This is a genomic window from Alphaproteobacteria bacterium (assembly GCA_040905865.1).
Lineage (GTDB): Bacteria > Pseudomonadota > Alphaproteobacteria > UBA8366.
Window position 1 is genome coordinate 1 of sequence record JBBDQU010000011.1, and the last position, 56,093, is coordinate 56,093.

The window sequence follows — 56,093 nt, forward strand, 5'->3', positions numbered from 1 at the left end:
TCCTGGCATCAATCCTCGGAACCATGGATCGTTAACCTGGATTCGTTGCCCTGGGAAAGATGCCAGGTGAAGCGGCGGCAATTCGCCGATATACAGCCCCTTGCAATTTATCATGGAATACGGATTCTAGTTTTGAAAGCACACCATGGCGCTCGGGTCCGGAATGGCGATTTTCTCCTGATTGAATACCGTAAAGCCGACTTTCTGGTAGAGAAGCAGGGCGGCCGGATGGTCCAGGTTGCAGGTGTGAATCCATACCCGTTCCGGGTTCATGTCCCATGCGGTATCGACCGCCCAGTTGACGAGATAGCGGCCCAGGCCGCGGCCGACGAATTCCGGCATGAGGCCGAGATACGCGATTTCGACACTGACATGCCGGCGGCTGTCAATTTCGACATATCCGGCAGGAACGCCGCCGACATAAAGGACATAGACCGCGACGCTGTCATCGTGGATGATTCTCGCGAGGGCGTTGTCGTCCATCTGCCGTCGCTCGTACCAGCACCAGTCGCGCCCGATGGTGTTGTAGAGGTAGCGATAGAATGACAGCGTCGGTCGTTCGGCCCGCAGGAGCATGACCGGCCGCTTGAACAGGGGCGGGCGGGCGCCGGCCCGTTTCGGCCGGGCGCGCATCTCCAGTGACGTGATGGTGATATCCCGCAGGGGGGCTGCCGCGCCGTCAGTCATCCTGCGCGTCCGCCGGTCGGTGCAGCCAGCGCGACATGGTAATGACCGGTTCGGTCCTGTATCCCATGGATTCGTAAAACCGCGCCACGTCCGCGTTGGCATTGCGGATCATGAGTTCCAGTTTGGGCACGCCAAGGTCGCGCAGCCATCCTTCCGCATGTCCGACCATCGCTTTGCCAAGCCCCTGTCGATGCCGTTCCGGTGCCACCCCCAGATAATACAGCCATCCGCGGTGGCCGTCATGGCCGCACATGATGACAGCGGCAATGACATCGTTCTCGCAGGCGCCGACGAAAATTTCGGCGCTTTGCGTATTGCGGGCAAGGCGGATATCGGCGACCGGGTCATTCCACGGCCGCAGAAGGCCGCATTGCCGCCACAGGGCGATGACGTTGTCCGTATCGCCATCGCGGATCGGTCGTATCTGCATTCTGTTCCGGTCCGCTATTCGACGGGCGTATCGTCGCGCGCGCCCCATTCCGACCAGGACCCGTCGTAAACGGGTACGGTTTCATTGCCGATCAGGTACATCCCGAGGGAAATCAGGCACGCGGCGACGCCGGAACCGCATGTGGCGACCACAGGTTTCCGATAGTCGATCCGCTGGTTTTCCAGCGCCGCCTTGATGCCGTCCGCCGGCAGGAAGGTCTTGGTGGATTCGTCGATGAAGTTTTCAACCGGAAGGCTGACCGAACCGGGCATATGGCCGCCGCGCAACCCTTCGCGGGGTTCGGGCACGGTGCCGACAAACCGTCCCGCGGGGCGGGCGTCGACGACGAGTTCCCGCCGCGTTTCCTGATTGGCGAGCATCTGGTCAATGTCGCGGACGAGCGCCGGGTTGAGGGTCGCCCGGAAGGTCCCGCGCGGCGGATCGGCAATATCGTCGGTAACCGGCAGTTGTTCGTTCAGCCATTTCGGCAGGCCGCCATTGAGGATGGCGACGTTTTCGTGACCGAAGACCCGAAAGGTCCACCAGGCGCGCGGCGAGGTGCGGACGCCGTGCACATCATATATGACGATCAGGTCGTCATTGGACAGACCCAGCGTTTCCATCTGCGCACCGAACTGGCCGGCGTCGGGTAGCATATGCGGGAAGGGATTGTCCCGGTCCCGCACATCCTCGATATCGAACAGCATGGCGCCGGGAATATGCCGCTGTGTAAACTCCGTCTCGGCGTCACGCCCGGTTCCGGGCAGGTGGTAGCTGGCGTCGAGTATCTTGACATGCGGATCGTTGAGGTGACTGGCGAGCCAGCCGGTTTCAATCAGGGCGTCGGGATTGGCATAAGTCATCTCTGCCTTCCAGTCTCATGCAGGTTCATGGTCCCGCCAGTATAATATTGACGCGCCGGTTGCGTTTCCCCTTGTTTTCGATCTTGCCGACCTGGACGCGTCCGACCTCGCCGGTCCGGGCGAGATGGGTGCCGCCGCAGGGTTGCAGGTCCACACCGGCAATTTCGAGCAGCCTTATGCTGCCGGAGCCCCGGGGCGGCTGGACCGACATGGTGCGCACCATTTCCGGATTGGCGTCGAGTTCCGCCTCATCGACCCAGCGGGCGGCAACGGCGCGGTCCGCCGCGACGAGGCGGTTGATCTCTGCTTCGATGACGGGTTTGTCCAGGCTGCCGTCGCCGATGTCGAAATCGAGGCTGCTTTTGTCGGCGCCGATCCTGCCGCCGGTCACGCCGAAGGGTATGGCGGCGCACAGCAGGTGCAGGCAGGTATGCATCCGCATATGGGCATAGCGCCGCGCCCAGTCGAGCCGCGCCGTGACGCTTTCGCCGGGCGCCGGAAGGTCACTGCCTTCCGCGGCGACATGGACGACGTTTTCGTCGCCGTCGCCTTTTACCGTGGTGACGATGCGGATCGGTTCCCCGTTCGCGGGCGCCAGGAATCCGGTGTCGCCGGGCTGGCCGCCGCCGGTCGGGTAGAAGACCGTTCGGTCGAGGATGATTCCGCCACGGTCATTGACGCCGATAACCGTGGCGTCGCATTCGCGCAGGTACGAATCCGCCCGGAACAGCTCCTCCGTGATCATCTGGCTTCCAGCCATGTCGGGACAGGCAGGTCCTTCTCGCGCAGGAAGGCGGGATTGAACAGTTTCGACATGTACCGCGTACCGGAATCGCACAGGATTGTGACGATTGTCTTGCCCGGGCCAAGCTCCCTGGCCAGGCGTATGGCGCCGGCGACGTTCACGCCGCTGGAACTGCCGACGCACAGCCCTTCGTAGTTGAGCAGGTCGAAACATATCTGCACCGATTCCGCATCGGGAATCAGGTAAGCCGTGTCGGCGCGGGCGTCCTTCACATTGCCGGTGACGCGGCCCTGGCCGATGCCTTCGGTGATCGAACTGCCTTCCGATTTCAATTCGCCGCTCGTGAAATAGGCGTACATGGCGGCGCCCGGCGGGTCCGCCACGGCGGCGACAATGGCGCTGTTCCGTTCCTTCAGGAAATCGGCGATCCCGGAAAAGGTGCCGCCGGTGCCAATGGCGCAGGTAAACCCGTCCACCGCGCCGTCGGTCTGGCGCCAGATTTCGGGGCCGGTGGACTTGTAATGCCCGCCGCGGTTCGCGGGGTTGTCCCACTGGTTCGCCCACAGGGCGCCGTTCGGTTCCGATTTGGCCAGTTCGGCCGCGAGCCGTTCGGACACATGGACGTAGTTGTCCGGATTCTTGTACGGCAGGGCCGGAACTTCCCGGAGCTCCGCACCGCAGAGCCGCAGCATGTCTTTCTTTTCCTGCGACTGGGTCTCCGGAATGACGATGACGGTGCGATAGCCGCGCGCATTGCCGACCAGAGCCAGGCCGATACCGGTATTGCCCGCCGTGCCCTCGACGATGACGCCGCCGGGCTGCAGCACGCCGCGTTCTTCGGCGTCCAGAATGATATACATGGCCGCGCGGTCCTTGACCGATCCTCCGGGGTTGAGGAACTCCGCCTTGCCGAGGATCGTGCAGCCGGTTTCCTCTGAGGCCTTGCGCAGTTTTATCAGCGGCGTGTTGCCGATGCTGCCGATCAGTCCGTCCCGAACGTCCATGTTATCGTCTCTCGCTGTCTGAATGTTCGCGGGACGCTGTTTCCCGCACCAAGGCGCACTATCGGTGCCTTTCAAGCATTTCACGATCGCCACGGTCAAGTCCATCGGCGACGCAATGACGCCCTGTTCATGGCCAGCCATTGCAGCCCGACAATCCCGACCGCGTTGTTGATTGTACCGTTGCCGACCAGATCGAGAACCTCGCCGGCCGGAAAGGCGAAGGCGCGAATGTCTTCGCCTTCCGACGCCAGCCCGTAGATGCCCTCGACGCCGTCCGACGATACCTCGCCGCAGAACATCACGACCTTTTGCGTGGAGCCGCCAGGGCTGGAATAGAATTCCATGACCTGCTCCAGCCGCCCGATCACGCAGCCTGACTCCTCCAGGGTTTCGCGCCGCGCCATTTCGTCCGGCGATTCGCCCGGTTCGACGATGCCCGCGACGATTTCGGTACTCCAGGGATAGGGGTCCTCGGCGGCGAATACGCCGCCGCGGAACTGTTCGATCAGGACGACCATGTCGCGGACCGGGTCGTAGGGGATGACCGCCGCCACGGCGCCGCGCAACTGGACTTCCCGACTGACCTGTTCGCTCCACCCGCCCGCATGCAGCCGGTGGCGCAAATGGAAACGGTCGACCTTGATAAAGCCGTCCAGCAGCGTTTCCCGGGCATGGAGTTCGACGTCCAGGCGGCTCAATCGAATATTACGTTTCATTCCGGGCCTGATCCCAGCGCCGGCGCAGGGCGCTTCGGTTGAGGGCGAGCCACTGCACGCCGATGATGCCGATGGAATTGTTGATCGCACCGGATGCCACATGGGCGATTGCATCATCGACCGATTCGGTGAAAACGCGGATATCCTCGCCTTCTTCCGCAAGGCCATGGATCCCGCCCACGCCATCCGACGATACTTCGCCGCAGAACACGGTCACGAATTCGGAACAGCCGCCGGGGCTGGGGTAGAAATCCATCACCTTTTCGAGGCGGCCGACGCGGCAACCGGTTTCTTCGAGCGTTTCCCGGCGCGCCATTTCGGCGACTGTTTCGTCTTTTTCTATTATTCCTGCGACAATCTCGATGCTCCAGGGCCGCGGGTCGCCCGCGACGAACATGCCGCCGCGAAACTGTTCGATCAACACGACCCGGTCAAGGACCGGGTCATAGGGGATGACGGCGGCAACGGGATCGCGCAGCATGATTTCCCGGCTCAGCACGGGGCTCCAGTCCCCGGCGAACAGCCGGTGGCGCAACTGGAAATGATCCATGCGGAAAAATCCCTGATGCAGGTTTTCTCTGGCTTCCAGTTTGACGTCGTCTCGATTCATCTCGTGCTCCGGCAAAGGGCGGTATGCCGCATTATGAAACCTTCCGGCGCCAAATGCGGGGTTGGGGCGGTGTTTACCGTATATACTTTACAGGTGTCCGGTCTGAAGCAGTAGGCGTGAGTACGGGTTTCGGGGATATCGGGGACGATACGGCAAATCCGGATGGCGAAGCGTCGGCCATGCCAATCGTTCAGCCGCTGTGAAGCGGGAATGTCCTATGGCTGGCTGCGCGCCGGGAGTTGCTGCATGATCTCGACAGGGCCGCGCGGATCGTGCGAGAAAAGACCCCGAACTCGGACGAAGCCCGCCCGCTGATCAAAAATCACGTCAATCTCATGCGGATGTGGGCGGAAACCTGACAGGATGTCGCAACCGTCCGCCACACTTTCCGGCGGGGATCCCGGATTGGGGCGGCGCCGGCGGCGGAAACGAATCGAAGGGAGACGATTGTGGACGTAAGAATGGATGGGCGCACGGCGCTGATCACGGGCAGCAGCCTGGGATTGGGGCTGGCGATGGGGCACCGGTTCGCGGAATCCGGCGCCAATGTCGCCCTGGTCGGTCGCCGCGCCGATGTGGTGAAGCAGGCGGAAGAAGCGGTCCGCGAGTCGGCGGGCGGGAACGGCGGCAAGGTTGCCTCCTTCGCCTGCGACGTCGCCAGCGCCGAAGGCGTGAAGGAACTGCACGAGGCGGTGGTCGACGCGCTGGGGCCGGTCGATATTCTCGTCAACAATGCCGGCACGTCGCAGACCGGCAAATTCGACGACATCACCGATGAAGTCTGGCAGGCCGATATCGATCTGAAACTTTTCGCGGCGATCCGCCTCTGCCGACTGGTCATGCCGGGCATGCGCGAACGCAAATGGGGCCGGATCATCAATGTGCTGAACCTCGGCGCCAAGGCGCCGCGGCCCGGCGGCGCGCCGACAGCGGTCAGCCGCGCGGCGGGCATGGCGCTGACCAAGATTCTGGCGGGCGAGGGCGCGCCGCACAATATCCTGGTCAACGGCCTTCTGGTCGGCAATATCCAGAGCGACCAGTGGGTCCAGCGGCACAAGAACGAAGGGAGCGGCAAGACGCTGGACGAATATTACGCCCAGCTTGGCCAGCGCATTCCGCTGGGCCGCCTGGGTACGGCGGAGGAATTCGCCAACATGGCATGTTTCCTTGCCTCCGAGCAGGGATCCTACATCACCGGCGTCGCGATCAATGTCGATGGCGGCATGAGCCCCGTCGTCTGACATGAGCAATCTTCGCAAAACGATAGCCGCGGGCTGTTTCACTGTAACGGCGGAAATCGTCCCGCCGCTATCCGCTTCCCCGGCAACGCTTCTCGCGAAGGCCGATCCGCTGCGCGGCCTTGTCGATGCCGTCAACGTCACGGACGCCGCCGGTGCGCGGGTCACCATGTCGAGCACCGCCGCCGCCTCTCTTCTGTTGAATTACGGGGTCGAACCCGTGTTGCAGATGACCTGCCGGACGCGAAACCGGCTCGCCATCGAAGGCGACCTGATCGGCAATGCCGCGCTTGGGATCAACAACGTGCTCGTCCTCACCGGCGACGATCCGACGACGGGCGACGAGCCGGAATCGGCGATCGTGAACGATCTTAATTCGCAGGGCGTCGTCGCCATCGCGAAGCAGATGCGGGATGAGGGAAAAATTCCCTCCGGCCGGGATATCGATCCGGCGCCGGACCTGTTTCTGGGGGTGGCGGACAGTCCCGTCGATCCGGACGCGGACTGGAAGCCGCACAGCCTGATCGCGAAGGCGGATGCGGGCGCGAATTTCGTCCAGACGCAGTTCTGCTTCGACGTGGCGCCGCTGAAACGTTATATGGATGCGCTGGCCGGATTCGGCCTGACCGACCGGATGGCGTTTCTGATCGGCGTCGGTCCCATTGCGTCGGTCCGTTCGGCGATATGGATGAACGAAAACCTGTTCGGGGTGACCGTGCCGGACAGTATCATCAAACGGCTTGAAGGCGCCGCCGACCAGAAGGCCGAAGGACGGCGGATTTGCGTTGAAATCATCCAGCAATTGCAGGAAGTTTCGGGCGTGGCGGGCGTACATATCATGGCGCCCAACCAGGATATGGATGGCATTGCCGCGGTCATTTCGGAATCCGGCGTCCGCGCCGGACGGTAATTTGGAAATCGAGGGAGATACTTGTATGGAAACGCCGGCCTGGCACCTCGCGATGCAGAAAATTGCCGCCGATGCCGGTGGCTTACAGACCGATATCGAGCGGTTCTACTTTTTGCGCCACGGCGAAACCGAGCACAACAAGCGGCGGATCATCCAGACGCAGCGCGGCGTGACCCTGAACGATACGGGACGCGGGCAGGCGCGCGCGGCGGCCCAGATACTGAAGAGAGTCAATTTCCTGGAAATCCATGCAAGCGACCTGGAACGCGCCTGGGAAACGGCGGAAATCGTGAACCTGGAATGCAGGAAGCCGATCCACAAGGTACCCGCACTGTATGAACGCAACTGGGGCGACTGGGCCGGTGGTTCGAATGTCGATCTGGACTGGGGCGGCAGCCCCGGCAATGGCGAAACGCTGGAGGAATTTACCCTGCGCACCCTGCACGGCTTCAACGAAGTGCTGAAACATGGTGAAATACTGGTGGTGGCGCATGGCGGTAATTATGCGGTCCTGATGGCGGCTATCGGGCTGTCGGTCGCGGGGCCGCCGCTGATCAGAAATGCGACACCGATGCGTATTGTACGCAACAGCGCCGGCCCGGCCGGCTGGATGCCTGAACCGCTCTGAATGACCGTAACCGGTCGCAGTGGGAGGAAAGCACATGGACAAATCTTCAAGGGGCGCGGCCTTTGTGGTCCAGCCGGGCGAGGGACAGAGCTATTGGCAACCGGTCCCGGCAAACGGCTATGCCGAGGTGATGGTTTCCAGCCGCAATGACCCGTCCATCGCCGGGTTTTCCAGCGGCGTTCAGGTCATCGCGCCCGGATGCCATATCCGTGAACACCAGCACGGCACGGAACAGGAACTTCTGTTCTTCTTCGAAGGGAAGGGAACGGTTCTCGTCAACGGCGAGGAGCATCGTGTCCAGCCGGGTACCACGGTCTATGCGGGGCCAGGAAATTCGCACAAGATCATGAATGACGGACCAGACGACCTGAAGATGATGTGGGTCATGATGCCGGGCGGTCTGGAAGACTTCTTCGAACAGATCGGCCGCGCCAGGAGGCTCGGCGAAGACGCGCCGGCGCCATTCGCCCGACCGGAAAACATCGCGGAAATTGAGGCGCGAACTGTCTTTACGCCGGTGGATGGCGCCAACGGCGAGTAACGCGAATGCCGTTCCTGACGCTTTCCGATGGCGAAAGTCTCCATTACGAGGTGCATGGCGCGGGACCGCCGCTGTTGCTGGTGTCCGGTCTTGGCGGCGTCGCGTCTTTCTGGAAACCGCATGTCGCGGTCCTGGCTGAAAAATTCAGGGTCATTCTGCACGACCACCGCGGCGCCGGCGCCAGCAGCAAGTCGCTGATCGAATATTCGGTGTCGCAGATGACCGACGACCTGCTGCAACTGATGAATCATCTCGATATCGGCCGCGCGGATTTTGTCGGGCACTCGACCGGCGGGGCCATCGGGCAGACCATGGCGCTGGATTTCCCGGAACGGATCGACCGTCTGGTGCTCAGCGCGACCTGGACCGCGGCGGATGACTATTTCCGCCGCCTGTTCGACATGCGCAGCAGCATCCTGAGCGCGGGGGGAATCGAGGCCTATGTCCGTTCGCAGGCGGTCTTCATGTTTCCGCCGGACTGGATCCGCCGGCGGCTGTCGGCGATGCTGCAGCAGGAGGAGGAAACGATCCGGGCGTTTCCGCCGCCGGAGGTCATGCTGCGCCGTATCCGGGCGATCCAGAAATTCAATCGCCAGGCGGAGCTGGGCAATATCGCCGCCCCCTGTCTGGTCATCGGCGCCCGCGACGACATGATCACACCGGCCTACTATTCCGAGGAACTGGGCCGGCTGATTCCCGATGCGCAAACCGTGATCCTGCCGACAGGGGGGCATTTCTTTCCGGTTTCTCAGGCGGAAGCGTTCCGCAACCATCTGTCCTGTTTCCTCACCGCCACCGAAAGCAATACATCATGACCGATCCCGACCTGGCCTACCGTGCCGCGCACGACCTCGCCGCCGCGATGGGGGACGGGCGACTTTCGCCGGTCGATCTGGTCGAAGCCCTGCTGGCGCGTATCGCGGCGCATGACGAAAAACTCCATTCCTTCGTGGCGGTCTATGGCGACGATGCGCGCCTGGCTGCACAGGCGGCGGAAAAGGCCATACGTTCCGGCCATGCCGTCGGGCCGCTGCACGGGGTGCCGGTGGCGCTGAAGGATATCATCGACCTGGAAGGCCGCGTCACGGCCGGCGGTTCGATGGTTTTGAAGGATCGGGTGTCGACGGTGACGGCGACGCTGGCGCGAAAGCTGATCGCCGCCGGCATGATCGTGATCGGCAAGACCCATTCGGTCGAATTCGCCATGGGGGGCTGGGGCACCAACCAGCATATGGGCACGCCCTGGAATCCGTGGGACGGGGCGGTCCATCGCGCGCCGGGCGGATCGAGCGCGGGTACGGGCGTCGCCGTGGCGGCCGGGCTGGCGCCCTGGGGGCTGGGGACCGATACCGGCGGGTCGGTCCGGTTGCCGGCTTCGTGGTGCGGACTGACGGGGCTGAAGACGACCGTCGGCCGGATAAGCTGCTTTGGCGTGCTGCCGCTTGCCACTACGCTGGATACGCCCGGGCCGATGGCGCGTTCCGTCGAGGACGCCGCGTTGCTGTATAACACGATGCAGGGACCGGACCCGCGCGATCCGCTGACCCGCGGCGTGACCGTCGACAATCCTCTGCCGAAAATGAAGCGCGGCATCGCCGGCCTGAAACTGGGGATCATGCCGCAAGGCGAGCGCGAGGGCGTGGATGCGGAGGTGCTTGCCGCCTTCGATGCCTCCCTCGAGGTTCTCCGTGAACTCGGCGCGACACTGGAAGTCGTCTCGCTTCCATTGCCATTTGCGGCGATGGGGGGAATGACGGGCCGGATTATCGGCGCCGAGGGTTACTCCTTCGTGGGCGATCTGGTCGACGATATGGACCTGCCCATCGACGATGCGGTGCGGCCGCGCATCTGGATCGGCCGCGACATGACCGCGCGAGTCTATATCGACACGTTGAGGAGGCGGGAAGAGGTCAAGCGCGAATTCGATGCGGCGCTTGCCGGTTTCGATGCGTTGCTGACGCCGACTACCGCCACTGCCGCGCCGGCGGTCGATTCTATCGACCAGGCGACGACGCCGGCAATTTTCACCCGGGCGGTGAACCTGCTCGACCGCTGCGCGCTGGCGTTGCCGAACGGCTTTACCGCTGGCGGACTGCCGACGTCACTGCAGATCGTCTGCGACGCCTATGACGAGGCGATGGCGCTGCGCATCGGCTGGGCCTATGAGCAGGCGACCGGCTGGAATACCCGCCGGCCGCCGCTCTGAATATTCAGCCCGGATAGTTTTCCTTGAACTTGCGCAGCTGTTCGAGGTGTTTTTCGTTCGACGACAGGCCCGACGCCATGGTGCGCACGGTGACATGCGTTGCGCCCATCTGTTTCCAGGTTTCCGCATCCGCCGCCCATGCCTGCGGGCCGCGGTCCTCGGTCAGGATCGTGGTTTCATAGCCGATTTTCTTGACATCCCGTCCGGCCTTGATCGCCGCTTCGTGGAAGATTTCATAATGCCGTTTGGCTTCGTCGCCCGGTCCGACGCGCGGATTGGCCAGCAACCCGTCGGCGATCCGGCCGGCGCGGGCGATGGCGGGTTCGACGAAACCGCCGATCCATACGGGGATGGGTCGCTGAACCGGCAGCGGGTTGATCCCCGCATCCTCGATCTTGTGCCATTTGCCGTCATAGGTGACCAGTTCGTTGGACCAGAGCTGGCGCATGACGTCGATCTGTTCCTCCACGCGCCGACCGCGGTTATGGAAATCCTGGTGCAGCGCATCGAATTCCATCTTGTTCCACCCGATGCCGACGCCCAGCCGCAACCGTCCGCCGCTCAGAACGTCGAGTTCAGCCGCCTGCTTGGCGACAAGCGCGGTCTGGCGCTGCGGCAGGATCAGGATCGCGGTGGTCAGCTGAACCTTCTTTGTCAGCGCCGCGATATAGGTCAGGAAGATCAGCGGCTCATGGAACATGTTTTCGCGCGCGTAGAAGGCGCGCCAGTCATGCGCGACCGGGGTGCCCTGCTGCAGGACATGGTCGATAAGGGTCAGGTGTTCGTATCCCATATCCTCGATCGCCTGGACGAAATCGCGGATGGCGACAGGATCGGTGCCGATTTCAGTGGTCGGAATGGAAACGCCGATTTGCATGATGGTGCCTCTCTGTTCGAAGTTGGCGCAATCCTGAAGAATGTGACATGGCAATGCAAGGAAGCAGCATGTTCAAACGTGCCGGTTCCGTAATCGAAGTTCGCCGCTATCGGGCCAGCCGGCCACCAACGCCCTGTATGACGGGCCGTCGTAACGGAAAGGCGCGAACTGCACCGTTGAGCGCGCCATTTCCGTTGTTTGGCAACCGGGTCCGCCAAGTTATAACAAGCACAGGATGAAATCACGAACGCGCCGCTGGAATGTACGGGAGACTGAGAAAATGAAAATGAAAGCCGCTGTCCTGCGCCGGACGGACGCCCCGCAGCCCTTTGCCGAGAGCAAGCCGCTCAGCATCGAGGAAGTGATCCTCGACCCGCCGGGCCAGAACGAGGTTCTGGTGAAGATCGGCGGCGCCGGGCTCTGTCACTCGGATCTGTCCGTCATCAACGGCGCCAGGCCGCGGCCGGTGCCGCTGGTCCTGGGGCATGAAGGGGCCGGTACGGTCGTCGAAACCGGGCCGGGGATAACCGATGTCGCGGAAGGCGATCATATCGTCTTCCAGTTCAGTCCCAGCTGCGGACGCTGCCGCCGCTGTCTCGAAGGGCGGCCGCAGGTCTGCGAAACCGGGGCGCGGACCAAGGCCGTCGGGGACCTGATGGGCGGCGGCCGCCGGCTGCATGACGCGGATGGCGGCTCGCTGGCGCATCATACGGGCGTCTCCTGTTTCGCCGAGTACGCAGTGGTCGACCGGGGGTCCATTGTCGTGATCGACAAGGAATTGCCGCTATACGAGGCGGCGCTGTTCGGCTGCGCGGTCATGACCGGCGTCGGCGCCGTGATCAACACGGCGCGTATCCTGCCGGGCGACAGCGTGGCGATCATCGGCCTTGGCGGCGTCGGGATGAACGGGTTGCTGGGGGCGAAACTGGGCGGCGCCGAAACCATCATCGCCATCGACCTGAACGACGACAAGCTTGGCCTCGCGCGGCAGCTCGGCGCGACCCATACAGTGAATGCGGCCGACCCGAAATGCGTCGAGCAGGTGCGCGACCTGACCAATGGCGGCGTCGACTTCGCCGTCGACCTGGCCGGCGCCATTCCGGCGATGAAGACCGCCTATGCGGTCACCCGTTATGGCGGCACGGTGGTCACGGCGGGCCTGTCGCCCTCCACGGCCGAATTCTCCTTCAACCAGGGCAATCTGGTGGCGGAGGAAAAGTCGATCAAGGGCAGCTATATGGGCAGCTGCGTGCCGGTACGGGATATCCCGCGCTTCATCAGCCTGTACCGCCAGGGTCGCCTGCCGATTGACAAGCTGATCAACGAACATGTCGGCTTCGACGGGATCAATGCCGGTTTCGACAAGTTGCAGAGCGGCGCGACGATCCGCCAGATTCTGGTGCCGCACGGCTAGACGGGGAATACCAATGTCGGGAGCTCTGGACGGGTTCAGGATTATCGATCTGACGACCATGATCGCCGGACCCTGGGCGACCATGATCCTGGGCGACCAGGGCGCCGATATCGTCAAGGTCGAATCCCGTGGCGGCGGCGACCATGTCCGTTCCGGCGGCAATCGCCGGGCGGGGCTGGCCGCGCATTTTCTCAACAACAACCGCAACAAGCGTTCGATTTCGATGGATCTGAAGGATCCGCGCGGACGCGACGCCCTGTTGCGGCTGGCGGCGGGGGCCGATGTGGTGGTGCAGAATTTCCGCCCCGGTGTCGTGGAACGGCTCGGCATCGACGAACCGGCGGTACGGGCGGTCGCGCCGGATATCATTTATGTGTCGATCAGCGGCTTCGGTGAAACCGGGCCGTATTCGGGCAAGCCGGTCTACGATCCCATCGTGCAGGCGGTTTCCGGGCTGGCGTCGGTCCAGGGCGGCGCGGATGAACGGCGGCCCCGGTTGATCCGGACCATCGTGCCCGACAAGGTGACGGCAATCACGGCGTCGCAGGCGATCACGGCGGCCCTGCTCGCGCGGGAACGGACGGGGCAGGGGCAGCATGTTCGCCTGTCGATGGTCGATGCGGTTATCGCCTTCCTCTGGGCCTCGGACATGGGCAGCCAGACCTTTCCCGACCAGGAAATCAGCGAACAGCGCGCCGCCAGCTTCGTCGACCTGATCTATGAAACCAGTGACGGTTATATGAGCGTTGCGGTGATGACGGACCGCCAGTGGTCGGGTCTTTGCCGGGCGCTGGAACAGCCGGACTGGCTGACCGACGAACGGTTTACAACACCGGCGCTGCGCGACCAGAATATCGACGAACGGCTGTCGGTGACGCAGGAGGTGCTGGCGACGCGTACGACGGATGAATGGATGGAACGACTTGAAGCGGAGCACGTGCCCTGCGCGCCGGTACTGCATCGCAGACAACTGATCGACCATCCGCAGATTCTGGCCAACGGGATCATTGTTGAAACAGAGCATCCCCTGGCGGGACGCCTGCGTCAGGCGCGTCCGGCGGCGCGCTTCGAAAGGACACCGTCATCGATCCGGCGCGGTGCGCCGCTGCTGGGGGAACAGACCGATGAATTGCTGCGCGAGGCCGGGTTCGCGGCCGATGAAATCGCGGCGTTGCGCGCCGCTGCTGTCGTGGGGGAATGATGCCACAGAAAAAGCCGGCGCTGAGTCTCGTCGCGATGCCGGGGCGACGAATTGCGACACTGGAACTTGCCCGTGAAATCGAGGCGCGCGGCTTTTCCGGAATCTACTGTCCCAGCATCTCGGGCGGGCTGGCCTTGTGCGAGGGGATCGCCCAGGTGACCGAAACGATCCGGTTCGGGACCTCGGTTTCGCCGATCTATACGCGTCCACCGCTGGACTATGCGCAGAACGCGAGCTTTGTCCACGAGGTTTCCGGCGGCCGGTTTACCTTCGGTATCGGTGTCAGCCATGTTCCGTCCATGTCGCGCATGGGGATTCAGGTGGGCAAACCCGTGCCGGATATGCGGGCCTTCGTCACCGCCTATAGGGAGGTAACGGGAGTCGGGGAAAAACCGCCACTGGTGCTGGCCACCCTGCGCAAGCGCATGATCGGCCTTGCCGGGGAAATCGGGGACGGCATGGTCTTCGCCAATGGCGCCCGGTCGCATATGACGGAGTCGCTCTCCGTCCTGCCGCGAGAAAAGCGCAGCGATCCCGGCTTTTACATCGGCAACATGATTCCGACCTGTATTACCGATGATATCGAGGCGGCGCGCGCCGTGCACCGGCGGAACCTGACCCATTACGCCAGGCTGCCGAATTACCGGAATTACTGGCGCGAGGCGGGATACGAGGAGGAGATGGCGGCTATCGACGACGCTATTATCGCCGGCGAGGAAGAACAGATACCCAAACTTCTGACAGATCGGTGGCTGGACGACATCACGCTGTCAGGTTCGGTGCCGCAGATTCGCGACGGGCTGGATGCCTGGTATGAGGCGGGCATCGGTACGCCCATCCTGGTGCCTTCATCGGCGGCGGGCAACCAGATCAAGGCATTCCAGGAAATGTTTGCGGCGTTCGACGACTAGACCGGATCGTGTTTGATTGAAATCGCCTCTGGCGATCCAGCCAGACACGTGAATCACTTGTGAGCAGCAGGTCGACACGGCCCGCTGTCGCAAGGAGTTCCAGCGCCGTATTGCCGTCGTTCGCCGCGAAGTCCGTGTAACCCGGCATCTGTCGTTGGGTCACAGTCAGACGGAAGCGCCTGTTGCCAGCGTCGCAGAACCATATGCGAACACTTTTCTAATTTGTTAACGGATTACGCCCTATAACCGGCGCTGGTCCGCCGTCGGCGTAAGGGCCGGAGGTCGGAACGAAGCGTTTGGTCTTTGTTGCTGGCCAGTCCCGCATTATCCTGATCATCATGCGAGGCAACACGGTATTGCATCATTTCATTGCCCGATTTTCAGGCGCGGCAACGCATTTCAAAATATTGTGCCGGCTATCGGGGGCGATCGCGCTGATCCTGGTCCTGTCTTTCGCCGCTTCGACGCAACTGGCGGCGCAGTCGCCGGAAATGACACGAAATTTTCAACGCGGTTCGTCGCTGTATGAAGCCGGAATGTACGAGGCCGCGGCGCCGTATTTCGAGCAGGCGCTCGTTCTGAGCGAGCAGGAATTCGGCGCGGAGAGTTCCCGGACCGGGTTCATACTGAAAAATCTCGCGACCGTTCACAGCCGACAGGGAAAACATGCTCTTGCGGAACCGCTCTACCTGCGGGCGCTTTCGATCTTCGAACAGACATTCGGACCGGAAAACGGCCTTGTCGCCGAATTGGTGAACGAGCTGAGCATCAGTTACGTGGAGCAGGAAAAATACATACAGGCCGAACCGTTGCTGGCGCGCGTCCTCGAAAATCTCGAAGCGACGTTTGGTGAGAATGATGCCCGGGTTGCCGTTGCCGCCTATAATTACGGATACGCCAGCGAATTCCTTGGCGATGCGCAAAAGGCGCGGGCGCTGTATGTGCGGGCGCTGCGAATATGGCAGTCGCAGGAAGTGCCGGACGAAACCAGCGTGGCCGCTGCCGAAGCGCGTCTTTCGGGCCTCGGGCGATCGCAGGGCCGTGGTGAACCGTCGCTGGCGCCCTATGTGCCCCGGGTTCTGCCCGGATTGTCGCCGCCGGCCATCGAACCGCCGGTCGCGGTCGCGGCGCGGGATACCGAAGCCGCCCAACCGGCGACCGGCGCGGATGCGGCGATACCGGCGGATTCGCCGGATGCCGGCACCGCGTGGCACGTGCAGTTAGCCGCGTTCCGGACGCGGGAGGCGGCGGAACGCGAGTTGAAGCGGCTGCAGGCGTCATTCGGTTCGTTGCTGACCGACGCGGGAGACCTGGCGATCCGGGAGGCAGTGCTCGCGAAAGGGGTCTTCTACCGGGTTGGAACCGGCCCGTTGCCGGGAAAGGCGCCGGCGACAACATTATGCGCCGCGCTGAAAGTACAGCAGCAGGGCTGTATCGTGGTTCGCCGATGAGCGACCGTAAACGCGACAGCGGCATCGGCGCGCGCATCGGTAAAAGGTTCCGCGCAGATTATCCCGATGTCGAAATCTATCTGGGGGAATCGCATGGCCAGATGCGGACGGCGCTTCGCTCCGCATTGCGCGACATCCGGTTGAACGTGCACGAGGATTACGAGGAATGCGAGCCGTTGCGCCAGGCATTGCGCGACGGCAATGCAGACATGGTGATCGTCGATGCGGACCTGGCGGGGGGCGACGCCCGCAACCTGATTGAGGCGATCCGCTTTGCCAAGCTGGGGCCGAATCCGTTTGTGCCGGTCATCGTGACATCCTGGCAGAACGACGCGGCGCGTTTGCGGCAGCTGATCGACAGCGGCGTGGACGGGCTGCTGGTGAAACCGACATCTGTCCAGGCTATCCAGAGCCATATCGATACCATTATTTACCGGCGCAAGCCATTTGTTGTCACCAGCAGTTATATCGGCCCGGACCGCCGGGTCGATCCGGCGCATACCAGCGACATCAGGCTGATCGATGTGCCGAACACCCTTCTGTCCAAAGTGCGGGGCGACAGGATCGATCCGGTCGCATTGCAAAAGGAAATTGCCAATGTGCTGAAGACGGTCAACAGCGAACGGCTCCGTCGCAATGCATTCGAACTGTCCTTCCTTATCCAGATGATTATTGGCGATTACAGCGACTCTGAGAAGACAGCGCGTACCGGACGTCTCGTCGAACGGTTGCGGATGGTGATTCAGGATACGGCGGACCGCCTGTTGGGTACGCCTTTTGAACATAACAGCGGTATCTGCCAGTCGCTGCTGCGGGTGGCGGAGTCCATCGCCGTCGACTACCGCAAGGCCGCCAGCAAGGATATCGCTTTACTGAAGCCGCTATCGGATGCTGTGTTACTGAGCTTCAATCCGGAGCGGTCCGCATCGGATTTGGCGCGGGAGATCGCCACATCGATCGATCAGTTCAAGTCGCGGACGCCCGTATTGAAAGAGCCCGATTGATCCCGCCGGCCGGCGAGGCCGTCGGGGCGGTCCTTTCCCGGGAAGAGGTTTTCAGGGCGGGAAGCCGAAAATTATCGAAAATTTATTCTTTTATCCCCCATCCGGGCGATCCGGCGGCCGGGGAAGGCGGGTAATGTCTCGTCATTACCTACCCCTGGTCGGCGCGACAAGCCCCTCGCGCAGACCTCTTGGGCCTCGTATTGCAACGGCAACTCTCATGCCGCCGCAATACGGGGCTCTTTTTTGCGCCGGGCGGTTTTCGGAAGTTGCCTGACTTATTCGGCGGCTTATTGTGGCTTCATCAGCATGTCGAGCATATCGCCGATCATTCTGGAAACCCGCTCATTCAGATCGACATAGCGCGCCGCCAGACCATATCCGTCGACGCGAACGACATTGGCCCAGACGGAAAACTTGAATTTTTCGCCGTCACTCATGGGCATCACGAACTGGAACGTGAACGGGTCGCCGGCGCGCAGCGATCCGATATAGGGGCCGATCATGATGCCGTGCCGGCTCCAGTTGATGACGTTGTAACCCTCGTTGTGGATATACGCCATGGCGCCGCCCACTGGAATGCGCTGCTCAGCCCGTTTACCCTTGCCGCCAGATGCCATCCGGTTACCCCCCCCCCTTGAAATAGCCCGTCCAAGGTGCGCCGCCCATTCAGGGTTGTTCTGCCTGCACGCTGGATAAATGCCTGAAGCGGACAAATCCGTCCATGCAATATTTGGCATGCCAACCCGCATTTGCAGTGCCTGCGCGACCTGTTGCACATCAGGTTTGAATGGAACCGCAACAGGTTTCATTCAAACAGATTCACGTATTTGTTGGATCGCCAGGAACGATTTCAGCCAAACACGATCCGATCAATGACGCACATTTGATCGCCGCCGTTGCGACTGTGTATGATCGTGGCGGGACAAGGGAGTTACCGGACAATTGAGCGATAAACGGGAGACAGCGGCGGCCGATGCCGTGGCGGGTATTGGCGGCGGCGCCACGTCGATGGTGAGCGGCGTTCAGGCGGCGAGAACCGGCGCGGCGCTGGTTGCGGCACCCGATTGCGGAATACTCGCTCTACCGGACCTGTCATCGTGACCGACATGTACAGGCTTGGCATCGATGTCGGCGGGACCTTTACCGATTTCACGCTACTGAACGCACAGACCGGGGCGACGCGTCATTTCAAGGCGTCGTCCACGCCGCGCGACCCCTCGGAATCGATCCGCGACGGTATCGCCGCCATTCTGGCGCTCGAAGGCATCGATGGCGCGGCGCTGCGGTTCCTCGGCCACGGCACGACGGTCGCGACCAACATGGCGATCGAACGGCGGGGCGCGCGGACCGGGCTGATCACGACGCAGGGGTTTCGCGATGTGCTGGAGGTCGGCCGCCAGATCCGCCCGCATCTCTATGACTATACCCAGGGCAAGCCGCCGCCGCTGGTGCCGCGCCGCCGGCGGCATCAGGTCGTCGAACGCATCGGGGCCGACGGCGCGGTGCTGACGCCGCTGGACGAGGCAGGCGTGGCGACGGCGCTGGCGGCGCTGGCGAAGGAGGATGTCGCGGCGGTCGCCGTCTGTTTCCTGCACTGTTACCAGGCGCCCGATCATGAACGCCGCGTCCGCGCGATGATCGAGGATGCCCTGCCGCACGCCTATATCAGCCTGTCCTCGGAAGTCCTGCCGGAATTCCGCGAATACGAACGGCTGTCCACGACGGTCCTCAATGCCTATCTCGGGCCGGCGATGGCGAATTACCTGAACGGGTTTCTGGAATCGGTGCGCCGCCTGGCGCCGAAGACCGAGCCCTACACGATCCATTCCAATGGCGGCCTGATGACGGCGGCGACAGCGCGCGACTACCCGGTGCGAACCTGCCTGTCGGGTCCGGCGGCCGGTGTGGTCGGCGCGGCGGAAACCGCGCGCGACGCCGGTTTTCCGAACATCATCACCTTCGATGTCGGCGGCACCAGCACCGATGTATCGGTGGTCAGTGAGGGACGGCCGTCCTTTACCGCCGACCGGCGTGTCGCCGGACACCCGGTGCGCACGCCGATGCTGGATATCCATGTGATCGGCGCGGGCGGCGGCAGCATCGCCTGGATCGACGATGCCGGCGGGCTGAAGGTCGGGCCGCGCAGCGCGGGGGCGAATCCCGGTCCGGTTGCCTACGGGCTGGGCGGGACCGAGCCGACGATCACCGACGCCAATATCGCGCTGGGGCGCCTCAATCCCGGCGGGTTGCTGGAAGGAACGATGGCCGTGGATGCCGATGCGGCGGGCGAGGCGATCCGCCGCCGGGTCGCGGAACCGCTGGGGCTGGCATTTGAAACCGCCGCCCACGGGATCATCGAAATCGCCATCGCCAATATGAGCCGCGCCATCCGCTCCGTCACGACCGAACGCGGCCATGACATGGCCGATTTCGCGTTGTTTGCCTTTGGCGGCGCCGGGCCGCTGCACGCGGCGGAACTGGCGCTGGAATGCGGTATCCCGAAAATCATCGTGCCCGAGGAACCGGGGACGATGTGCGCCCGGGGTATCCTGCTGTCCGACATCGTCCATGACCTGGTGCGCAGCGCGATATCCCGCGCGGAACCGGACGGCTGGCAGCGGGTATGCGACCTGTTCGCCGAAATGGTCGCGGAAGGGCACACCCTGCTCGAACGCGACGGCGTGCCGAAAGAGAAACGCGCCTTCCGCCATTTCATCGAGGCTCGCTATGTCGGCCAGAATTACGAGGTTCGTGTCGAAATCGACGATGCCGAGGCGGTCAGGCTGGACGGCTTCCTTGAGGCATTTGCCGCGCGGCATACCCAGGAGTATGGCTATGACATTGCCGGCCGGCCGGTTGAAACGGTCAACTGCCGCAGCCAGGCCATCGGGCAGGTCGCGCTCGCACGGCCGACGCGGGAACGGGGAACCGGCTCGCTGGCTGACGCCGTCACCGGCGAGCGGGACGTCTATTTCGGGGCCGTTCATGGCTGGCGGTCCAGCCGGGTCTACCGCCGCCGGTCACTGCCCGAAGGCGCAATCATCGAAGGACCGGCGGTGATCGAGGAAATGAGCGCGACAACGCTGCTGCTGCCCGGGCAATTGGCGGCGCTGGACGGGACAGGCAATATCGTGATCGAGACAGGCGCATGACACAGGGCGGCAACCGGGTGTTTTCACCCATCGCGATGGAGGTCTTCAGCAACCGGCTGCTGTCGATCACCGAGGATATGGGCAACACGCTGATCCGCTCCTCCTTTTCCACCAATATCAAGGAACGGCGGGACTGTTCGGTCGGCATGTTCGACGCCGCCGGGCGGCTGATCGCGCAGGCCTCGCATGTGCCGCTGCATCTCGGCTCGCTGATGGGCGGCGTCGATGCGGTGCTGAAATCCTACCGGCTGGCGGACATGAAGGCCGGCGACGCTTTCATCTGCAATGACCCCTATCTCGCCGGCGGCACTCATATGCCGGATATCTCCATTGTCTCGCCGGTCGTGATCGACGGCACAGTACGGTTCTTCACCGCCAATATCGCGCATCATTCCGATGTCGGGGGCGCGGTGCCGGGTTCCATATCCGGTTCCGCCCGCACGGTGTTCGAGGAAGGCATCCGCATTCCGGCGATCCGGATTGCCGTAGGCGGAGTCATCATCGACGATGTCATGCGGTTGGTCGTCGCCAATACCCGCGAGCCCGACGAACGGCTGCTCGACCTGCGGGTTCAGGTGGCGACCAACGCGCGCGGCGTGGCGATGGCGCGGCAACTGGCGGCGAAGACGGGACTGGATGACATGCTGGGCTCGGTCGACGACCTGCTGGCCTATACCGGCCGGCGGCTGCGCAGCCGGATCGCCGCGCTGGCCGATGGCGAATACACCTGCACCAGCTATCTGGACGATGACGGGCAGGGCGGCGAACCGGTAGCGATCACCGCGACGGCGCGGATATCCGGCGATCGGCTGACGCTCGATTTCGCGGGCACGGCCCCCCAGGCGCGCGGGGCAATGAACGTGCCAGACAGCGCCCTGCGCGCGACCGTGTATTATTCGATCAAGACGCTGCTCGATCCGGGCCTGCCGCCGAATGGCGGCATGTTCGACGCCATCGATATAAGCGCGCCCGAAGGCTGCCTGGTCAATCCGCGCCACCCGGCGGCGGTCGGGGCGCGCAGCATCACCTGCAACAAGATCGCCCGCGCCATCTTCGGCGCCTTCGCGCCGCTGCTGCCGGATGAAAACGTCATGGCGGCGGGGCATGACGCGATACCCGCCATCGTGTTTTCCGGCGAGCGCCGGGGCGGCGCCGGGCCTTTCGTCTATCTGGAAACCATCGGCGGCGGCGCGGGCGCGCGCTCCAGCGAGGACGGCATGGACGCGGTGCATGTGCACATGACCAATACCTCGAACCTGCCGGCGGAAGCGCTGGAGCACGAATACCCGCTGCTGGTGGATGAATACGGGCTGGTGCCGGATTCCGCGGGCGCCGGAAAACATCGCGGCGGCGTCGGTATCGCCCGGCAGATCCGCGCCCTGCAGGACGGCATCATCTTCTCGATCCGGTCCGACAGCCATGTGATCGCGGCGCCGGGCGTGTTCGGCGGGCGGGATGGCGGCACGGCGGACCTGATCCAGAATGCCGGCAGGCCGGATGCGCGGCAACGATCCTCGAAATCGACCCATATCGAATTGAAAGCGGGTGAGTCCATGCGGCTGGAAACGGCCGGCGGCGGCGGCTACGGCGCGCCGGGTACCCGCGATGCGGGAGCGCTGGCGAGGGACATCCGCGACGGGATAATTTCCCGGGAAAAGGCGGAAGAAGATTATGGCGGGACGCTCGTCGAACAGGCGACGTCTTTGCCGGCAACGGAGGAAGCATGAGCGACGATCTGATCAAACTCACCTATGACGACCGCGGCGATCAGGGGCGCATTGCGTGGGTGACCTTCAACAATCCGGAAAAACGCAACGCGCTGGGGCTTGCGGGCAAGGAACGGTTCATTGCCGCCATGACGTCATTGCGGCACGACGAGACCCTGCGCGCGGTTGTGCTGACCGGGGCCGGGGACCGGTCCTTCGTCGGCGGCACCAACCTGGCGGAAATGGCGGAGTTCGATCTCGCCAAGGCGGATTCGTCCAGCACCCTGACGCACCGGGTCTGCGATGCCGTCCGCCAGTTCCCTGTTCCCGTGATCGCGCGGATCAACGGATACTGTTTCGGATCGGGCATGGAAATAGCCGCCTGCGCGGACATGCGGGTCGCCGCCGATCATGCCAAATTCGGCATGCCGGAAGTGCGGTTCGGAATCCCCTCGGGCATGGAAGCCTCGGTCCTGCCGCGACTGATCGGCTGGGGCAAGGCTTGCGAACTGGTGCTGACCGGTGACCATATCGATGCCGACGAAGCGTATCGCATCGGTTTCCTGGAGCGGCTGGTGACGGGCGCCGAACTGGACGACGCGGTGGAGCGCTGGGTCGTCTCGCTGCTGGCCTGCGGACCGAAGGCGGTGCGGATCCAGAAGCGGCTGATCATCGACTGGGACCGCATGTCGCCGACGGACGGCGCGCGCGCGGGCATGCAGGCCTATGTCGATGCCTATCGCAGCGACGAGCCGCGCCGCATGATGACGGCCTTCGTCAACCGTAAGAAATAGTTCAACATCGCATCGGAAACGAGGTCGGGCCTTTCAGGTCCGGCAGCAGCGGCTGGATCCATTCGATCCAGGCGGACAGGCGCGGTCGTGTTTCGCGCGGATCGATGAGTTCATGCATGGAGAAGGATTCGGCGCGGGCGGCGGGTGACTGCCGCGCCGCCATCTGTTGTTCCAGTTCCAGCCGCCGGGCTTCCGGATCGGGAGCGGCGGCGATCTCGCGGCCGAAGGCGACGGCGACGCCGCCTTCCACCGGCAGCGCGCCCATTTCCGCCGAGGGCCAGCCCAGGATATAGGCGTCGGGCCCGTAATGGGCGCTTTGCGCCACGCCGAAGGATTTGCGCACCACGACCGAGGCCCAGGGCACCGTGCAGTCGGCCACCGCCAGCACCGCTGCCGTGCCGGCGCGGATCGTGCCGGCGTTCTCGGACTGGCTGCCGATCATGAAGCCGGGCTCGTCGACGAAGGCAATGACCGGCAGATGGAAGGTCTGGCAGAACTCGACGAAGCGGCGCACCTTGACCGCGCTGTTCGCCGTCATCGCCCCCGCATAGAAACGGCCGTCATTGGCGAGGATGCCGACCGGCTGGCCGTTCATGCGGGCAAGCCCGATGACCTGCCCGCGCCCGTAGCCGCGCGCCATTTCAAGGAAAGACCCGTCATCCAGGATCATGGCGAGCAGCTTGCGAACGTCGAAGATCTGCCGCCGGTCGCGCGGGATCAGCGACAGTAGCGCCTCGTCCTGCCGGTTCGGGTCGTCCATCGGGTCGATCCGCGGCGGCAGTTCCCAGACATTCTGCGGCAGGTAGGACAGGAACGTGCGGATCTGCGCCATGGCGTCTTCCTCGTTATTCGCCAGATTGTCGACCACGCCGTTGCGGGTGTGGACCTGCGCGCCGCCCAGTTCCTCCTTGGTTTTCTTTTCCTTCAGCGCCCGTTCGACGACGGCGGGACCGGCGATCAGCACCTGCGCCGTTTCCTTCGTCATCACCGAAAAATGCGACGCGACCAGCCGCGAGGCCGGCAATCCGGCAACGGGCCCGAGCGCCGCGGTGACGACCGGCACCGTCGCCAGCGCCCGCGCGACGGATCGGAAGCGCGGCGGGGTGCCGGGGGAATTGCCGACGGTCCTGCCGCCCGCGCCCGTGACGCTGCCGCCGCCGCCTTCATGCATGCGGATCAGCGGCACCCGGTAGCGGCAGGCGAGGTCTTCGGCATAGACGCTCTTGCGCAGCCCGGATTCGTTCGGCGACCCGCCGCGCAGGGTGAAATCCTCGCCGCCAACGACGCAGCGCCGCCCGCCGATCTCGCCGAAGCCGAGCACGAAATTCGCCGGGGTGAAGGATTGCAGCACGCCGCCGTCATCGCGTTCGGCAACGCCGGCCGCCGCGCCCATTTCGTGAAAACTCTCGGGATCGAGCAGCATGTCGATGCGCTCGCGGATCGTCTGCCGCCCGGCATTGTGCTGGCGGCTGACGCCTTCCGTGCCGCCCTGCTGCTTCGCCAGCGCCCGTTTCGCCTCGATGTCGCGGACTTCCTTTTCCCAGTTCATGCCGATCCTCCCGTTTGCCGGATTTCCGGGACAGTATAGACGGGGTTTTCTCCCCGGCACCCGGGCAAAAAGGCCAGGCGCGGGAATGAATTTCCAGCAAACTGCTATAGCTTCGGTCTAAGTGCGGTTCAGCGCATGCGTGCGTCGTTTCGCGCGAGCTGCTAATATGATTCCGGTACAGCTTCGGGAGGGAAAAATGGCATTGGCTGATTTCGGGATAGACGAAGGGGAATCGCTGCGCGGCACGGTGAGCGCGGTGGAATGGGAGGCGCGGGTCGAACTGGCGGCGGCGTTCCGCATCGCTGTGGCGCGCGGCTGGAACAACTCCACCGCCAACCACATGACCGCGCGCATTCCCGACCAGCCGGATTATTTCCTGATGAACGCGGGCGATTTCGCCTGGGACGAAATCACGGCCTCCAACCTGCTGAAGCTGGACATGGACGGCAATGTGGTCAGCGACACGACCCGCAAGCCGCGGCCGGCCGGCCTTAACTTCCACAGCGCCCTGCAGCGCGAGCGGCGGCATCTGGGCTGCACCCTGCACATCCACGCACCCGCCGGGGTGGTCGTTTCCGCCTGGGAGGAGGGGCTGCAGTTTTTCGATCAGGGCTCCTGCAGCGTGTACGGCCAGGTCGCCTATCACGACTTCGAGGGCATCGCGGAGGAATCGGACGAGGCGCCGCGCATCCTGTCCGACCTGGGCGACAAATACATCCTGATCATGCGGAACCACGGCCTGCTGTCCGTCGGCCGAACGGTGCCGGAAGCGATGGAATACATGGACCGGCTGGTGGCGGCCTGCGAAACGCAGGAACGCATCCTCGCGACCAGCCACGCCACGCCTCGGCCGCTGTCGAGGGAAACCTGCGAATCCACCGCCAGCCAGTTCCGGAAACGCGCGGGCAACAAGCCGATCGGCGATACCGGCTTCGCCGCCGCCTATCGCAGGCAACTGCGCCAGGACCCGTCCTTCATGGCGTGAGGGCGTGGCGCGACATTACAGGACGGTCCGGTTGCGAACAGGCAAACAGTAAACGGGAGAGAACCATGAACGAGACGATTGCGCGCAACGAGCCCTATCCTGGCAAGGACCTGGGGGCGCTGGATTTCATCTGCACGACGCAGATGGTCGACGATTATTGCGAAGGGCTGGAGATCGACCATGCGCGCTACCACAGCCCGGCGGACTGGGACCGGCCGGTGGCGCCCGCGATGGTCGTCGGCGAGATGGATTTCGGCTTCGAGGGGCTCCGCTTCGACAACGCCTTCGGCAATCTGTGGATGCGCCAGGAATGGGCGCTCTTTCATCCGATTTTCCAGGAGCGCCATTACCGCCGCGCCTCCACCGTGCTGGACGTATACGAATGGCGCAACCGGTCGGTCGTCAAGCAGGAGGTGAATGTCCTCGACGGCGATGTGCTGGTCGCCCGCGGCATCCACCATCAGAGCTTCCTGCTGAACCAGAGTTCCGGCCGGGTCGCGCTGCGCGATCCGAAGAAGAAGGAAGGCGCCCGCAAGTTCGACGTGCCGGCGGGGCGCGCGATCGAGGGAATCAGCCGCGTGATTAACCTGGAAATGTGCGGCGTGTTCTTTCACGGCCGCAAGACCTACCACACGGACAAGAAGGCCTCCGAAGCGCTTGGCTTCGACGAGGTCGTGGTCGGCGGCAAGATGACCATGGCGTTGATGGGCCAGATGCTCGAACAGCATTTCGGCCGCCGCTATTACGAAGGCGGCACGCTGGACGTGAAGTTCACGAATATCGTCTGGCCCGGCGACCGGGTGACGACGAAAGGCGTGATTACAGGGGAGGAAGCGGGCCGGGCGCAGCTCACCGTGTGGATGGAAAAAGACGACGGTACGGTGGTTATCGTCGGCACGGCGTCGGCTCCCGCCTGATGCAGATCGCTATTGCTACCGGCCGTTCAGGCGGGTACGGGCCGAATTCCTGATGTGCTATAACGGGAACGAAACCGTTCTCCCGGAGTTATTCTGTCAGGGAGTTTATTCCGGGTTTCCCGGCCCGGTTGCGGGAGCGCCGGATGGCACAGAGGGTGCGGATTGCGACAGTTTTCGGAGGTACGGGATTTCTTGGCCGTCGGATAGCCGGGGCGATGCGCGAAGACGGCATTCATGTGCGTGTCGCCGTCCGCACGCCCGAAAAGTCCCGGTTTTTCGGGAAAGACGGTTGTGGCGTCGAGGTACTGCAAGCCGATATCCGTGATCCGGCTACCACCGGCGCGGCGCTTGACGGTGCGGATGCCGTTGTAAACGCCGTCAGCCTCTACACCGAATCAGGTAACGCGACCTTCCGCCAGATCCATGTCGATGGCGCAAGGCAACTTGCGGAGGGGGCTCGGGATCGCGGTGTCCGGGTGCTGATTCAGGTTTCGGGTATCGGGGCCGATTCCAGTTCCTCTTCGCGTTACATCCAAAGTCGCGGGCAGGGCGAATCCGCGGTCAGGCAGGTGTTCGACGGCGCCGTCATCGTCCGGCCCGCCGTGATGTTCGGTCCTGACGACTCGTTTCTGAACATGCTCGTCTCCCTTGTCCGCTATCTGCCGGTACTGCCGATATTCGGAACCGGCGCAACGCGACTGCAACCGGCATATGTCGACGATGTGGCGAAGGCAGTTTCACGGATCGCCTCCGACACCCCCGGAGCCGGGCCGGTCTATGAACTGGGCGGTCCCGAAATCCATACCTATCGCCAACTGGTCGAACGGGTGGCCAGCCGTGCCGGTCGCCGCCGCCTGCTGGCGCCGGTACCTTTTGGCGTATGGAAGGCGCTTGCGGCCGCCGCTCGACTATTCCCCAATTCCCCATTGTCACGGACGCAGGTCGAACTGATGCAGCGCCATAATGTCGCGGCGCCCGAATTGCCGTCATTTCGTGATGTGGACATCGAGCCGACCGCCGTCGACCCTGTCCTGACGGAAATCCTGGAAAGAATGTCCCGGTCTCCCCGAAACGGTCGGAACGCGGGACGTGCTTCCGGAACAGGACGCCAGGATCTCGATGCTACCCCCAGAAAACGGTCATGAACACGGCAGTGGTTCCAAAGAAACCGAAGACCATTCCAAGGCTGACGGCAATTCCGGCTGATCGGGTCATAACGACGTTCTCCTTGCTGGGTTATCCCTGTGTCGTGCGGTATCGATACAAGAGACCCGGTGCCGACAAGTCACCCAGACAGGGGATAATTGCGCAAATACGTTATTTCTTTTGTATAAACCGCATGGCGGTTAAGGTTGTAACTCCGGAGCGGGGCGGCTTTGCAGCGGAAAGAGGGGCAGACAATGGAATTCACGGAATCACTGGCATTGCGGACGGATGAAATTCTGGATCGCTGCACGAAATGCGGTCGCTGCGTCGAGGCCTGTCCGATGCCGGGCCCGGCGGGGATCGACATTGCCGCACCGGGAGACATTGCCGCCGGCGTGCTGGATATTATCCGCACCGGCAGCGGCCCGGCGGATTCGGAAGCCTGGGTGTCCGCCTGTTCCGGCAGCGGCGCCTGTATCGACGTCTGCAACGACGGGATCAACCCGCGCTTCATGATCCGCCTTGCCCGTGTCGCCCGGTCCGCAAAGAAGGAATCCGGCGCGATCCAGGCCGACGGGAAGGCGCGGTTCCAGAAGATGGCCCGCGGGGTCCGCGTGCTGTCGCGCCTGCAATTGTCGCCGCTGGAACTGGCGCGGCTGACCCGCGCGCCGAAGGGGCAGGAACCCGAAGAACCCGAAATCGTCTTCTATACGGGCTGCAATGTGCTGAAGACGCCGCATATCGCCCTGCTGTGTCTCGACGTGCTGGACCGGCTGGATGTCCGCTACGCGGTGTATGGCGGGCCGTCGGACTGCTGCGGCATCCTGCAGATGCGCGCCGGCGATGTCGCCAATGCCGGTCGGCAGGGCAGCCGGACGGTCGAGCGTTTCTTCGATACGGGCGCCGAGAAGGTGCTGTCCTGGTGTCCGACCTGCAACATCCAGTTCGGCGAGGCGGTGATCCCCAGCACGGTTGCCGACGACAATTTCGGCATGACGATGTTCTCGGTCTACCTGGAAAGCCGTATGGACGAATTGAAGAAGCTGTTCGTGCATCCGGTCAACAAGCGGGTCGGGCTGCACGAACATGCGGGCGCGAACGGGGTGACGGAATCGGTCATCCGGATCCTCAGGCAGATTCCCGGGCTGGAATTCGTCGACCTGGAAATGCCGACCCTGGGCTATCAGTGCACGTCGCTGTCCGGCACGCCGGCCTACCAGAAAAGCGCCCATGACGATCAGCTGCGCGTGGCGGCGGAAGCGGGCGTGACGACCCTGGCCGGTATCTATCATTCCTGCCACCGGGATTTCTGCGCCCATGAAAAGGAATGGCCATTTGAGGTGGTGAATTTCATGGAACTCGTCGGCGAGGCCATGGGCGTGACGCGCCCCGACATGTTCAAGCATTTCAAGCTGATGCAGGATGTCGATGCGGTCATCGCCGAATGCGACGACATGATCGAACAGCACGGTCTCGACCGTGACGAGGTGCGCGAGGTGCTGATCGCCGACATGTTCGGCGGCAAGATGCCGGTCGGGAAGGGGGCCGCCGCGTGAGCGGCCTTTCCGCCGTCTTCGACCTGATCGACCGGATCACCTGTCTCGATATCGGCCGCCGCGGGGTTGCCGGGCTCTACGATCCGGCGCGGGCCCGCAATGACGAAGCGCTCTGCGCGGCGGCGGCACGGCCGCTGGCGGGGCTGTCGCGCGGCGACCACGTCATCATCCTGACCGGCTCGCTGACCCGGTCGAATGTCGATACGGGTATCGCGGAAAACGACGGCCCGATGGGCGTCGCGTCCCTGGCGCGGGCGATCACGCACGGATTCAACGCAATTCCGGTGATCGTCGTCGATGAATCCATATGCGACAAGGTCGCGGCGATCACCCGGGTCGCGGGACCGAATGTCGTGACCCTGGAGCAGGCGCGAATCGCGGTGGATGCGCCGCGCTTTACCAGTGTCGCGGTGGTGCAGGGCGGTCATGTCGACGACGCGGCGGCGCAGGCGCAGGCGGTCGCGATGATCGCGGATATGCAGCCAAAGGCGGTGATCTCCGTCGAACGCGCAGGGCTGAGCGCCGACGGCACCTATCGCAACGCCCGCGGTGAGGATTACAGCGCCGGCCGGGCGCGGCTCGACCATATCGTGCTGGAGGCGGCGCGCCGCGGCATACCCACCATCGGCATCGGCGACGGCGGCAACGAAATCGGCATGGGCGCCGTCCGCGATGCGGTCGAGGCGCATATTCCGCATGGCAGGATCTTGTGCGCCGATATCGCGACCGACGTGCTGATTCCGGCAGGGGTCTCCAACTGGGGCTGCTATGGGCTCGCCGCGGCGCTGGCGGTACAGGCCGGTAATATCGACCTTGCCCACACGCCGGACCTGGAACGCCGGCTGCTTGAGGCCGCGCCGCAGATCGGGCTGATCGACGGCACAAGCGGGCGGCTGGAGCCGACGGCGGACGGCTTGCCCCTGTCGACCCATACGGGGCTGGTCGAATTGTTATGGACCGTTGCGCGGCGCGGCATCGAAACGGGCGGCGCGCCGACCTTCGCCACGCTGTGACGGCCGGATTGTCCGGGTGCGTCTCGCGCAGTCCTCCGAACCCGAAACTGCCGTCATCCGCGTCCTGTTCCTGTCCGGCGGATGTCTTGCATATCGCGTTGGAAGCAGGGCGCTTCACATGCTCCGATGGAAACCTGTTGCAGTTCCCTTGAAACCCGATCTGATTTAGGCTTCGCGAAAGGAAATTTCCAAGCGGGAGCCAGCCAGATGTCCGATTTGCCGAATTCCGTCGAGATCCATGAAGAAGGGCCGCGCGAGGGTTTCCAGATCGAGGCGGGCCCGATATCGACCGCCGACAAGATTGCCTTCATCGATGCGCTGTCCGGTACGGGCCTGCGGGAGATCCAGGTGGCGTCGTTCGTCAATCCGAAGCGGGTCCCCGGCTGGGCGGATGCGGCGGCGGTTGTCGCCGGAATCGCCAGGAAGCCGGGGATTGCCTATACCGCGCTGTGGCTGAATGAAAAAGGCTTCCTTCGGGCGCTGGAGGCGGATGGCCTGGAATTGCGGGGGTCGATCTCCAACTGCGCCTCCGAAGGCTTCATGATCCGCAATACGAACCGGGACCGCGCGGAAAACATCCGCGTGCAGCACAACCAGATCGACCTCTACGCCAAACACGGCGTGCCCGTCTACCGGGGCGGGATCATGGCGGCGTTCGGCTGCAATTTCGAGGGCGAAATCCCGGTATCCCGCGTGCTGGAAACGGTTCAGGAAACCCTGGATATCCTGGCGGAACACGACATGACCCTGCCGGTGCTGGTGCTGGCGGATACGATGGGCTGGGCGACGCCGCTGTCGGTCAAGCGCGTCGTCGGCGCGGTCCGCGACCGCTGGCCGGACCTGCGCCTCGGATTGCACCTCCATGACACCCGGGGCCTTGGTATCGCAAACGCCTATGCGGGGCTGGAGATGGGCATCGAATGGTTCGATTCGTCGGTCGCCGGTCTGGGCGGCTGCCCGTTCGCCCGGCGCGACGGCAAGCCCGCGGCCGGCAATGTCTGCACCGAAGACCTCGTCTTCATGTGCGCGGAAATGGGGATCGAAACGGGCATTGACCTGGAACGCCTGATCGAAGCGGCGGAAATGGCCGAGCGAATCGTCGGCCATGAACTGCCCGGATCCGTGATGCGGGGCGGCAGCCTGGACAGCCTGCGTGTAAAGCTGCGGTAACCGTCATGGGATATATGGCGGCGATACGATAAACAAGAATTGCGCTACACCGTTTGGGTGATGAATTGAGTGGCGACCTTCCCTAGGCTGTTGTCATGGAAAATGCCGGTAAGGCGAATTATTTCCGGGATGGCGCGATGAGTGTGGAATATCTGAATGGGTTGAGCACCGCCGAAGCCGATAGCGTCGTGGCCGTCGGCTGCATACTGATGGCAAGCGGTCTCGCCGGCGCCGTCGGGCAGGGCGTGACGGCGGAAGGTGCCTGCTTCGTCGAAATCATGGCGCCGCATGGCGGCGTGCAGATGTTCGTGATCGGCAAGGAAATGGGGCGCTATTTCGTCCGGGGGCAGGATGGCGGGCGCCTCGCGGCCGGCGGGACGCTCGAGGCCATGCTGGATACGGGATTTCGTCCGGAAACCTTCATCCCGGCGCGCCCCGGACGTCCTCATTAAAGCAGATCGCCTTTAGGCGGGTGCTCCGTCTGGCGCGGGATACGGCAAAGACAGCCGACTGATTGACGGCTGCGGCGATATCGAGTCTTCTCCCGGCATGCCGCGATGAGTTGCCTGTTCCGGAGACGCCGCCCGATGTCCAGCCGAACGATCCCGATGACCGACGCCCTTTACGATTACTATCTGAATTCGTCGCTGCGCGAACCGGATGTTCTGGCGCGCCTGCGCGCGACGACTTCGGCGCATCCCGAAGGCGATATGCGGATTTCCCCGGAACAGGGACAGTTCATGCGCTTCCTGGTCGGCCTGATCGGGGCGCGGCGGGCCATCGAGATCGGCACCTATACGGGGTACAGCGCGCTGTCGGTCGCGCTGGCGATGCCGCCGGGGTCGCGGCTGGTCGCCTGCGAGCGGCGGCCGGAATGGCCGCGTATCGGCCAGCCATTCTGGCGGGAAGCCGGAGTCGACGCGACCATCGACCTGCGGATCGGCAAGGCCGCCGATACGCTGGGCGCGATGATCGATGCCGGGGAGGCGGGACAGTACGATTTTGCGTTCATCGACGGCGACAAGAAGAACTATGTCGTTTACTACGAACTGTGCCTCCAGCTGATCCGGCCGGGCGGGATAATCGCCCTGGACAATATGCTATGGAGCGGCCGGCTTGTGGACCCGACCCTGGACGATCCGGCCTCGACCGCGATTCGCGTTCTGAACGAGAAAATCCGCGACGATGCGCGCGTGGAGTCCAGCCTGATCCCGATCGGCGACGGGCTGGCGCTGGTGCGCAAGCTGGATACCTGATTCCGGAAGCCGGAATTCCGGTTCTTCCTCTTGGCGTCACATCGTTCCAATCGAATCTAAGACTCGCCGTTAACGCCTTATTAAGAAATACATAATAATTATTGTGTATTAGATCATTCTGTGATTCATTAATGGTTAACGTCCTGTTTGCATCCGTATTTGATGGAAAATTGGAAGATGTTCAAGCGTAGTGCCGCGGTTTGTGCTTTTGCCCTCCTGGCCTTTTCCGCTCCCGCGGAAACGATTGAGGAGGCTGCAGAATCGAACTGCGATTCGCGTGAAACGGTGCTGGCGTTCCTGTCCGACAGGTATGCGGAAGCGCCGGTCGCCATGGGCGTCGCCCGGAATGGCGGGCTTGTGGAAGTCCTGACTTCCGGCGCCGGCGGATCGACCTTCACGATCATCGTGACCACGCCGGACGGACGTACCTGCATGGTTGCCGCGGGCGACGGCTGGGAAAGCCTGACGACGCGGACGCCGAATACGCCGATCTGACAGCCGCCTAATCTCCGAAAATCGCGTGCCTGACCCGGTCGCCGGGTTTTATGTCCAGTCGGCTTGCCGTGCCGCTGTTCAGTTCAAGGACGGCCTTGACCGCGCCTTTCGACCGGACGGGTTCCTCCGAATGCGGCACGGTGCGTTCGCGGATGCTCTCGATTGTGCCGTCCGCCGCGATAAACAGCATATCCAGCGGAATGAAGGTGTTCTTCATCCAGAAGGAAACTTTTTGCGGCCTGTCATACGGGAACAGCATGCCCGCATCCGCATCCATCTGCCGCCGGAACATCAGTCCCTGCGCCTGCTGGCGCGGCGAGACGGCGAGTTCGACCCGGAAGGTCCGGGGGCCGTCGGCCGTTTCCACGACCAGTTCCGACCATTCGAAGCTTTCAACCGCCCGCGTCGGGCCGGTATGGCCGGCCAGCAACAGGAAGGCGAACAGGGCGGCGGCGACGCGAATCATGGCCGGTAAAGCGTCACGTGAGGTTCCCCCAGGCGATGAACGACGGATTCAGCAGCGGATCCTTGCCATAGAGCAGCGGTTCGCCGTCCTCCGTCGTCACCCGGCCGCCGGCGGCCAGCAGGATGGCGTGCCCGGCGGCGGTGTCCCATTCCATCGTGGGTCCGAAGCGCGGATAGACATCCGCTTCGCCCGCGGCCAGCAGGCAGAATTTCAGCGAACTCCCCGCATTCCTGATCCCCGCCAGCGGCCGCCCCTTCAGGAAGGCTTCCAGCGTATCCCTGTCGCCGTGCCGCCGGCTGGCCAGCACGGTAACGCCCGCATCGGGTACGTCGCGGATGGCGATGGGCGTGGCGGCCGCGCCATCGGCCGTGCGTGTCGCGCCGACGCCGACAACACCGGCATAGGTCACGCCCAGCGCCGGCGCATAGATCACGCCCAGGACCGGAACACGGTTGACGACAAGCGCGATATTGACCGTGAATTCGCCGTTGCGGTTGAGGAACTCCTTGGTGCCGTCCAGCGGGTCGACCAGCCAGAACGGGGCATCGCCGATTTTCGGCATTTCGCCGCGCGACGCGGCTTCCTCCGCGACAACCGGATATTCCGGCGTCAGCGCCTGCAGGGCCGGGATGATGATCGCTTCGGCCCGGGTGTCGGCCTCGGTCACCGGCGAATCATCCTCTTTCCGGTCGACGGAGAAATCCGTCGCATAGACCGCCATGATCGTTGCGCCGGCGTCATGGGCGGCGGCGACGATGGCGGGAAGGAGTGTACTGTAATCGGTCATGCGCTGTTCCGTTCATGGCGTTGCGTCTTCCGGCCGGTCATCCGCCCTGCCGCAAAACTACCCGACAGCAGCGCGCGCGTCATCCCATTCGGCGGCGGCCGGGTTTTTGCCGGTGCGCCCGCCGTGCTAGGGTTTGCGGCGACGTGACTGATAAAAATAATCCCGCGGACAGACAGGGCGGCACGACGATGGCGGATGAGACAAGACTGGACCCTAAGGAGCATGAGTCGCGCGTGCGGGCGCATTACCTGCCGCTGCTGGCGAAGCACGGCGACACCAACCTCGTCGTGGATTTCCAGCATGCGGGCAACCATCAGGCCCGGTTCAGCATCCTGGCCGGCATCGACGACATTTCAGAAGTCTCGCTGCTCGATGTCGGTTGCGGAATCGGCCATTTCGCCGGCTGGCTGGCGAAACGCGATTTCCGGGGAGATTACATCGGGATCGACCTGCTGCCCGAAATGGTCGAACGGGCGCGCAACGCCCATCCGGGCTTCCGCTTCGAGCGCGCGGACCTGCTCGACCCGAAAACCCACTACGTCGCCGATTATGTGATGTCGAGCGGCATTTTTCACCTCGGCGACCAGGACTTCATGCACCGGATGATCGCCGCGATGTACGCCTCATGCCGCAAGGGCGTGGCGTTCAACAGCCTGTCCTCGTGGGACCTATCGGGGTCGCAAGGCCATTTTTTCCGCGCGGACCCGCTGAAGACGCTGGATTTCTGCCGCGGGCTGAGCTCGCAGATCCTGATGCGGCATGACTACCTGCCGCATGACTTCACGATCTTCATGTTCCGCGAATAAATCTAATCGAAGGCTTCGTCCCAGCTGCCCCGGGTCGCGGCGCGGGAGTATTCGGTGGAGCGGTTCTCGAAGAAATTGGCGTGTTCGACCCCGTTCAGCATTTCCTCCAGCCAGGGCAGGGGGTTGCGCGCCGTCTTGTAGATCGGCTGCAGGCCGATCTGGGTCAGCCGGCGGTCGGCGATATAGCGGATATACTGTTTCACCTCGTCGCCGGTCAGCCCCTCGACCGCGCCCATCTCGAAGGCGAGGTCGATGAAGGCGTCCTCATGGCCGACGATGGTGTCGCAGGCGCGGTAGAGTTCGCGCTGCATGTCCGGATTCCAGACCTGCGGGTTCTCGTCGATGAAGGTGCGGAACAGGCGGATGATCGAATTGGTGTGCAGCGATTCGTCCCGCACCGACCAGGTAACGATCTGGCCCATGCCCTTCATCTTGTTGAAGCGCGGAAAGTTGAGCAGGATCGCGAAGGAGGCGAACAGTTGCAACCCTTCGGTGAAGGCGCCGAACACCGCCAGCGTCTTGGCGATGTCTTCCGGGCTGCCGACGCCCCATTGCTGCATGTAGTCGTATTTGTCCTTCATCGCCTTGTATTTGAGGAAAGCCTGGTATTCCGCTTCGGGGATGCCGAGCGTGTCCAGCAGATGGCTGTAGGCGGAGATATGGATCGTCTCGATATTCGAGAACGCGGACAGCATCATCTGCACTTCGGTCGGTTTGAAGACCTGGGCGTAATGCTTCATGTAGCAGTTGTTCACCTCGACATCCGCCTGGGTGAAGAACCGGAAGATCTGCGTCAGCAGGTTGCGTTCCGAATCGTTCAGGTTCCGCCGCCAGTCCTTGACGTCGTCGGCCAGCGGCACTTCCTCCGGCAGCCAGTGGCTGCGCTGCTGCATCAGCCAGGCGTCATACGCCCAGGGATACTGGAACGGCTTGTAAACGGTGCGCGCGTCGAGAAGCGACATGATGGATTCCCTGTACCTTTATTTATTCTCGCCTTTTCGCCCTACTGGCAGGACAGGCATTCCTCGTAATCGTTGCTTTCGGCAATGACCGGCTGGTCCTCGCTGTTGACCCGTCCCAGATGCGGCAGCGAGGTGACGGCGCCGGCGCCGGTAATGGCGACCGATTCGGAGCGCTGCATCGACTTGGAGCGGCAGTAATAGAGGCTCTTCACGCCCTTCTTCCAGGCCTGGAAATGAATCTGGTGCAGGTCCCGCTTGTGGATATCCGCCGACAGGAAGACGTTCAGCGACTGCGCCTGGCAGACATGGGGGGCGCGATCCGCCGCCAGGTCGATCAGCCAGCGCTGGTCGAGCTCGAAGGCGGTCTTGTAGACGTCCTTTTCCAGATCGGTCAGGAAATCCAGATGCTGGACCGAGCCCTCATGGGAGACAATCGACGACCAGGTCTCGTCGTCGTTTTTCCCTTTGCTCGCAAGCAGTTCTTTCAAATGCCTGTTACGGACAGTGAAGGAGCCGGACAGCGTCTTGTGGGTGAAGCTGTTGGCGGCGATGGGTTCGATACCCGGCGATGTCCCGCCGCAGATGATCGAGATCGACGCGGTCGGCGCGAGCGACAGCTTGTTGGAAAAACGTTCCTCGATACCGTAATCCGCCGCGTCGGGGCAGGCGCCGCGTTCCCGCGCCAGCTTTACCGAAGCCGCATCGGCCTGCTCGCGGATATGCCTGAACATGCGCCGGTTCCAGACATTGGCCATGACCCCCTCCAGCGGAATGCCGTTGGCCTGCATGAAGGAGTGGAAGCCCATGACGCCGAGTCCGACCGAGCGTTCGCGCATCGCCGCATAGGTCGCGTTCCTGAATTCCGGCGGGGCCTGGTCGATGAAATCCTGCAGGGCGTTGTCGAGGAAGCGCATCACGTCCTCGATGAACTGCGGGTCGTCCTCCCATTCGGCGTACTTCTCGACATTGAGCGAGGAGAGGCAGCACACCGCCGTGCGCTCCCGGCCGAATCGGTCGGTGCCGGTCGGCAGGGTGATTTCCGAACACAGGTTGGAGGTTTTCACATGCAGTCCGGCCAGCTTGTGGTGTTCCGGGATCGCGCGGTTCACATGGTCGATATAGACCAGATACGGCTCGCCGGTCTCGATTCGCGCGGTCAGCAGGCGAATCCACAAATCGCGCGCCTTCACCCGGCGCAGCACCGAATCGTCCTTCGGGCTGGTCAGCGCCCATTCCTCGTCCGCCTCGACCGCGCGCATGAAGGCGTCGGGCACCAGCACGCCGTGATGCAGGTTCGGCGCCTTGCGGTTCGGGTCGCCGCCGGTGGGGCGGCGCAGTTCGATGAATTCCTCGATTTCCGGATGGCTGAGCGGCAGGTAGACGGCGGCGCTGCCCCGGCGCAACGATCCCTGGCTGATCGCCAGGGTCAGCGAATCCATCACCCGGATGAAGGGAACGACGCCGGAGGTCTTGCCGTTCAGCCCGACCTTTTCGCCGATCGAGCGCAGGTTGCCCCAGTAGCTGCCGATTCCGCCGCCGCGCGCCGCCAGCCAGACATTCTCGCTCCACAGGCCCAGGATGCCGCCCAGGCTGTCGCTGGCCTCGTTCAGGAAGCAGGAAATCGGCAGGCCCCGCCTGGTGCCGCCATTGGACAGCACCGGGGTGGAGGGCATGAACCACAGGTTGGAGATATAGTCGTACAACCGTTGCGCATGGGCGCTGTCATCCGCGAAATGCATGGCGACGCGGGCGAACAGGTCCTGGAAGCTTTCATCCGGCAACAGATAGCGATCTTTCAGCGTTTCCTTGCCGAACAGGGTCAGATTGTCGTCGCGCGACCGGTCCATCCGCACGGAAATGCCGCGCTCGTTCTGGGCGATATCGCCATGCAGTTCCGCCGACATGTCGGATTCATCATCCGGCGCGACGCAGTTCCCGATCGCTTCGCTATTGTTGCTGGCGCCGGCGGGATCGTAATCATCCTCCGCCGCAAAGTTATCCACATAGGTGGAATCCCGCGTCAACCCGTCCGTTACCTCGACCAAATACCCCTCCTGTCCACAGCTGTGTATAGGATTGTTTGTGGATGAAACACTATATCTTGTATTTGTCATGACCTTGCTTACTAAATGCGGAGAGTGTCAACAGGAACAAAAAGAGAACTTTTATGGAATTTAACCGATTGCCGGACAAGGTCAACCGCTCCCTGAAATTGAATTTGCCGCCATACGGCGAAACTGCGATGGTCGCGGGCGTTTGGCGGTTGCCGGATTATACGGAAACGGGACGGGGCGGATGCGACTGAATTTGGGCTGCGGCTTCAACAAAAGCACGGGTTACGTGAATGTCGACCGCAGCGAACATTGCGCGCCGGATATCGTGCACGACCTCGAACAGACGCCCTGGCCCTGGGCGGATTCGTCGGTCGATGAAATCGTCATGCGCCATGTTCTCGAGCATCTCGGCGCGACGACGGCGGTATATTTTTCCGTTTTGCGGGAAATGTACCGGGTCTGCCGGCCGGATGCCCGAATCACCATCGTCGTTCCGCATCCCCGCCATGACGACTTCCTGCATGACGCAACCCATGTCCGCGCGGTGACGCTGGAGGGGCTGTCGATGTTTTCGCGCAGGAACTGCGAGGAATGGATCGCCGCCGGCAACGCCAATACGCCGCTGGCCATGATCGCCGGGGTGGATTTCGACATCGTGGAATCCGAGGTGACGCTGGAGGAACCCTGGAAGAGCAGGTTCGAACTGGGCAGCGTCTCGCGCACGGAACTGATCCTGGCGCTGAAACAGTACAATAACGTCGCCAAGGAGTTGAAGGCGGTGTTGCGGGTGGTGAAGGACTAGATCGAATGCAGGACAGCAGCGCCGCGGCGCCGGCGATTACCGAAACCCTCGCGGCATTCGCGGCGAACCTGAAATTCGAGGACCTGCCCGACCGGCTTGTCGCGCATATGCGGATGGCGATGCTGGATGGGCTGGGCTGCTGCCTGGTCGGCGCGACCCTGCCCTGGACCCGGATGGTGGCGGACCTGGTGCGGGCGGAGGGCGGCGCGCCGGAGGCGCGGCTGATCGCGACCGGCGACCGGGTGCCGCTGGCGGCGGCGGCGCTGGTCAACGCCACGGCGGGCCATGCCTTCGAACTGGACGATATCCACCGCGATTCGATCATCCACCCCAATTCGATCTGCGTGCCGGTGGCGCTGAACAGTGCGGAGGCGCGGGGCGGCGCGTCGGGGCGTGATGTGGTAACCGCGATGGTCGCGGGCTACGAGGTCGCGACGCGCGTCGGCATGGCCGGCGGGACCGACCTGCTGCTGCGCGGTTTCCACCCGCAGGGCACCGGCGGCGCCATCGCCGCCGCCGTCACCGCCGGGCATATCTTTGGCTTGGACGCGGCGGGCATGCGGAACGCCATCGGCATCGCCGGATCGCTCGGTGCCGGGTTGATGGCGGCGCAGGAAGGGGCGATGGTCAAGCGCCTGCATTCCGGCAACGCGGCGCAGGCCGGTGTGCGGGCGGTGCTGCTGGCGCGGAACGGGTTTACCGGTATCTCCAACCTCGTCGAGGCGGAATATGGCGGATTCCTGTCATCCTTTGCCGGAAATGTGGATATGAGCCGGATCGCCGAAGGACTTGGCACGCATTGGGAGGCGGACGAGACCGGCTTCAAGCCCTATGCGACGGTGACCAGCATCCATGCGGCGCTCGATTCCCTGGCGGTGATCATGCGGGACAACGGCCTCGCGGCGGGCGACATCGCGAAGATCCGCGTCGGCACCAGCAAGGCGACCTATGTGCACTGCGCCTGGCCCTATGAGGCGCAAAGCGTCACCGCGGCGCAGATGAACCTGTATTACGGCCTGGCGATGATCGCGCTGGACGGCGCCGCCTTCGTGGAGCAATTCGACGCGGCGCGAATCGCCGACCCGGCGGTGTTCGATTTCATCGCCCGGATCGAGGCGGCGGTGGACCCCGAAATCGACGGCCTGGGCCGGGCGTTCCGGCATATGGCGCGGCTGAGCGTGGAAACGGTCGACGGCCGCCGCTTTTCGCATGAGGAGCGCCATCGCCGCGGCAGCCTGCAGAACCCGGTGTCCGACGCGGACCTGACGGCGAAATTCCGCGCCCTTGCCTCGGGGAGCCTGAATGCCGATATGGTTGCCGGGGTCATCGTCCTTTGCGGGAAGCTGGACAGTCTGGCGGATGTCGGTCCGCTGATCGATGCGGTCTGCAATCCGTGACGGGATCCGTAAAACAGGACTGGACGTTAATCCGTTGTCCTGTATAACGAAAGACCGCTTTTCAAAAACCGTAATGCGCTGAATTTCCACTTCAGGTCTTGTTCATAAGGCCGACCCGGCTGCGGCCCTGTGGCGTCCGTGGCAATCCGTTCTCTGGTAAAGGCACCTGATGCAATTAAGAACCTGGCAACAAAAAATCGTCGATGACTTTCCCGATATAATAAAACAGCACCGCCGGTTCATCCTGAAAGCGCCGACGGGCGCCGGCAAGACCGTTCTCGCGAGCGAGATCGTCGAACGGTTCTACAAGGACAAGAAGATTGTCGTGCTGTGCCATCGCCTTGTGCTGCTGGAGCAGCTTGAAAAGGCGCTGGGCCGGAAACACAGTGTCCGCAAGCTCCAGGTTTCCGATACGGGCCCGGCCTTCGAGGATTACGACATCCTGCTGTCAACCAACATGCGGGCCAGGGACGTGCTGGCGGACGCCATTCCCAAGGCCGACCTGATCATCGTCGACGAGGCGCACCGGGTATCGCCGAACGGCCGGGGTTACAAGCGGATCATCGACGATTTCGCGGAGAACGGCAAGGAAACGGCGCAGTTCATCGGGTTGACAGCCTCGCCGGAGCGCCGCACCGGCGACCAGCGCGACCAGCTCAATCTCGCCTTCGAGGCGATCATCGACTGCGCCAATATCGAGGACCTGATTGCGGAAGGCGTGCTGGTGCAGCCGGTCTACCGGCCGCATTTCGTGCATGACCTGAACCTTGGCAATATCGATATCAGCTCGGGCGATTTTCCGGTCGCGAAGCTGGCGCCGGCGATCATCAAATCGTCGATGATCGATTATGCGATCTGGAGCTATGGCGAGGAGCGCGCGAAGCTGAAAAACCCGGTTTCCGCCTGGTTCTGCGCCGATGTCAGTGTCGCGGAGGCGACCCTGGAAGCGATCGAGGCCACGGGCGTCAAGGCCGCTATCGTCACGGCGCAGACGCCGATCAACGAGCGGATGCGGCTGCTGGAGAGCCATGAAAATGGCGAGGTCGAGGCGATGGTCTCCGTGGGCGTGCTCGCGGAAGGCTGGGACAACCCCCATTGCAATATCATCGTCCACCTGCGGCCGACCCTGTCGAAGGTGCTGTGGGGCCAGTCGGTCGGGCGCGGTCTGCGTTCGGCGCCGGGCAAGGAAAAATGCGTGGTCATCGATGTCAGCTCCAACTGGAGCACCTTCGGGCCCGTGGAAAAGCTGGAATGGAGCCTGTGGAGCCACCGGCGCTCCTATCTGCAGTTCATGAACCGCTTCAACTGGATCGGGCTGCAGCAGGATGGCGAGAACAGCGGCGATGTCTATTTGCTGTGCAAGAACGAACTGCCGAACCGGGTCCGCTGTTCGCATATATACCGGAAGAACGCCTACAAGGACGATACCTGCCCGGTCTGCGGCGTCTATGCGGCGACCGATATCTACAAGGAACAGAAACTCGACAACACGCTGAACGAAAGCAGCCTGCACCGGCTGTTCTTCGAGCGCGTGCCGAAGGTTTTCGAGGAAATGGACCTGTCGATCTGGAGCAGCCTCGGCCGTTCCGCCTGGAACACGGCGAACGGCAAGGAGCAGGTTTTCCTGGCCTTCTGCATGGCCTTCCAGCAGGTATCCGCCGAACCGACCCAGACCGAATCCGAATACTGGAATGCGGCGCTGGAGGCCGAGGCGAAGATTCGCGGCTATCTGGTGGAAAACAATATCCAGATCGTGAAGCAGGGTGAGTTCAGGCTGGGCATCCTGGCCGACGCGATGCTGGCGGGGCGGGAGGTGCGGACCCTGCAGGCGCATTATGGAATATCGCTGTGCGGCACGGTCTTCCAGACCCATACCCCGGACGAAAACGAGCGCAAGTATCAGAAGGCGATCCGCATTGCCGAGCGGCTGGCGGTCATCGGCTGTTCGCCGCGGGACAACCTGCCCTATTTCAGGGCGTCGGAGCACCTGGCAAAGGTGGGTAAACGCTAAAGCAAATCGTGATTAACCGGAATCACCCGGGTGATTCCGGTTAACACGTGAATTTGCTTTTAATTTAAAGTGATATAACAGGTCACGGTTTGGCCGCGCGCTGCATCAGGACGATGACGACGCCGCCCAGCGTCGCGGCCGAGGCGAGCAACAGCCGCAGGGTGATGTCTTCCGACAGCAGGACGACCCCGAAGAACGCCGCAATGGCGGGAACCGCCAGCTGGATTGTCGCGGCCCGCATCGCCGTCAGCCTCGGCAGCGCCGCATACCAGATGGCGTAGCCGCAGCCGGAGGCGAGGGCGCCCGAGGCGGCCGCCAGCGCGGCACCCTCCACGGAGATGTGGAGCCCGTCCAGGAAGAACAGGTTGACGATCAGAACGAGGGGCAGGGCGAGGAGGAAATTTTTCGCCGTCGCCTGCAGCGGATCCGGGGTGCCACGGCCCAGCAGCGAATAGAACCCCCAGGCGATCCCGGCGACGGCCATCAGCACCGCGCCCAGCGGGTCCGGCGCCGTGACGCCCGGCAGGACCAGATAGACCAGTCCGCCGATGGCCAAAAGAAGTCCCGCCCAGGACAGGGATGAAAAATGCTCGCCGCCGCGAATCGCCGCGAAGAACATCGTCAACTGGACCGCCCCGAAAAGAATCAGCGCCCCGGTGCCCGTGCTGAGCGACAGATAGGCGAAGGAAAAGAAGATCATGTAGGTGAACAGCATCGCGGCGGTCTGCCAGTTCGCGGTGACGCGGTCATGTCGTCCCGGGCGCAGCAGCAAAATCAGGCCCAGTGTCAGCGCGCCGGAGGCCACCCGGATACTGGTAAAGCCCGCTGCGTCGATGAGCCCCGAACCCAGCGCCAGCCGGCACAGCACCGAATTGGCGGCAAAAGCCAGCATGGCGGTAATGGTCAGCAGCAGCGTGCGGGCGAGGGAATGGCGGGGATTGCGCGGCATCGCTGATGCGCCCTTCGGTTCTGTGCGGTTGCCGGTTTGATATCGCCCGGGAGGGGCTTGCGCCAGTGCAATTCCCGATTACAACATATAGGATATACTGAATGTAAGGTGAATGGAGGAAGGTCGGATGTTCGATACGGACCGGTTTATCGAGGATTGCAAGGCCGCGATTGCAGGCAGCGACGGCCAGAAGGCCGCGCGCGAGGTCATGACGCGGGCAATGTCCGATCCCGCCGCGGTCCTGAAAGGCGTGGGCGAACCGAAAAAGAGCGAAATACAGAAGCTCTACGCCTCGGAAACCCTGACAATCATCAACGTGGTCTGGGCGCCGTACATGACGATCATGCCGCATAACCATGAAATGTGGGCCACGATCGGCATCTATACGGGGCGTGAGGACAACGTCTTCTGGCGCAGGGTCCCCGACGGGGAGGGCGGCCGGATCGAGGCGGCGGGCGCAAAGGCGCTGTCGAGCGGGGACGTGTCTCCGCTTGGCAGGGACATCATCCATTCCGTCACCAACCCGATTCCGCGCCTCACCGGCGCCATCCATGTCTATGGCGGCGATTTCTTCAATATCGCGCGTAGCGAATGGGATGCGGAATCGCTGCTTGAGGCCCCGTATGACGTTCCGAAGAACCTGAAACTGTTCGAAAGTTTCGGCCGCCTGACCGGCAGTCTGGGCTAAGGACGCCGGTCAGGCAGCCTACCCTGCCCCTGCGACGCGGCCGGAGGGGGCCGACAGCGCGTCACCGCCTGGAGCGGGATTCCAAAAATTCACTGGGCATCACGTAACGCCTGGTCTCGCGGCGATGCCCGTTTCGCCTATCGGCGCGCCGGCTTCCTGCCCTCTCTCTCTGCCTGTTTCAGGTCCTCGCGTTCGGCGCCCTCGACGGCATCGCGCGCCTTTTCGGCGGAATCCGAAACTTTGCCCGATTTCACGAAGTCGCGCGTACTCGAGCGGTAATCCTTGTCCGCCTCGCGATTGCCTTCGCCTTGGTTTTTCTGCTTGCTGCTCATCGTCGCCTCCAAGCGGTGTATAAGGAGGAAACGCTCTCCCGCCCGGCGGGTTCCCGCGTGCGGTGATTTTTTTTGTGTCTTTTTTATGTTTTTTTTTGCTGTCCCCGCTGCGGGACGTCATATCGTCACGCTGCGGCGGATCAGCGGTCCAGATTCGTGTGGTTGGACCAGGACGATTCGCCGTACATGCTGTAGGGCGTGCCCTGCAAACCGCTGCCGCTCCGGGCGACGATACGGGCGCGTTCGAAGGCGAGGCCAAGCCTGTCCTGCCGGCGCCGCGACCGTTTCCGGCCGCGCAACGCGCCGATCAGCAGCACCAGGCACAACGCCACGACCGCGATCAGCGCGTAGATGATGTATGGGTTCGCCATGATCCGACTATAACCCGAATCCCGTTGCGTTAAACAGTCCCGTCAGGAAAATACCGCGTCGTTTCATGACGGCCGGTCGCCGCGCACCAGAATGCGGTGCAGGTGGCGGTGCTGGCTCTTGTCGAAATTGAACCCCGCCTTGTGCATGGCCGAGCGGTTGTCGATGATCAGCATGTCGCCGACCCGCCATTCATGCACGAAGTGGAATTCCGGCCTGATCGCCGTCTGCAACAGGTCTTCCAGGAAATCCTGGGTTTCCTGCGGTTCCATACCGATGATCCGTTCGGTCTTGGCCTTGTGGAACCAGATCGCCTTTGTACCGGTATCCGGATGGGTGCGGACCAGCGGCTGGATCGTCGGCGGTTTGGTCGATTCCTTCTGCGCCTTCACGATATCCGGATTGGCGCCTTCCATCCGGGCGCTGCTGATCAGCGTGTTTTCCGTCTTCATGTCGACGATCTGCCGGCGCTTTTCTTCCGGAAGAGATTCATAGGCCGCGCGCATGTTGCAGACCCCCGTGCCGCCGCCGCTGTCCGGCAGTTCGACCGCATAGAGCATGGTGAATTTCGGCGGGTATTCCTGGTTGGTGTGGTCCGTATGCCAGGTGGCGTTGTTGGCGACCTTGGCCGGCTTGCCGTCAGACGCCTTGTGCCGGTTCGACAGCACGCTGATCAGCGGATGCCCGTCGACCAGATAGAGCCGGTTCTGGTCCTCCATCAGCTCGCCGAACTGTTCGGCCGCGGCCTGGTACTGGGCCGGGGTGAGGATATTGCCCCGGATCGCGACGGCGACGTTTTCCAGCAGCGCGTCATAGACGGTGTCGAAGGTCGCCTTGTCCATCGGTTTGGTCAGGTCCACGCCGGTGATGATGGCGCCGACATGCTCCTTGACCTTCTGGACTTTGATGGCGGGTTCCCTGGCGAGCACGTTCATGGTCTTCCTCCCACAGATGACGACGGCATGGCTGCAAATGATCGGCGGCAAGCTTAGCGCGAGTGCCCCGCGTCGTGCAAACCTGTCCCTTACCGGCTTAACTCCTCGCGTCCCGGATCGCCCGCCAGATGCGTTCCGGCGTTGTCGGCAGGTCGAGACAGGTCACGCCCAGCGGCGACAGCGCGTCGATGATGGCGTTCATGGCGGCGGGCATGGCGCCGACCGTGCCGGCCTCGCCCGCGCCCTTCGCGCCCAGCGGGTTGGTCGGGGTCGGCACCGGGTGGCTCTCCACCTCGAAATCGCAGAAATCATCCGCGCGCGGCATGGCGTAGTCCATGAAGGAGCCGGTCAGCAACTGGCCGCTTTGCGGGTCATAGGCGATATCCTCCATCAGTATCTGCCCCACGCCCTGGGCGATGCCGCCATGAATCTGGCCCTTCAGCAGGGCCGGGTTGATCACCGTGCCGACATCGTCGACCACGACATAGCGCTCCATGGTCACCCGGCCCGTATCCGGGTCGATTTCCACCTCGCAGACATGGGTGCCGTTGGGAAAATTGGAGACTTCGGGCACGAAGGTGCCGGTCTCGCTGAAGCCCGGCTCGATATCCTTCGGCAGGGCGGTGACCAGGAAGGCGGCGCGCGCGACATCGCGGATGGAAACGGCGCGGTCGGTGCCCGCCACCGAGAACGTGCCGTTGACGAAGACGATATCCGCCTCGGACGTTTCCATCATATGCGCGGCGATCCGCTTGCCCTTGGCGGCGATTTTTTCCGCCGCCAGCACGATGGCCGACCCGCCCATGGAAGTGGAGCGCGAGCCGAAGGTGCCGATGCCGAAGGTGACGCGGTCCGTATCGCCCTCGACAACGCGGATATCCTCGGCCTCCAGCCCCAGATGCTCGCTCAGAATCTGGCGGTAGATCGTGTCATGTCCCTGGCCGTGCGACACCGTGCCGATATACAGCGTGACGCTGCCCGAGGGCTCGAAGCGCAGTTCCGCGACCTCCTGGAAATTGCGTCCGCCCGCCTGTTCGATGGTGCAGGAAAACCCGATGCCGCGCAGCCGGCCGCGCGCCGCCGCCGCCGCCCGCCGCGCCTCGAACCCGGCGTAATCGGCCGTGGCGATGGCCTTGTCCAGGATGGTTTTGAAATCGCCGCTGTCATAGTTGAAGGTCAGCGCGGTCTGGTAGGGGAAGGCGTCGGCGGGAATCATGTTGCGGCGACGGATTTCGACCCGGTCGATACCCAGCTCGCGCGCGGCGGTATCGATCAGCCGCTCGATCACATAGGCCGCTTCCGGCCGCCCCGCGCCGCGATAGGGGCTGGTCGGGTTCATGTTTGTGAACGCGCCGGTGACCGCGACATGGATCGCCGGCGTCGTGTACACCCCCGCCAGCGTGCCGACATTGCCGATGCCCGGCTGCGGGCCCATCGTCGCCAGATAGGCGCCCAGGTTGACCGTTGTCTTCACCCGCAGCGCCAGGAAATCGCCCTCCCTGCTGAGCGCCAGTTCCGCGTCGGTGACGTTGTCGCGGGCATGTTCGTCGCTGGCGAAGGATTCCGAACGGTCGCAGGCCCATTTGACCGGCCGCCCGAGCTTGCGCGAGGCCCAGAGCGCCAGCGGATATTCCACATAGGTGCCGCCCTTCATGCCGAAACTGCCGCCGACATCGTTGGAATGGACGCGGAACCTGTGTTCGGGCAGGTGGAAGAAATTCTCCGCCAGATCCCGGCGCAGCCCGTGCGTCCGCTGCACCCCGGCATAGACCGTATAGGTATCCGCCAGCGGATCGTAGCTGGCGTTGCAGCCGCGCGGCTCCATCGACACGGTGGCGACCCGGTTGATCCGGATGCGCTGTTTCACGACATGATCGGCTTTGGCGAAGCCCGCCGCTGTCGCCGCTTCATCGCCGACCGTGAACAGGAACGCCTCGTTTTCCGGGCAATCGTCCCACAGCGTGCCGGACTGGCCGTTGGCGGCGGTCGCGGTATCGGCGATGACGGGCAGGGGGTCGTATGCGACCGCGATCGCCTCCGCCGCGTCGCGCGCCTGCGGCAGGGTTTCGGCGACGACGATGGCGACCGGGTCGCCGACGATCCGCACCCGGTCCGGCTGCATCGCCGGATGCGACGGGCGGTACATGGGCGAACCGTCGCGCCGCGTCAGGTTCGGCACCGCGCAGTTGATCGCGCCCAGCCCGTCGGCGGCGTAATCCGCGCCGGTCAGCACCAGCAGCACGCCGGGCATCGCCTTCGCCGCCGCGCAGTCGATGGAGACGATCCGCGCATGGGCATGGGGCGAGCGCAGGAAATACGCATGGGTCTGGCGGGGCAGGGTGACATCGTCCATGTAGCGCCCGCCGCCCTTCAGCAGCCGGGGGTCTTCCGTGCGGGATACCGGTTGTCCGATGGCGAATCGTGTCATGGCCTGTCCCTCAGCGTTTGCTCTCTGGTGAGATATGCTAAGCATAATCGCGTCGGCGTCTACAGGATCAGGAAGGGAACGGCCATGCAGAACCAGGGTGTCATATTCGCGAGGCGGCCCGACGGCGCGGTGACGCCGGATGTCTTCGAAATCCGCGACCTGCCGATGCCCGAAGCCGGGCCGGGCGATGTGCTGGTGCGGAATATCCACCTGTCCTGCGACCCTTATATGCGCGGGCGGTTCAAGGCGGATTCGAACAAGGCCTTCACCCCGGGCGCGGTCATTCCGGCGCGGACGGTGGCGCAGGTCGCGACCTCGAACAACCCGGCCTTCAGGGAAGGCGATTACGTCTGGGGTTTCATGGGGTGGGAGCTGTATTCGCGGGTGCCGGGCGGGCAGGGGCTGCGCGTGGTCGATCCGTCGCTGGGCCCAATATCGCATGCGATCACCGTGCTCGGCATGCCGGGGCTGACCGCGCAGGTCGGCATCATGGATATCGGCCGGCCGTCGCCGGGCGAAACCTGCTTCGTCTCCTCGGCGGCGGGGGCGGTCGGGCAGGTGGCGGGACAGATCGCCAGAATGCAGGGCTGCCGGGTCGTCGGCAGCGCCGGCAGCGACGAAAAGATCGCCCATGTCACCGGCGTGCTCGGCTTCGACGCGGCGTTCAACTACAGGACGGTTCCGTCCATCGCCGCGGCGCTGGAGGAACACTGCCCCGACGGCATCGACATCTATTTCGACAATGTCGGCGGCGAGACGCTGGAAGCGGTGATCGACCGAATCAACCCGCGCGCCCGCATCGCCGTCTGCGGCCAGATCGCCAGCTATGACGGCGAAAGCGCCGAATGGGGCGAACCCCGCAACCTGGAAAAAATCGCGCTGGCCGGCGCGGTGAAGACGCGGTTTTCCATCTACGACCACATGGACCAGTACGACGATTTCGTGCCGCGCATGGCGAAATGGCTGAAGGACGGCGACGTGGTGTATTTCGAGGATATCCGGGAGGGGATCGAGAACACGCCGGCGGCTTTCATCGACATGATGCAGGGCGGCAATCTGGGCAAGCGGCTGGTGCGGGTGGGCGAGGAACAAGGGTAGCGGATGAACAAATCGACCGAGTTACGGCAGGGTACGTCCGAATGGCTCGACGCACGGCGTAGCCTGCTGACCGGCGGTAATTGAAATTGTCGTGCATGGTTGAGCGTGCACGGCCAACACCATAGTGAGGAACCGGACACATGCCATATTTCGAACGGGAAGGCGCGAAACTGTATTTCGAGGATAACGGGACCGCCGGGGATACCCGCACCGCCATCCTGATGACGCACGGCTACGGCGCGAGTTCGGCGATGTGGCAGGGGCAGGTCGCGGCGTTCGGGGACATGTTCCGCATGATCCGCTGGGACGTGCGCGGGCACGGGCGGAGCGAGGTTCGCGACGACATGGCCTGTTTCAGCGCCGAACATGTCATCGCCGACATGGCGGCGCTGCTGGACCATCTGGGCATCGAAAAGGCGATTCTCGCCGGGCATTCGCTGGGCGGGTTCATGTCGCTGCGCTTTCACAGTTTCCACCCGGAGCGGGTCATCGGCCTGATTCTTCAGGGCAGCGGCCCCGGCTTCCGCAATGCGGAGGCACGGGAGAAATGGAACACGGTCGCCTGCGAGAAGGCCGACCGGCTGGAGGCCGGGGGGCTGGACGCGCTGGGCGGCGGCTCTGAAGCCCGCATGTGCACCCATCTGTCGGCGAAGGGGCTGGCGAACGCCGCACGCGGCATCCTGACCCATACGGATTCCCGGGTGATGGAGCACCTGCCGGATATCGCCGTGCCGACGCTGATTATTGTCGGCGCGGAGGACAGCAATTTCCTCGGCGCGGCATCCTATATGGAAAAGAAGATCGCCGGCGCGCAACATGTGGTCATTCCAGATGCCCGGCACGGCTGCAATGTCGACCAGCCGGACGCGGTGAACCGGGCGCTGGCGGATTTTCTCGCCGCATTCTGACGCGCCCGCTTTTTTGCGGAACCTCTCTCCGGCGGGGCCGTTACTTCTGTATTACTTCCTGAAACGGCCCGCCGCCCATGGCAGGACGGCCGCGGTTTCAGGCGGCGCACGATCCAGGCGATCTGCGAAACAAGAGAGATCGAAGGAGATACAGAATGAAAACCCTGAGTAGTATTATTGTCGCCGGTGTGAGCGCGGTGGCCCTGCTCGCCGCCGCTCCCGTATCCGCCCAGGATAACGCTCCCGTAGCCGGCGAAAAGAGGATGCTGCCGAATAACCCTATGAACACCGAGCCGCTCAATCCTCCCGGCCCGGCCGGCAGCCGGAATGGACAGGCCGATGGCAGTGATGCCGCTCCCGTAGCCGGCGAAAAGCGGATGGCGCCGGAAAACGTGATGAACACCGAGCCGCTCAATCCGCCCGGCCCGGCCGGCAACCCGAATGCACCGGCCGCCGGCGGTGAGGCCGTCGGAGCCATCGGATCGGACTGGGTGCCGAATACAAACCCGGTAGCGGCGGACGATCTCATCGGCGCCGATGTGGTCTCTTACCATAACTGGACGATCGGAGAAGTCGAAGGCACGACGGTCGTGGACGGCAAAACAGTCTACCTTGTCGCGGTTGACCAACAACTGGGCATGGGCAGCCGCCTGATCTCGATCCATGAAGACCACACCTCGGTGTTCCGCAACCGCGAAAACCTGAGTGAATTCCGTATCGCGGTCAATGCGACGCAGGACCAGATCCGGCAGCAGCCGGAGTACATGCGTGACGGATCGTCGGAGGATAACCGGAACAATCCCCGGCAAACACGCTAACGACCTATCCGAATTCCCTGCGCCGTAACAACGGCGGCAAGGGCAGCGGGACGAAGCGTCCCGTTGCCCTTTTTCTTGCGGCCTCCCGTCAGCCCATCGTCGCGAGCACCTCCGCCGTGACCTGCTGGGTCAGCGGTTCGCCGCGCATCCAGCGCTCGAATTCGTCGAGGGCGAGGGCCGACAGGCGCGGGCATTCGTCGCCGACCGTACCGCCGACATGGGGGCTGACGATCACATTGGGCAGGTCCCAGAGCGGCGAGCCGTTCACCGGCGGTTCCGGCATGGTCACGTCGAGCAGGGCGGTGAGGTCGGTGCGGGCCCGCAGCACGCGGATCAGGTCCTCCTCGACCACCTGCGCGCCGCGCCCGGTATTGATGAAGGTGGCGCCGCTGCGCATCGCGGCGAACTGCCGTTCGGTCAGCACCCCGCGCGTCTCGGGGATGTCCGGGATATGGTTGGAGACAACGTCGGCGCGTTCGAACACCGCGTCCATCGCGACGGATTCAATGCCCAGTTCGGCGGCGCGTTCCGCCGTCAGGAAGGGGTCGTACGCGATCACCCGCAGCGGATAATCGCGCAGCAGGCGGCGCAGCCGCGTGCCGATCTTGCCGACGCCCAGCAGCCCGACGGTGGCGCCGTTCACGCCCGGATGCGTGAAGGCCCTGGCGGCGGCGGTGATATGCACGTCGCGGTATTGCCGGACGGCGCGGAAATAGCCGCGCAGCGACAGCAGGATCTGCGACAGGCACATTTCCGCCACCGGGATCGCATTCGCCTGCCAGGCGCTGACCAGGACGATGTCGCGGTCGATCAGCGGCCTGGCGAAGGCCTTCACGTTGCCGGCGGCGTAGAACACCGCCTTCAGCTTCGGCAGGGCGGCGAAATGGCGTTCCTCGAAGGGCATCAGCCCCCAGGTCGCGAAGACGATCTCCACATCGGCCAGCGCCGCCGCGTGGTCGTCGAAATTGCCCGCGTTGATGACTTCGGGATAGGGGTCGGTCAGCGCCGCGATCCGTGCCCGCGCCTCCGGCGTATACACCACGCCGTTGGACAGGGGGTAATCGTAAAACAGGGCGGATTTCGGTTTCGCCGGTCCGGTCATGCGTCGCTCCGCGGGTTCCTGATGTACAAGATGCGCGGCGTCACGGCAGGTTGCGGCGCGGCGGGCCGAGATTGTGCGAAGCGTTCCAGATGCGGTGGATTTCGCCGCGCAGCGGGTTGCGGGTGAGGTCGATATCCTTTCCGCAGCCGGAGCAGGTCAGCACGTCATGGTTCGCCAGCCAGTCGACATCCCGGCGCTCCTGCGCCCCGCACGCCGCGCAGGGGACCGTCATCTGCCTGTCGCCACCTTCCATCGGGAACCCTCCAGTCGCGAAAACCAGCCTTCCGGACAGCCTAGCGCCCGAACCCGGCCGCGTCGAGGGGCGCGGCATTGCCGGGGCCGGGTCGCGCGGTTAGGATCCTGACGATTCAGATGTATCATGGCCCCAGGCCGATTTCGAGAACAGCGTAGAGGGTGCGATGTCCCAGGTATTCATGAACTGTCCCAACACCGACAAGCCGGTCTATGTCGGCCTGAACATGGAATGGAACGCGCTGGAAGCCTACGAACCGGACCCCCGGAAGACGATCCTGAAGGAATGCCCGGAATGCGGCGCGGACCACACCTTCCGCAAGAACGACCTGTTTCTGCGCGCCGATGGCGGCGCGGGCTGAACGGGGCGGGTTTCCACCGCGCCGCCGGCTCGGAATGGTCCCCGATTCGATTGCGAGCCGCCGCGATTCCTGCTATGATGAAACCGTAACAACAAGGAGGTCTGAATCGGTTTTTGCGCGATGTAACCTGACTTAAAGGAGGCTCGGAAAATGACTCCACCAAAGCAGCTTGCGGACATAATCTCGTAAAACAAATTCAGGCCCGGTCTTGGATCGGGCGGTGCCGAGAAGGTACCCGAAAAAACGCCCCGTATTCTTACGGGGCGTTTGCGTTTGGGGGTAAAATTTTCTTGTCCAGTTGGCCATCATAGTTGGGAAAATATTCGATGCACGAAACAATACCTGACGCTGCCTAATACATCTACCTAGCTTTTCCTGCTTTAAATATTTCAAAGATGCATGCAGCAGTTTTTTTCTTAATATCCTTTAAATTTTCAGGTAAATCATCGTAATTTCGCAATATTGTGCTCGCTGAAACTCTATTTGCTTTTGCGATTGGAAAGATAATCATTTCAGATGACATATTAGATAGCGTTAAAATAGATCTAATTAAAAATTCCTCTTTCATTGTTAATTTGCTCGGCGGTTTTGTTATTTTTTGTGCATCTTTAATTTTTCTAATATTGGTTAAAAGAGATTTATGATTAACATCAATCTCGTTTATCCTTTGTTTTATTTCTTCTTTATTGAAAGATAAATCAAAAGGCCTGTGAGCAAAGTCATTGCGAATCTTTCTAATTATGTTTAATCTGAGATAGGTTTTTTCAGAAATGAAATCAAATGCGGAAGCGGTATGTATTCTTGAGCTAAATGTACCCAAAGGTCCGTTAAATTCGAAAAGGCTGTTTTGCGATTTTTTGCTTGAGTGTCTAACATATAACATAAACAAATTTTTAAGACATTCATCTATATAGGCCGACGCGATGATTGCAATTCCTGTATCCGTTTCTGAAACTAGCTTTCTAAATACTGGAATAGAATCCGACATATCAAACTCTAGTTCGGATGCCTCTTTTCTTGCTCGCTCCATTGAGGTTTGCAAGAGTGCCTCGGCTACTGCATTTACTATCTCATTATCTACATCATTCATTAGTAACTCGTTCGATAGTGAAAATAGAGTGCAAATGACATTTCCGTTCCGTAAATATAATTAGTATACTTTTATTCCGAAAATCTATCACTCCCCCTTGAACACCGGCTTCCGCTTCTCCCGCCAGGCGTCATGCGCCTCGGCCCGGTCCTGGGTGAATTCCAGCGCCATGAAGCGGTAGGCGTCGGCCAGCGAGGCGTCGGTGATGTTCGGGATGTCGAGGCCGCTACGCAGCGATTCCTTGACCATCCGCGCGGCCAGCGGCGGGTGGCTGGCGATGTGTTCCGCCACCTCCATCGCCTGCGCCATCAGCTTTTCATGCGGTACGACCCACTGGGCGAGGCCGATGCGGAAGGCTTCCTCGGCCTTGAGCGGGAAGCCCATGGCGAGTTTCATCGCCTGGCCCTTGCCGACCCAGCGCGACAGCCGCGCCGTGCCGCCATAGGCCGGGATGATGCCGAGCGAGGCCTGGGTCAGCCGCCATTCGGCCTTCTCCGACGCCACCAGCAGGTCGCAGCAGAAGGTGATGATGCAGCCGATGCCGATGGCGTAGCCGTTGATCGCGCCGACCACCGGCTTGGCGAAGTTCTGCAGGATGGTGAAGGGCGAGTTGCGCAGCTTCGGCAGTTCCCTGAGGAAATCCGCCGTCGATTTATGCGCGTGGGTGTTCGGGTCCTTCAGGTTGGCCCCGGCGGAAAACGCGCCGCCGGAATCGTCGCCGGTGATGACCGCCACATGGATATCGTCATCGGCTTCCATCGCCGCGAAATATTCCTCGATCCCGGCGTAGAAATCCGGCCCCCAGGCGTTGCGCGCCTGGGGCCGGCTGAGGGTCACGATGCCGATGTGACCGCGTTTTTCGTAGTTGACCGGCATGGTGTCCCCCCTGTTTGCGTGCGCCGTTTAACCGGGCCTGATCGCCGCGCCCGGGCTGTTTCCCGGGCCTGATCGCCGCGCCCGGGCTGATTCCCGGGCCTAATCGCCCACATCGATATCGTCGAACAGCACCGTGGACATGTAGCGTTCCGCGAAGCTGGGGATGACGGTGACGACGGTCTTGCCCGCCATGTCGTCGCGCGTGGCGATTTTCATCGCGGCGGTGACGGCGGCGCCGCTGGAAATGCCGCCGGCGATCCCTTCCATCTTCGCCAGCCTGCGCGCCATGTCGAGCGATTCCTCATTGGTGACCTGGACGATCTCGTCGATCAGGTCGGTATCGAGGATATCGGGGATCAGCCCCGCGCCGATGCCCTGGATGACATGCGGCGAATGGGTGCCGCCGGACAGCACCGGGCTGAGGGTCGGTTCGACCGCGATGATTTTGATGTCCTTGTTGCGCCCCTTCAGCACCTGGCCGACGCCGGTCAGCGTGCCGCCGGTGCCGACGCCCAGGACGACCGCGTCCACCTTGCCGCCGGTATCGTTCCAGATTTCCTCCGCCGTGGTCTGGCGGTGGATCGCCGGGTTGGCCGGGTTGACGAACTGGCCGGCCTGCACCGCGCCGGGAATTTCGGCGCAAAGCTCGTCCGCCTTCTTCATCGCGCCCTTGATGCCTTCGGCGCGCGGGGTCAGCACCAGTTCCGCGCCCAGCCGGATGAACATCTTGCGCCGTTCGACCGAGAAACTGTCCGGCATGGTCAGGATGCAGCGATAGCCCTTGGCCGCGCAGACGAAGGCCAGCGCGATGCCCGTATTGCCGGAGGTCGGCTCGACGATGGTGGTCTCGCCGGGCTTGAAGCGGCCTTCCGCTTCGCCCGCCGCGATCATGCCGAGGCCGATGCGGTCCTTGACGCTCGACAGCGGGTTGAAGAATTCCAGCTTGGCCAGGATGGCGGCTTTCGCGCCGCCTTCCTTCGTGACGCGGTTCAGCCGCACCAGCGGGGTGTTGCCGATGGTCTGGGTGATATCGTCATAGATCCGGCCGCGCCCCGGCTTGTCGAGCTTCAGGTCGACGCCTTCGAGGGGGTTGCTCATTAGATTGTCTCCCTTTCGGTGTGTGGTTTGCGGGCATTCTAACCCTGCTTTGTGTGATTTGCGCAATCAAGTACGACATCCGGAATTCAGCCCGGTTCGGCCCGCACAATTTTCGCACCCGCGCCCGGCGCCGCGTCCTTCCTGGCCTCGATCGGCGCGTCGCCGCCGGCGCGCCGGACCGGCCAGAGTTTCTCCGGCTCCGCCAGCCAGAACGGTTTGGGCAGGCTGTTCGCGACGGTCGTTTCCAGCATTGTCCCTGTTCCTTTCATCGGATTTTTTACGAGTGTATCAGAGATCGCATGGGTTGCCGTACGGATTTGATTGCAAT

Annotated in this window: 58 protein-coding genes; 33 read left to right on the forward strand and 25 right to left on the reverse strand. The window is 63.1% G+C overall.

The genetic code is table 11. The features are described from left to right. Window positions 1-126: 126 nt before the first annotated feature. From WD767_02895 to WD767_02925, 7 genes are all read right to left on the reverse strand, one after another. A complete protein-coding gene (locus tag WD767_02895; protein MEX2615021.1) occupies window positions 127-687 on the reverse strand; it encodes a GNAT family N-acetyltransferase in 561 nt (186 codons plus the stop codon). Then, window positions 680-1,117: a GNAT family acetyltransferase gene (locus tag WD767_02900; GenBank protein MEX2615022.1), complete on the reverse strand. Its 438-nt coding sequence runs from the start codon at window positions 1,115-1,117 to the stop codon at window positions 680-682. The genes WD767_02895 and WD767_02900 overlap by 8 nt, the downstream gene beginning before the upstream one ends. A gap of 14 nt (window positions 1,118-1,131) precedes the next feature. Continuing rightward, window positions 1,132-1,980, reverse strand: coding sequence for a 3-mercaptopyruvate sulfurtransferase (gene sseA, locus WD767_02905; GenBank protein ID MEX2615023.1), 849 nt, complete (start codon window positions 1,978-1,980; stop codon window positions 1,132-1,134). Between the two features lie 25 nt (window positions 1,981-2,005). Then, the gene (locus WD767_02910; protein MEX2615024.1) at window positions 2,006-2,725 is read right to left on the reverse strand and encodes an alanyl-tRNA editing protein; all 720 of its coding nucleotides are present in this window, start codon (window positions 2,723-2,725) and stop codon (window positions 2,006-2,008) included. Beyond that, window positions 2,722-3,729 carry a cysteine synthase A gene (locus tag WD767_02915; protein MEX2615025.1) on the reverse strand — a complete coding sequence of 336 codons (1,008 nt, stop codon included), beginning with the start codon at window positions 3,727-3,729 and terminating at the stop codon, window positions 2,722-2,724. Before WD767_02915 ends, WD767_02910 begins: the two co-directional genes overlap by 4 nt. A gap of 95 nt (window positions 3,730-3,824) precedes the next feature. Beyond that, complete coding sequence (locus WD767_02920; protein ID MEX2615026.1) at window positions 3,825-4,445, reverse strand: NUDIX domain-containing protein; 621 nt, start codon at window positions 4,443-4,445, stop codon at window positions 3,825-3,827. Continuing rightward, the gene (locus WD767_02925; GenBank protein ID MEX2615027.1) at window positions 4,435-5,055 is read right to left on the reverse strand and encodes an NUDIX domain-containing protein; all 621 of its coding nucleotides are present in this window, start codon (window positions 5,053-5,055) and stop codon (window positions 4,435-4,437) included. The genes WD767_02920 and WD767_02925 overlap by 11 nt, the downstream gene beginning before the upstream one ends. Window positions 5,056-5,504: 449 nt before the next feature. On the opposite strand from WD767_02925, the gene WD767_02930 reads away from it, so the two are divergent. The 6 genes from WD767_02930 to WD767_02955 are packed head-to-tail and all read left to right on the forward strand — an operon-like array spanning window position 5,505 to window position 10,578. Beyond that, entirely contained in the window at window positions 5,505-6,296 is a 792-nt protein-coding gene (locus WD767_02930; GenBank protein ID MEX2615028.1) for an SDR family oxidoreductase, read from the forward strand. A 1-nt stretch (window position 6,297) separates the two neighbouring features. After that, window positions 6,298-7,203: a methylenetetrahydrofolate reductase gene (locus WD767_02935; protein ID MEX2615029.1), complete on the forward strand. Its 906-nt coding sequence runs from the start codon at window positions 6,298-6,300 to the stop codon at window positions 7,201-7,203. A gap of 25 nt (window positions 7,204-7,228) precedes the next feature. Beyond that, window positions 7,229-7,831: a histidine phosphatase family protein gene (locus WD767_02940; protein MEX2615030.1), complete on the forward strand. Its 603-nt coding sequence runs from the start codon at window positions 7,229-7,231 to the stop codon at window positions 7,829-7,831. Between the two features lie 34 nt (window positions 7,832-7,865). After that, window positions 7,866-8,372 (forward strand): cupin domain-containing protein, encoded by a 507-nt coding sequence (locus WD767_02945; GenBank protein ID MEX2615031.1) that lies wholly within the window; start codon window positions 7,866-7,868, stop codon window positions 8,370-8,372. A gap of 5 nt (window positions 8,373-8,377) precedes the next feature. Next, complete coding sequence (gene rutD / locus WD767_02950) at window positions 8,378-9,187, forward strand: pyrimidine utilization protein D (protein MEX2615032.1); 810 nt, start codon at window positions 8,378-8,380, stop codon at window positions 9,185-9,187. Continuing rightward, entirely contained in the window at window positions 9,184-10,578 is a 1,395-nt protein-coding gene (locus tag WD767_02955) for an amidase (GenBank protein ID MEX2615033.1), read from the forward strand. Before rutD ends, WD767_02955 begins: the two co-directional genes overlap by 4 nt. Window positions 10,579-10,582: 4 nt before the next feature. On the opposite strand, the gene WD767_02960 is transcribed toward WD767_02955, so the two are convergent. Beyond that, window positions 10,583-11,455, reverse strand: a complete 873-nt coding sequence (locus tag WD767_02960) for an LLM class F420-dependent oxidoreductase (protein MEX2615034.1) — start codon at window positions 11,453-11,455, stop codon at window positions 10,583-10,585. A gap of 280 nt (window positions 11,456-11,735) precedes the next feature. On the opposite strand from WD767_02960, the gene WD767_02965 reads away from it, so the two are divergent. The 5 genes from WD767_02965 to WD767_02985 all read left to right on the forward strand — a co-directional run bounded on the left by WD767_02965 (window position 11,736) and on the right by WD767_02985 (window position 17,436). Next, entirely contained in the window at window positions 11,736-12,869 is a 1,134-nt protein-coding gene (locus WD767_02965) for a zinc-dependent alcohol dehydrogenase family protein (GenBank protein MEX2615035.1), read from the forward strand. Window positions 12,870-12,882: 13 nt separating this feature from the next. Next, complete coding sequence (locus WD767_02970; GenBank protein ID MEX2615036.1) at window positions 12,883-14,070, forward strand: CoA transferase; 1,188 nt, start codon at window positions 12,883-12,885, stop codon at window positions 14,068-14,070. Then, a complete protein-coding gene (locus WD767_02975; GenBank protein MEX2615037.1) occupies window positions 14,067-14,981 on the forward strand; it encodes an LLM class flavin-dependent oxidoreductase in 915 nt (304 codons plus the stop codon). The genes WD767_02970 and WD767_02975 overlap by 4 nt, the downstream gene beginning before the upstream one ends. 296 nt (window positions 14,982-15,277) lie before the next feature. Further along, window positions 15,278-16,432 carry a tetratricopeptide repeat protein gene (locus WD767_02980; GenBank protein MEX2615038.1) on the forward strand — a complete coding sequence of 385 codons (1,155 nt, stop codon included), beginning with the start codon at window positions 15,278-15,280 and terminating at the stop codon, window positions 16,430-16,432. Next, window positions 16,429-17,436, forward strand: a complete 1,008-nt coding sequence (locus WD767_02985; GenBank protein ID MEX2615039.1) for a response regulator — start codon at window positions 16,429-16,431, stop codon at window positions 17,434-17,436. The genes WD767_02980 and WD767_02985 overlap by 4 nt, the downstream gene beginning before the upstream one ends. A gap of 287 nt (window positions 17,437-17,723) precedes the next feature. Here the strand turns inward: WD767_02985 and WD767_02990 are convergent, their stop codons facing one another. After that, window positions 17,724-18,245 carry a hypothetical protein gene (locus WD767_02990; GenBank protein ID MEX2615040.1) on the reverse strand — a complete coding sequence of 174 codons (522 nt, stop codon included), beginning with the start codon at window positions 18,243-18,245 and terminating at the stop codon, window positions 17,724-17,726. A 133-nt stretch (window positions 18,246-18,378) separates the two neighbouring features. Between WD767_02990 and WD767_02995 the strand changes: the two genes are divergently transcribed. The 4 genes from WD767_02995 to WD767_03010 are packed head-to-tail and all read left to right on the forward strand — an operon-like array spanning window position 18,379 to window position 23,088. Then, window positions 18,379-18,537 (forward strand): hypothetical protein, encoded by a 159-nt coding sequence (locus WD767_02995; GenBank protein ID MEX2615041.1) that lies wholly within the window; start codon window positions 18,379-18,381, stop codon window positions 18,535-18,537. A 5-nt stretch (window positions 18,538-18,542) separates the two neighbouring features. Further along, window positions 18,543-20,588, forward strand: a complete 2,046-nt coding sequence (locus WD767_03000) for a hydantoinase/oxoprolinase family protein (GenBank protein MEX2615042.1) — start codon at window positions 18,543-18,545, stop codon at window positions 20,586-20,588. Then, window positions 20,585-22,315, forward strand: coding sequence for a hydantoinase B/oxoprolinase family protein (locus WD767_03005; GenBank protein MEX2615043.1), 1,731 nt, complete (start codon window positions 20,585-20,587; stop codon window positions 22,313-22,315). The genes WD767_03000 and WD767_03005 overlap by 4 nt, the downstream gene beginning before the upstream one ends. Further along, window positions 22,312-23,088, forward strand: a complete 777-nt coding sequence (locus WD767_03010) for an enoyl-CoA hydratase-related protein (GenBank protein MEX2615044.1) — start codon at window positions 22,312-22,314, stop codon at window positions 23,086-23,088. Before WD767_03005 ends, WD767_03010 begins: the two co-directional genes overlap by 4 nt. 1 nt (window position 23,089) lies before the next feature. Here WD767_03010 and WD767_03015 read toward each other — a convergent pair whose 3' ends face one another. Beyond that, entirely contained in the window at window positions 23,090-24,637 is a 1,548-nt protein-coding gene (locus WD767_03015; protein MEX2615045.1) for a carboxyl transferase domain-containing protein, read from the reverse strand. Between the two features lie 196 nt (window positions 24,638-24,833). Here WD767_03015 and WD767_03020 point away from each other — a divergent pair, with 196 nt between their 5' ends. From WD767_03020 to WD767_03060, 9 genes are all read left to right on the forward strand, one after another. Continuing rightward, a complete protein-coding gene (locus tag WD767_03020; GenBank protein ID MEX2615046.1) occupies window positions 24,834-25,622 on the forward strand; it encodes a class II aldolase/adducin family protein in 789 nt (262 codons plus the stop codon). A 65-nt stretch (window positions 25,623-25,687) separates the two neighbouring features. Then, entirely contained in the window at window positions 25,688-26,539 is an 852-nt protein-coding gene (locus tag WD767_03025; GenBank protein MEX2615047.1) for a MaoC family dehydratase, read from the forward strand. 143 nt (window positions 26,540-26,682) lie between these two features. Next, window positions 26,683-27,684: a complex I NDUFA9 subunit family protein gene (locus tag WD767_03030; protein MEX2615048.1), complete on the forward strand. Its 1,002-nt coding sequence runs from the start codon at window positions 26,683-26,685 to the stop codon at window positions 27,682-27,684. A gap of 255 nt (window positions 27,685-27,939) precedes the next feature. After that, on the forward strand, window positions 27,940-29,241 hold the full coding sequence (locus WD767_03035) for a (Fe-S)-binding protein (GenBank protein ID MEX2615049.1): 1,302 nt from the start codon (window positions 27,940-27,942) through the stop codon (window positions 29,239-29,241). Then, window positions 29,238-30,254, forward strand: coding sequence for a DUF4392 domain-containing protein (locus WD767_03040; GenBank protein ID MEX2615050.1), 1,017 nt, complete (start codon window positions 29,238-29,240; stop codon window positions 30,252-30,254). Before WD767_03035 ends, WD767_03040 begins: the two co-directional genes overlap by 4 nt. A gap of 207 nt (window positions 30,255-30,461) precedes the next feature. After that, window positions 30,462-31,424, forward strand: coding sequence for a hydroxymethylglutaryl-CoA lyase (locus WD767_03045; protein MEX2615051.1), 963 nt, complete (start codon window positions 30,462-30,464; stop codon window positions 31,422-31,424). A gap of 95 nt (window positions 31,425-31,519) precedes the next feature. Then, the gene (locus tag WD767_03050; protein ID MEX2615052.1) at window positions 31,520-31,876 is read left to right on the forward strand and encodes a hypothetical protein; all 357 of its coding nucleotides are present in this window, start codon (window positions 31,520-31,522) and stop codon (window positions 31,874-31,876) included. A 135-nt stretch (window positions 31,877-32,011) separates the two neighbouring features. Then, window positions 32,012-32,680, forward strand: a complete 669-nt coding sequence (locus tag WD767_03055; protein MEX2615053.1) for a class I SAM-dependent methyltransferase — start codon at window positions 32,012-32,014, stop codon at window positions 32,678-32,680. Window positions 32,681-32,857: 177 nt separating this feature from the next. Further along, complete coding sequence (locus WD767_03060) at window positions 32,858-33,175, forward strand: hypothetical protein (protein ID MEX2615054.1); 318 nt, start codon at window positions 32,858-32,860, stop codon at window positions 33,173-33,175. 7 nt (window positions 33,176-33,182) lie between these two features. Here the strand turns inward: WD767_03060 and WD767_03065 are convergent, their stop codons facing one another. Together WD767_03065 and cysQ are read right to left on the reverse strand one after the other, a co-directional pair. Continuing rightward, complete coding sequence (locus tag WD767_03065; GenBank protein ID MEX2615055.1) at window positions 33,183-33,641, reverse strand: DUF192 domain-containing protein; 459 nt, start codon at window positions 33,639-33,641, stop codon at window positions 33,183-33,185. Between the two features lie 13 nt (window positions 33,642-33,654). After that, window positions 33,655-34,428 (reverse strand): 3'(2'),5'-bisphosphate nucleotidase CysQ, encoded by a 774-nt coding sequence (gene cysQ, locus WD767_03070; GenBank protein MEX2615056.1) that lies wholly within the window; start codon window positions 34,426-34,428, stop codon window positions 33,655-33,657. A gap of 143 nt (window positions 34,429-34,571) precedes the next feature. Here cysQ and WD767_03075 point away from each other — a divergent pair, with 143 nt between their 5' ends. Further along, entirely contained in the window at window positions 34,572-35,234 is a 663-nt protein-coding gene (locus WD767_03075; GenBank protein ID MEX2615057.1) for a class I SAM-dependent methyltransferase, read from the forward strand. Window positions 35,235-35,236: 2 nt separating this feature from the next. On the opposite strand, the gene WD767_03080 is transcribed toward WD767_03075, so the two are convergent. Both WD767_03080 and WD767_03085 read right to left on the reverse strand, forming a co-directional pair. Next, complete coding sequence (locus WD767_03080; protein MEX2615058.1) at window positions 35,237-36,196, reverse strand: ribonucleotide-diphosphate reductase subunit beta; 960 nt, start codon at window positions 36,194-36,196, stop codon at window positions 35,237-35,239. A 41-nt stretch (window positions 36,197-36,237) separates the two neighbouring features. Continuing rightward, a complete protein-coding gene (locus WD767_03085; GenBank protein ID MEX2615059.1) occupies window positions 36,238-38,100 on the reverse strand; it encodes a ribonucleoside-diphosphate reductase subunit alpha in 1,863 nt (620 codons plus the stop codon). Window positions 38,101-38,491: 391 nt separating this feature from the next. On the opposite strand from WD767_03085, the gene WD767_03090 reads away from it, so the two are divergent. The 3 genes from WD767_03090 (at window position 38,492) to WD767_03100 (ending at window position 42,460) form a co-directional block, all read left to right on the forward strand. Then, entirely contained in the window at window positions 38,492-39,052 is a 561-nt protein-coding gene (locus WD767_03090) for a methyltransferase domain-containing protein (GenBank protein MEX2615060.1), read from the forward strand. A gap of 5 nt (window positions 39,053-39,057) precedes the next feature. Then, window positions 39,058-40,449 carry an MmgE/PrpD family protein gene (locus WD767_03095; protein MEX2615061.1) on the forward strand — a complete coding sequence of 464 codons (1,392 nt, stop codon included), beginning with the start codon at window positions 39,058-39,060 and terminating at the stop codon, window positions 40,447-40,449. A gap of 169 nt (window positions 40,450-40,618) precedes the next feature. After that, the gene (locus tag WD767_03100; protein ID MEX2615062.1) at window positions 40,619-42,460 is read left to right on the forward strand and encodes a DEAD/DEAH box helicase; all 1,842 of its coding nucleotides are present in this window, start codon (window positions 40,619-40,621) and stop codon (window positions 42,458-42,460) included. A gap of 82 nt (window positions 42,461-42,542) precedes the next feature. Here the strand turns inward: WD767_03100 and WD767_03105 are convergent, their stop codons facing one another. Then, complete coding sequence (locus WD767_03105) at window positions 42,543-43,409, reverse strand: DMT family transporter (protein ID MEX2615063.1); 867 nt, start codon at window positions 43,407-43,409, stop codon at window positions 42,543-42,545. A gap of 127 nt (window positions 43,410-43,536) precedes the next feature. On the opposite strand from WD767_03105, the gene WD767_03110 reads away from it, so the two are divergent. Continuing rightward, window positions 43,537-44,097: a hypothetical protein gene (locus tag WD767_03110; GenBank protein ID MEX2615064.1), complete on the forward strand. Its 561-nt coding sequence runs from the start codon at window positions 43,537-43,539 to the stop codon at window positions 44,095-44,097. Between the two features lie 137 nt (window positions 44,098-44,234). Here WD767_03110 and WD767_03115 read toward each other — a convergent pair whose 3' ends face one another. The 4 genes from WD767_03115 to WD767_03130 form a co-directional block, all read right to left on the reverse strand. Beyond that, a complete protein-coding gene (locus WD767_03115; protein MEX2615065.1) occupies window positions 44,235-44,429 on the reverse strand; it encodes a hypothetical protein in 195 nt (64 codons plus the stop codon). Window positions 44,430-44,569: 140 nt separating this feature from the next. Next, the gene (locus tag WD767_03120) at window positions 44,570-44,800 is read right to left on the reverse strand and encodes a hypothetical protein (protein MEX2615066.1); all 231 of its coding nucleotides are present in this window, start codon (window positions 44,798-44,800) and stop codon (window positions 44,570-44,572) included. Between the two features lie 63 nt (window positions 44,801-44,863). Continuing rightward, window positions 44,864-45,733 carry a TauD/TfdA family dioxygenase gene (locus WD767_03125; GenBank protein MEX2615067.1) on the reverse strand — a complete coding sequence of 290 codons (870 nt, stop codon included), beginning with the start codon at window positions 45,731-45,733 and terminating at the stop codon, window positions 44,864-44,866. A 97-nt stretch (window positions 45,734-45,830) separates the two neighbouring features. Continuing rightward, complete coding sequence (locus WD767_03130; GenBank protein MEX2615068.1) at window positions 45,831-48,161, reverse strand: xanthine dehydrogenase family protein molybdopterin-binding subunit; 2,331 nt, start codon at window positions 48,159-48,161, stop codon at window positions 45,831-45,833. 84 nt (window positions 48,162-48,245) lie between these two features. Between WD767_03130 and WD767_03135 the strand changes: the two genes are divergently transcribed. The 3 genes from WD767_03135 (at window position 48,246) to WD767_03145 (ending at window position 50,985) form a co-directional block, all read left to right on the forward strand. Further along, on the forward strand, window positions 48,246-49,259 hold the full coding sequence (locus tag WD767_03135) for an NADP-dependent oxidoreductase (GenBank protein ID MEX2615069.1): 1,014 nt from the start codon (window positions 48,246-48,248) through the stop codon (window positions 49,257-49,259). A gap of 140 nt (window positions 49,260-49,399) precedes the next feature. Beyond that, window positions 49,400-50,167, forward strand: a complete 768-nt coding sequence (locus WD767_03140; protein ID MEX2615070.1) for an alpha/beta fold hydrolase — start codon at window positions 49,400-49,402, stop codon at window positions 50,165-50,167. A 155-nt stretch (window positions 50,168-50,322) separates the two neighbouring features. Next, a complete protein-coding gene (locus tag WD767_03145; protein ID MEX2615071.1) occupies window positions 50,323-50,985 on the forward strand; it encodes a hypothetical protein in 663 nt (220 codons plus the stop codon). 88 nt (window positions 50,986-51,073) lie between these two features. Here the strand turns inward: WD767_03145 and WD767_03150 are convergent, their stop codons facing one another. Then, a complete protein-coding gene (locus tag WD767_03150; protein ID MEX2615072.1) occupies window positions 51,074-52,087 on the reverse strand; it encodes a hydroxyacid dehydrogenase in 1,014 nt (337 codons plus the stop codon). Window positions 52,088-52,127: 40 nt separating this feature from the next. Then, window positions 52,128-52,340 (reverse strand): hypothetical protein, encoded by a 213-nt coding sequence (locus tag WD767_03155; protein MEX2615073.1) that lies wholly within the window; start codon window positions 52,338-52,340, stop codon window positions 52,128-52,130. A 166-nt stretch (window positions 52,341-52,506) separates the two neighbouring features. Between WD767_03155 and WD767_03160 the strand changes: the two genes are divergently transcribed. Further along, window positions 52,507-52,701: a hypothetical protein gene (locus tag WD767_03160; protein ID MEX2615074.1), complete on the forward strand. Its 195-nt coding sequence runs from the start codon at window positions 52,507-52,509 to the stop codon at window positions 52,699-52,701. Between the two features lie 361 nt (window positions 52,702-53,062). Here the strand turns inward: WD767_03160 and WD767_03165 are convergent, their stop codons facing one another. The 4 genes from WD767_03165 to WD767_03180 form a co-directional block, all read right to left on the reverse strand. Then, window positions 53,063-53,791 carry an MltR family transcriptional regulator gene (locus WD767_03165; GenBank protein MEX2615075.1) on the reverse strand — a complete coding sequence of 243 codons (729 nt, stop codon included), beginning with the start codon at window positions 53,789-53,791 and terminating at the stop codon, window positions 53,063-53,065. An 87-nt stretch (window positions 53,792-53,878) separates the two neighbouring features. Beyond that, window positions 53,879-54,667 carry an enoyl-CoA hydratase/isomerase family protein gene (locus WD767_03170; protein ID MEX2615076.1) on the reverse strand — a complete coding sequence of 263 codons (789 nt, stop codon included), beginning with the start codon at window positions 54,665-54,667 and terminating at the stop codon, window positions 53,879-53,881. A gap of 99 nt (window positions 54,668-54,766) precedes the next feature. Next, window positions 54,767-55,765 (reverse strand): cysteine synthase A, encoded by a 999-nt coding sequence (cysK, locus tag WD767_03175; GenBank protein MEX2615077.1) that lies wholly within the window; start codon window positions 55,763-55,765, stop codon window positions 54,767-54,769. A gap of 86 nt (window positions 55,766-55,851) precedes the next feature. Beyond that, entirely contained in the window at window positions 55,852-56,016 is a 165-nt protein-coding gene (locus WD767_03180) for a hypothetical protein (protein ID MEX2615078.1), read from the reverse strand. Between the last annotated feature and the right edge of the window lie 77 nt (window positions 56,017-56,093).

Excerpts from the sequence above, each read along its gene's own strand:
- WD767_03060 (MEX2615054.1), top strand. The coding sequence starts at position 32,858 with ATGTTCAAGCGTAGTGCCGCGGTTTGTGCTTTTGCCCTCCTGGCCTTT.
- WD767_02935 (MEX2615029.1), top strand. The coding sequence starts at position 6,298 with ATGAGCAATCTTCGCAAAACGATAGCCGCGGGCTGTTTCACTGTAACG.
- WD767_03050 (MEX2615052.1), top strand. The coding sequence starts at position 31,520 with ATGGAAAATGCCGGTAAGGCGAATTATTTCCGGGATGGCGCGATGAGT.
- WD767_03095 (MEX2615061.1), top strand. The coding sequence starts at position 39,058 with ATGCAGGACAGCAGCGCCGCGGCGCCGGCGATTACCGAAACCCTCGCG.
- WD767_03105 (MEX2615063.1), bottom strand. The coding sequence starts at position 43,409 with ATGCCGCGCAATCCCCGCCATTCCCTCGCCCGCACGCTGCTGCTGACC.
- WD767_02895 (MEX2615021.1), bottom strand. The coding sequence starts at position 687 with ATGACTGACGGCGCGGCAGCCCCCCTGCGGGATATCACCATCACGTCA.
- WD767_03125 (MEX2615067.1), bottom strand. The coding sequence starts at position 45,733 with ATGAACGTGCTCGCCAGGGAACCCGCCATCAAAGTCCAGAAGGTCAAG.
- WD767_03100 (MEX2615062.1), top strand. The coding sequence starts at position 40,619 with ATGCAATTAAGAACCTGGCAACAAAAAATCGTCGATGACTTTCCCGAT.
- WD767_03080 (MEX2615058.1), bottom strand. The coding sequence starts at position 36,196 with ATGTCGCTTCTCGACGCGCGCACCGTTTACAAGCCGTTCCAGTATCCC.
- WD767_03000 (MEX2615042.1), top strand. The coding sequence starts at position 18,543 with ATGTACAGGCTTGGCATCGATGTCGGCGGGACCTTTACCGATTTCACG.
- cysQ (MEX2615056.1), bottom strand. The coding sequence starts at position 34,428 with ATGACCGATTACAGTACACTCCTTCCCGCCATCGTCGCCGCCGCCCAT.
- WD767_03005 (MEX2615043.1), top strand. The coding sequence starts at position 20,585 with ATGACACAGGGCGGCAACCGGGTGTTTTCACCCATCGCGATGGAGGTC.
- WD767_03120 (MEX2615066.1), bottom strand. The coding sequence starts at position 44,800 with ATGGCGAACCCATACATCATCTACGCGCTGATCGCGGTCGTGGCGTTG.
- WD767_03130 (MEX2615068.1), bottom strand. The coding sequence starts at position 48,161 with ATGACACGATTCGCCATCGGACAACCGGTATCCCGCACGGAAGACCCC.
- WD767_03020 (MEX2615046.1), top strand. The coding sequence starts at position 24,834 with ATGGCATTGGCTGATTTCGGGATAGACGAAGGGGAATCGCTGCGCGGC.
- sseA (MEX2615023.1), bottom strand. The coding sequence starts at position 1,980 with ATGACTTATGCCAATCCCGACGCCCTGATTGAAACCGGCTGGCTCGCC.
- WD767_02985 (MEX2615039.1), top strand. The coding sequence starts at position 16,429 with ATGAGCGACCGTAAACGCGACAGCGGCATCGGCGCGCGCATCGGTAAA.
- WD767_03045 (MEX2615051.1), top strand. The coding sequence starts at position 30,462 with ATGTCCGATTTGCCGAATTCCGTCGAGATCCATGAAGAAGGGCCGCGC.
- WD767_03145 (MEX2615071.1), top strand. The coding sequence starts at position 50,323 with ATGAAAACCCTGAGTAGTATTATTGTCGCCGGTGTGAGCGCGGTGGCC.
- WD767_03170 (MEX2615076.1), bottom strand. The coding sequence starts at position 54,667 with ATGCCGGTCAACTACGAAAAACGCGGTCACATCGGCATCGTGACCCTC.
- WD767_03015 (MEX2615045.1), bottom strand. The coding sequence starts at position 24,637 with ATGAACTGGGAAAAGGAAGTCCGCGACATCGAGGCGAAACGGGCGCTG.
- WD767_02990 (MEX2615040.1), bottom strand. The coding sequence starts at position 18,245 with ATGAAACCTGTTGCGGTTCCATTCAAACCTGATGTGCAACAGGTCGCG.
- WD767_03150 (MEX2615072.1), bottom strand. The coding sequence starts at position 52,087 with ATGACCGGACCGGCGAAACCGAAATCCGCCCTGTTTTACGATTACCCC.
- WD767_02940 (MEX2615030.1), top strand. The coding sequence starts at position 7,229 with ATGGAAACGCCGGCCTGGCACCTCGCGATGCAGAAAATTGCCGCCGAT.
- cysK (MEX2615077.1), bottom strand. The coding sequence starts at position 55,765 with ATGAGCAACCCCCTCGAAGGCGTCGACCTGAAGCTCGACAAGCCGGGG.
- WD767_03030 (MEX2615048.1), top strand. The coding sequence starts at position 26,683 with ATGGCACAGAGGGTGCGGATTGCGACAGTTTTCGGAGGTACGGGATTT.
- WD767_03085 (MEX2615059.1), bottom strand. The coding sequence starts at position 38,100 with ATGTCGGCGGAACTGCATGGCGATATCGCCCAGAACGAGCGCGGCATT.
- rutD (MEX2615032.1), top strand. The coding sequence starts at position 8,378 with ATGCCGTTCCTGACGCTTTCCGATGGCGAAAGTCTCCATTACGAGGTG.
- WD767_03035 (MEX2615049.1), top strand. The coding sequence starts at position 27,940 with ATGGAATTCACGGAATCACTGGCATTGCGGACGGATGAAATTCTGGAT.
- WD767_03155 (MEX2615073.1), bottom strand. The coding sequence starts at position 52,340 with ATGGAAGGTGGCGACAGGCAGATGACGGTCCCCTGCGCGGCGTGCGGG.
- WD767_02970 (MEX2615036.1), top strand. The coding sequence starts at position 12,883 with ATGTCGGGAGCTCTGGACGGGTTCAGGATTATCGATCTGACGACCATG.
- WD767_02920 (MEX2615026.1), bottom strand. The coding sequence starts at position 4,445 with ATGAAACGTAATATTCGATTGAGCCGCCTGGACGTCGAACTCCATGCC.
- WD767_03025 (MEX2615047.1), top strand. The coding sequence starts at position 25,688 with ATGAACGAGACGATTGCGCGCAACGAGCCCTATCCTGGCAAGGACCTG.
- WD767_03160 (MEX2615074.1), top strand. The coding sequence starts at position 52,507 with ATGTCCCAGGTATTCATGAACTGTCCCAACACCGACAAGCCGGTCTAT.
- WD767_03010 (MEX2615044.1), top strand. The coding sequence starts at position 22,312 with ATGAGCGACGATCTGATCAAACTCACCTATGACGACCGCGGCGATCAG.
- WD767_03055 (MEX2615053.1), top strand. The coding sequence starts at position 32,012 with ATGTCCAGCCGAACGATCCCGATGACCGACGCCCTTTACGATTACTAT.
- WD767_03115 (MEX2615065.1), bottom strand. The coding sequence starts at position 44,429 with ATGAGCAGCAAGCAGAAAAACCAAGGCGAAGGCAATCGCGAGGCGGAC.
- WD767_03165 (MEX2615075.1), bottom strand. The coding sequence starts at position 53,791 with ATGAATGATGTAGATAATGAGATAGTAAATGCAGTAGCCGAGGCACTC.
- WD767_03110 (MEX2615064.1), top strand. The coding sequence starts at position 43,537 with ATGTTCGATACGGACCGGTTTATCGAGGATTGCAAGGCCGCGATTGCA.
- WD767_03090 (MEX2615060.1), top strand. The coding sequence starts at position 38,492 with ATGCGACTGAATTTGGGCTGCGGCTTCAACAAAAGCACGGGTTACGTG.
- WD767_02915 (MEX2615025.1), bottom strand. The coding sequence starts at position 3,729 with ATGGACGTTCGGGACGGACTGATCGGCAGCATCGGCAACACGCCGCTG.
- WD767_02900 (MEX2615022.1), bottom strand. The coding sequence starts at position 1,117 with ATGCAGATACGACCGATCCGCGATGGCGATACGGACAACGTCATCGCC.
- WD767_03065 (MEX2615055.1), bottom strand. The coding sequence starts at position 33,641 with ATGATTCGCGTCGCCGCCGCCCTGTTCGCCTTCCTGTTGCTGGCCGGC.
- WD767_03180 (MEX2615078.1), bottom strand. The coding sequence starts at position 56,016 with ATGCTGGAAACGACCGTCGCGAACAGCCTGCCCAAACCGTTCTGGCTG.
- WD767_02945 (MEX2615031.1), top strand. The coding sequence starts at position 7,866 with ATGGACAAATCTTCAAGGGGCGCGGCCTTTGTGGTCCAGCCGGGCGAG.
- WD767_02955 (MEX2615033.1), top strand. The coding sequence starts at position 9,184 with ATGACCGATCCCGACCTGGCCTACCGTGCCGCGCACGACCTCGCCGCC.
- WD767_02975 (MEX2615037.1), top strand. The coding sequence starts at position 14,067 with ATGATGCCACAGAAAAAGCCGGCGCTGAGTCTCGTCGCGATGCCGGGG.
- WD767_02910 (MEX2615024.1), bottom strand. The coding sequence starts at position 2,725 with ATGATCACGGAGGAGCTGTTCCGGGCGGATTCGTACCTGCGCGAATGC.
- WD767_02960 (MEX2615034.1), bottom strand. The coding sequence starts at position 11,455 with ATGCAAATCGGCGTTTCCATTCCGACCACTGAAATCGGCACCGATCCT.
- WD767_03135 (MEX2615069.1), top strand. The coding sequence starts at position 48,246 with ATGCAGAACCAGGGTGTCATATTCGCGAGGCGGCCCGACGGCGCGGTG.
- WD767_02965 (MEX2615035.1), top strand. The coding sequence starts at position 11,736 with ATGAAAATGAAAGCCGCTGTCCTGCGCCGGACGGACGCCCCGCAGCCC.
- WD767_03140 (MEX2615070.1), top strand. The coding sequence starts at position 49,400 with ATGCCATATTTCGAACGGGAAGGCGCGAAACTGTATTTCGAGGATAAC.
- WD767_02925 (MEX2615027.1), bottom strand. The coding sequence starts at position 5,055 with ATGAATCGAGACGACGTCAAACTGGAAGCCAGAGAAAACCTGCATCAG.